44 protein-coding genes (1 of these 44 running past the window's edge) are annotated in these 57671 nt (G+C 61.8%); 22 read left to right on the top strand and 22 right to left on the bottom strand.

Annotation, left to right across the window (positions count from 1 at the left end):
* The 12 genes from LQ215_RS14855 to lpxC all read left to right on the top strand — a co-directional run.
* Positions 1-319 carry the 3' end of a UDP-N-acetylmuramoyl-L-alanyl-D-glutamate--2,6-diaminopimelate ligase gene (locus LQ215_RS14855; protein WP_230150932.1) on the top strand. It extends 1145 nt beyond the left edge of the window, so only the last 319 of its 1464 coding nucleotides appear in the window; its start codon lies off the left edge, out of view; the stop codon is at positions 317-319.
* The gene (locus LQ215_RS14850) at positions 312-1679 is read left to right on the top strand and encodes a UDP-N-acetylmuramoyl-tripeptide--D-alanyl-D-alanine ligase (RefSeq protein ID WP_230150930.1); all 1368 of its coding nucleotides are present in this window, start codon (positions 312-314) and stop codon (positions 1677-1679) included. Before LQ215_RS14855 ends, LQ215_RS14850 begins: the two co-directional genes overlap by 8 nt.
* Positions 1679-2761 carry a phospho-N-acetylmuramoyl-pentapeptide-transferase gene (gene mraY, locus LQ215_RS14845; RefSeq protein ID WP_003205349.1) on the top strand — a complete coding sequence of 361 codons (1083 nt, stop codon included), beginning with the start codon at positions 1679-1681 and terminating at the stop codon, positions 2759-2761. Before LQ215_RS14850 ends, mraY begins: the two co-directional genes overlap by 1 nt.
* Before the next feature lie 5 nt (positions 2762-2766).
* A complete protein-coding gene (gene murD / locus LQ215_RS14840) occupies positions 2767-4113 on the top strand; it encodes a UDP-N-acetylmuramoyl-L-alanine--D-glutamate ligase (RefSeq protein WP_230150928.1) in 1347 nt (448 codons plus the stop codon).
* Complete coding sequence (gene ftsW, locus LQ215_RS14835; RefSeq protein WP_057451743.1) at positions 4110-5327, top strand: putative lipid II flippase FtsW; 1218 nt, start codon at positions 4110-4112, stop codon at positions 5325-5327. Before murD ends, ftsW begins: the two co-directional genes overlap by 4 nt.
* A complete protein-coding gene (gene murG, locus LQ215_RS14830; protein ID WP_230150927.1) occupies positions 5317-6387 on the top strand; it encodes an undecaprenyldiphospho-muramoylpentapeptide beta-N-acetylglucosaminyltransferase in 1071 nt (356 codons plus the stop codon). Before ftsW ends, murG begins: the two co-directional genes overlap by 11 nt.
* The gene (murC, locus tag LQ215_RS14825) at positions 6380-7840 is read left to right on the top strand and encodes a UDP-N-acetylmuramate--L-alanine ligase (RefSeq protein ID WP_230150925.1); all 1461 of its coding nucleotides are present in this window, start codon (positions 6380-6382) and stop codon (positions 7838-7840) included. The genes murG and murC overlap by 8 nt, the downstream gene beginning before the upstream one ends.
* Positions 7837-8802 (top strand): D-alanine--D-alanine ligase, encoded by a 966-nt coding sequence (locus LQ215_RS14820; protein ID WP_230150923.1) that lies wholly within the window; start codon positions 7837-7839, stop codon positions 8800-8802. The genes murC and LQ215_RS14820 overlap by 4 nt, the downstream gene beginning before the upstream one ends.
* Before the next feature lie 3 nt (positions 8803-8805).
* Positions 8806-9672, top strand: a complete 867-nt coding sequence (locus tag LQ215_RS14815) for a cell division protein FtsQ/DivIB (protein ID WP_230150920.1) — start codon at positions 8806-8808, stop codon at positions 9670-9672.
* 15 nt (positions 9673-9687) lie between these two features.
* On the top strand, positions 9688-10947 hold the full coding sequence (ftsA, locus tag LQ215_RS14810) for a cell division protein FtsA (protein ID WP_003205342.1): 1260 nt from the start codon (positions 9688-9690) through the stop codon (positions 10945-10947).
* A gap of 98 nt (positions 10948-11045) precedes the next feature.
* Positions 11046-12239: a cell division protein FtsZ gene (gene ftsZ, locus LQ215_RS14805; RefSeq protein ID WP_003205341.1), complete on the top strand. Its 1194-nt coding sequence runs from the start codon at positions 11046-11048 to the stop codon at positions 12237-12239.
* Positions 12240-12351: 112 nt separating this feature from the next.
* Positions 12352-13263, top strand: coding sequence for a UDP-3-O-acyl-N-acetylglucosamine deacetylase (lpxC, locus tag LQ215_RS14800; RefSeq protein ID WP_003178240.1), 912 nt, complete (start codon positions 12352-12354; stop codon positions 13261-13263).
* Positions 13264-14580: 1317 nt separating this feature from the next.
* On the opposite strand, the gene LQ215_RS14795 is transcribed toward lpxC, so the two are convergent.
* From LQ215_RS14795 to LQ215_RS14770, 6 genes are all read right to left on the bottom strand, one after another.
* Positions 14581-14748 carry a nucleoid-structuring protein H-NS gene (locus LQ215_RS14795; protein WP_156331373.1) on the bottom strand — a complete coding sequence of 56 codons (168 nt, stop codon included), beginning with the start codon at positions 14746-14748 and terminating at the stop codon, positions 14581-14583.
* A 150-nt stretch (positions 14749-14898) separates the two neighbouring features.
* A complete protein-coding gene (locus LQ215_RS14790) occupies positions 14899-16395 on the bottom strand; it encodes a sensor domain-containing diguanylate cyclase (protein WP_230150918.1) in 1497 nt (498 codons plus the stop codon).
* Between the two features lie 230 nt (positions 16396-16625).
* The gene (locus LQ215_RS14785; RefSeq protein WP_230150916.1) at positions 16626-17993 is read right to left on the bottom strand and encodes a heavy metal sensor histidine kinase; all 1368 of its coding nucleotides are present in this window, start codon (positions 17991-17993) and stop codon (positions 16626-16628) included.
* Positions 17980-18663 (bottom strand): heavy metal response regulator transcription factor, encoded by a 684-nt coding sequence (locus tag LQ215_RS14780; RefSeq protein ID WP_230150915.1) that lies wholly within the window; start codon positions 18661-18663, stop codon positions 17980-17982. The genes LQ215_RS14785 and LQ215_RS14780 overlap by 14 nt, the downstream gene beginning before the upstream one ends.
* A gap of 9 nt (positions 18664-18672) precedes the next feature.
* Positions 18673-21789: a multidrug efflux RND transporter permease subunit gene (locus LQ215_RS14775; RefSeq protein WP_230150912.1), complete on the bottom strand. Its 3117-nt coding sequence runs from the start codon at positions 21787-21789 to the stop codon at positions 18673-18675.
* Positions 21786-22943, bottom strand: a complete 1158-nt coding sequence (locus tag LQ215_RS14770; protein WP_230150909.1) for an efflux RND transporter periplasmic adaptor subunit — start codon at positions 22941-22943, stop codon at positions 21786-21788. The genes LQ215_RS14775 and LQ215_RS14770 overlap by 4 nt, the downstream gene beginning before the upstream one ends.
* A gap of 236 nt (positions 22944-23179) precedes the next feature.
* Between LQ215_RS14770 and LQ215_RS14765 the strand changes: the two genes are divergently transcribed.
* Positions 23180-23437, top strand: a complete 258-nt coding sequence (locus tag LQ215_RS14765) for a hypothetical protein (protein ID WP_230150906.1) — start codon at positions 23180-23182, stop codon at positions 23435-23437.
* 27 nt (positions 23438-23464) lie between these two features.
* Here the strand turns inward: LQ215_RS14765 and LQ215_RS14760 are convergent, their stop codons facing one another.
* Positions 23465-24433 (bottom strand): LysR family transcriptional regulator, encoded by a 969-nt coding sequence (locus tag LQ215_RS14760; RefSeq protein ID WP_230150904.1) that lies wholly within the window; start codon positions 24431-24433, stop codon positions 23465-23467.
* 344 nt (positions 24434-24777) lie between these two features.
* Here LQ215_RS14760 and LQ215_RS14755 point away from each other — a divergent pair, with 344 nt between their 5' ends.
* From LQ215_RS14755 to LQ215_RS14735, 5 genes are all read left to right on the top strand, one after another.
* Complete coding sequence (locus LQ215_RS14755; RefSeq protein WP_230150901.1) at positions 24778-26250, top strand: efflux transporter outer membrane subunit; 1473 nt, start codon at positions 24778-24780, stop codon at positions 26248-26250.
* Between the two features lie 7 nt (positions 26251-26257).
* Entirely contained in the window at positions 26258-28462 is a 2205-nt protein-coding gene (locus tag LQ215_RS14750) for an FUSC family protein (protein ID WP_230150943.1), read from the top strand.
* A complete protein-coding gene (locus LQ215_RS14745; RefSeq protein WP_003205331.1) occupies positions 28452-28652 on the top strand; it encodes a DUF1656 domain-containing protein in 201 nt (66 codons plus the stop codon). Before LQ215_RS14750 ends, LQ215_RS14745 begins: the two co-directional genes overlap by 11 nt.
* Positions 28653-28662: 10 nt before the next feature.
* On the top strand, positions 28663-29526 hold the full coding sequence (locus LQ215_RS14740) for an efflux RND transporter periplasmic adaptor subunit (protein ID WP_230150898.1): 864 nt from the start codon (positions 28663-28665) through the stop codon (positions 29524-29526).
* An 83-nt stretch (positions 29527-29609) separates the two neighbouring features.
* Complete coding sequence (locus LQ215_RS14735; RefSeq protein WP_230150896.1) at positions 29610-34583, top strand: leucine-rich repeat domain-containing protein; 4974 nt, start codon at positions 29610-29612, stop codon at positions 34581-34583.
* 45 nt (positions 34584-34628) lie between these two features.
* Here LQ215_RS14735 and LQ215_RS14730 read toward each other — a convergent pair whose 3' ends face one another.
* From LQ215_RS14730 to LQ215_RS14665, 14 genes are all read right to left on the bottom strand, one after another.
* Positions 34629-35453, bottom strand: coding sequence for an SDR family oxidoreductase (locus LQ215_RS14730; RefSeq protein ID WP_230150895.1), 825 nt, complete (start codon positions 35451-35453; stop codon positions 34629-34631).
* A 34-nt stretch (positions 35454-35487) separates the two neighbouring features.
* The gene (locus LQ215_RS14725; RefSeq protein WP_230150893.1) at positions 35488-35952 is read right to left on the bottom strand and encodes a multidrug transporter; all 465 of its coding nucleotides are present in this window, start codon (positions 35950-35952) and stop codon (positions 35488-35490) included.
* Between the two features lie 172 nt (positions 35953-36124).
* A complete protein-coding gene (locus LQ215_RS14720; protein ID WP_230150891.1) occupies positions 36125-37576 on the bottom strand; it encodes a mannose-1-phosphate guanylyltransferase/mannose-6-phosphate isomerase in 1452 nt (483 codons plus the stop codon).
* Between the two features lie 215 nt (positions 37577-37791).
* Positions 37792-38457 carry an alginate O-acetyltransferase AlgF gene (locus LQ215_RS14715; RefSeq protein WP_230150890.1) on the bottom strand — a complete coding sequence of 222 codons (666 nt, stop codon included), beginning with the start codon at positions 38455-38457 and terminating at the stop codon, positions 37792-37794.
* A 14-nt stretch (positions 38458-38471) separates the two neighbouring features.
* Entirely contained in the window at positions 38472-39647 is a 1176-nt protein-coding gene (locus tag LQ215_RS14710; protein ID WP_230150889.1) for an alginate O-acetyltransferase, read from the bottom strand.
* An 11-nt stretch (positions 39648-39658) separates the two neighbouring features.
* Entirely contained in the window at positions 39659-41224 is a 1566-nt protein-coding gene (locus tag LQ215_RS14705) for an MBOAT family O-acyltransferase (RefSeq protein ID WP_230150888.1), read from the bottom strand.
* Between the two features lie 237 nt (positions 41225-41461).
* Positions 41462-42598 (bottom strand): mannuronate-specific alginate lyase, encoded by a 1137-nt coding sequence (locus tag LQ215_RS14700; protein ID WP_290369118.1) that lies wholly within the window; start codon positions 42596-42598, stop codon positions 41462-41464.
* Between the two features lie 11 nt (positions 42599-42609).
* Complete coding sequence (locus LQ215_RS14695; RefSeq protein WP_230150887.1) at positions 42610-44058, bottom strand: alginate O-acetyltransferase; 1449 nt, start codon at positions 44056-44058, stop codon at positions 42610-42612.
* Between the two features lie 11 nt (positions 44059-44069).
* Positions 44070-45659 carry a mannuronan 5-epimerase AlgG gene (algG, locus tag LQ215_RS14690; RefSeq protein ID WP_230150885.1) on the bottom strand — a complete coding sequence of 530 codons (1590 nt, stop codon included), beginning with the start codon at positions 45657-45659 and terminating at the stop codon, positions 44070-44072.
* A 26-nt stretch (positions 45660-45685) separates the two neighbouring features.
* Positions 45686-47176 (bottom strand): alginate export family protein, encoded by a 1491-nt coding sequence (locus LQ215_RS14685; RefSeq protein WP_230150938.1) that lies wholly within the window; start codon positions 47174-47176, stop codon positions 45686-45688.
* A 5-nt stretch (positions 47177-47181) separates the two neighbouring features.
* Positions 47182-48672, bottom strand: coding sequence for an alginate biosynthesis TPR repeat lipoprotein AlgK (algK, locus tag LQ215_RS14680; protein WP_436839578.1), 1491 nt, complete (start codon positions 48670-48672; stop codon positions 47182-47184).
* A 9-nt stretch (positions 48673-48681) separates the two neighbouring features.
* Entirely contained in the window at positions 48682-49851 is a 1170-nt protein-coding gene (locus LQ215_RS14675; RefSeq protein ID WP_230150881.1) for an alginate biosynthesis protein Alg44, read from the bottom strand.
* Between the two features lie 35 nt (positions 49852-49886).
* Positions 49887-51368: a mannuronan synthase gene (gene alg8 / locus LQ215_RS14670; RefSeq protein ID WP_436839577.1), complete on the bottom strand. Its 1482-nt coding sequence runs from the start codon at positions 51366-51368 to the stop codon at positions 49887-49889.
* 100 nt (positions 51369-51468) lie between these two features.
* A complete protein-coding gene (locus tag LQ215_RS14665) occupies positions 51469-52785 on the bottom strand; it encodes a nucleotide sugar dehydrogenase (RefSeq protein ID WP_230150879.1) in 1317 nt (438 codons plus the stop codon).
* 471 nt (positions 52786-53256) lie between these two features.
* Here LQ215_RS14665 and LQ215_RS14660 point away from each other — a divergent pair, with 471 nt between their 5' ends.
* Positions 53257-53511 carry a hypothetical protein gene (locus LQ215_RS14660; protein WP_230150877.1) on the top strand — a complete coding sequence of 85 codons (255 nt, stop codon included), beginning with the start codon at positions 53257-53259 and terminating at the stop codon, positions 53509-53511.
* Between the two features lie 84 nt (positions 53512-53595).
* On the opposite strand, the gene yaaA is transcribed toward LQ215_RS14660, so the two are convergent.
* Positions 53596-54375: a peroxide stress protein YaaA gene (gene yaaA / locus LQ215_RS14655; RefSeq protein ID WP_230150874.1), complete on the bottom strand. Its 780-nt coding sequence runs from the start codon at positions 54373-54375 to the stop codon at positions 53596-53598.
* Between the two features lie 304 nt (positions 54376-54679).
* Between yaaA and LQ215_RS14650 the strand changes: the two genes are divergently transcribed.
* The 3 genes from LQ215_RS14650 to LQ215_RS14640 all read left to right on the top strand — a co-directional run bounded on the left by LQ215_RS14650 (position 54680) and on the right by LQ215_RS14640 (position 57541).
* Positions 54680-55810, top strand: coding sequence for a polysaccharide deacetylase family protein (locus tag LQ215_RS14650; RefSeq protein ID WP_230150871.1), 1131 nt, complete (start codon positions 54680-54682; stop codon positions 55808-55810).
* Positions 55811-55832: 22 nt separating this feature from the next.
* Entirely contained in the window at positions 55833-56060 is a 228-nt protein-coding gene (locus tag LQ215_RS14645; protein WP_230150868.1) for a hypothetical protein, read from the top strand.
* Positions 56061-56146: 86 nt separating this feature from the next.
* On the top strand, positions 56147-57541 hold the full coding sequence (locus LQ215_RS14640; protein WP_230150865.1) for a PhoH family protein: 1395 nt from the start codon (positions 56147-56149) through the stop codon (positions 57539-57541).
* Positions 57542-57671: the final 130 nt, after the last annotated feature.

The following is a 57671-nucleotide window of genomic DNA, read 5'->3' as shown; positions in this document are numbered from 1 at the left end:
GCGTCCGCTGATGGCCGAAGTGGTCGAGCGCTTGGCAGACGGCGTGCTGGTCACCGACGACAACCCACGCAGCGAAGACCCATTGCGGATTTTCGACGACATCCGCGCCGGTTTTACTGCTGTGGATAACGTCACCTTCGTCGCCGGTCGCGGCCGGGCCATTGCCCAGTTGATCGCCAGTGCCTCGGCGGAGGATGTCATCGTCCTGGCCGGCAAGGGCCACGAGGACTATCAGGAAATCAACGGCGAACGCCAGGCTTTCTCCGATCTGGTGGAAGCCGATCACGCCCTGACCGCATGGGAGGTGGCCCATGCTTAAGGCCCTGAAGCTCAGCGAACTGACCAACGCCCTGAATGCGCGCCTCATCGCAGCGGACGCCACCTTCAACGGCGTCAGCATCGACAGCCGGGCGATCGCGCCGGGGCAATTGTTCATCGCCCTGGCTGGGCCGCGTTTCGACGGCCATGACTACTTGAACGAAGTCGCGGGCAAAGGTGCGGTCGCCGCCCTGGTCGAGCGCGAAGTGACCAACAGCACGCTGCCGCAATTGCTCGTCAACGACACCCGCCAGGCCTTGGGCCAGCTCGGTGCGCTGAACCGCGCGGCATATGGCAACCCGGTCGCGGCCATCACCGGCTCCAGCGGCAAGACCACGGTCAAGGAGATGCTTGCGAGCATCCTGCGCACCCGTGGTCCGGTGCTCGCTACTCGCGGCAACCTGAACAACGACCTCGGCGTACCGCTGACCTTGCTGGAGCTGGCGCCGGAACACAGCGCCGCCGTCATCGAGCTGGGCGCTTCGCGGCTCGGCGAGATTGCCTACACCGTGGCCATGACCAAGCCTCATGTGGCGGTGCTCAACAACGCCGGGACTGCCCACGTCGGCGAGTTCGGCGGCCCGGAAAAAATCGTCGAGGCCAAGGGCGAGATCATCGAGGGGCTGGATGCCGATGGCGTCGCCGTGCTGAACCTCGACGACAAGGCCTTCGAAATCTGGAAGACCCGGGCGGGCGAGCGCAAGGTGCTGACCTTTGCCCTGAGCAACCTGGCCGCGAATTTCTATGCCAGCGACCTGGACCGTGATGCCCGCGGTTGCCCGGCCTTCAACCTGCACAGCCCGGATGGCGCCGAGCGGGTGCAATTGAACCTGCTCGGCACCCATAACGTTGCCAACGCCCTGGCCGCAGCGGCTGCCGCCCATGCGCTTGGCGTGTCGCTGCCGGGCATCGTCGCCGGGCTGAACGCCGTGCAGCCGGTCAAGGGGCGCTCCGTCGCGCAACTGGCCAGCAACGGCATGCGCGTGATCGACGACACCTATAACGCCAACCCGTCGTCCATGTGCGCGGCCGTGGATATCCTCGCCGGTTTTTCCGGCCGTACCGTATTGGTGCTGGGGGATATCGGTGAACTGGGCGAGTGGGCGCAACAGGGGCATCACGACGTCGGTGCCTATGCGCGCGGCAAGGTCGACGCGCTGTATGCGGTCGGCCCGATGATGGCCCATGCGGTCGCCGCGTTTGGCGAGCACGCACGGCATTTCACCACTCAGGCCGAACTGATCCAGGCCCTGGGCGCCGAGCAGGACCCGAACACCACCTTATTGATCAAGGGCTCACGCAGCGCAGCGATGGAAAACATCGTCGCGGCGCTGTGCGGTGCCTCCACGGAGAAACATTAATGCTGCTGCTGCTAGCGGAGTACCTGCAACAGTTCCACAAAGGCTTCGCGGTCTTCCAGTACCTGACCCTGCGCGGGATCCTGGGTGTGCTGACCGCGCTGTCGTTGTCGCTGTTCCTGGGCCCGTGGATGATCCGCACCCTGCAGAACCTGCAAATCGGCCAGTCGGTCCGTAACGACGGTCCGCAATCGCACCTGTCCAAATCCGGCACCCCGACCATGGGCGGCGCACTGATCCTCTCGTCCATCGGCATCAGCACCTTGCTCTGGGCCGACCTGGCGAACCGGTATGTCTGGGTCGTGCTGCTGGTGACCTTGTTGTTCGGCGCCATCGGCTGGGTCGACGATTACCGCAAGGTCATCGAGAAGAACTCCCGTGGGCTGCCAAGCCGCTGGAAGTATTTCTGGCAGTCGGTGTTCGGCCTCGGCGCGGCGATCTTCCTTTATATGACCGCCGCTTCGCCGGTGGAGACCACCCTGATCCTGCCGATGCTCAAGGACTACAGCATCCCGCTGGGCGCAGGTTTCATCGTGCTGACCTACCTGGTGATCGTCGGTTCGAGCAACGCGGTCAACCTCACCGACGGCCTCGATGGCCTGGCGATCATGCCCACGGTGATGGTCGGCGGCGCCCTGGGGATCTTCTGCTACCTGTCGGGTAACGTGAAATTCGCTGAATACCTGCTGATCCCTTATGTGCCGGGGGCGGGCGAGCTGATCGTGTTCTGCGGCGCGCTGATCGGTGCCGGCCTGGGCTTTTTGTGGTTCAACACCTATCCGGCACAAGTCTTCATGGGTGACGTCGGCGCGCTGGCGCTGGGCGCGGCCCTGGGCACCATCGCGGTCATCGTTCGCCAGGAAATCGTCCTGTTCATCATGGGCGGTGTGTTCGTGATGGAGACCCTGTCAGTCGTCATTCAGGTTGCTTCCTTTAAATTGACCGGCCGCCGCGTATTCCGCATGGCGCCGATCCACCACCACTTTGAACTCAAGGGCTGGCCCGAGCCGCGCGTGATCGTCCGTTTCTGGATCATCACCGTGATTCTGGTGCTGATCGGCCTTGCCACCCTGAAGCTGAGGTAGAACGAGTGTCCCTGATCGCTTCTGACCACTTCCGCATCGTTGTCGGCCTCGGCAAGAGCGGCATGTCCCTGGTTCGCTTCCTGGCGAACCGGGGCGTGTCGTTTGCCGTGGCCGATACGCGGGAAAATCCACCTGAGCTGGCCACGCTGCGCCGTGACTATCCGCAGGTGGACGTGCGTTGTGGCGAGCTGGACGTCGAATTCCTGTGCCGCGCCGATGAGCTCTACGTGAGCCCCGGCCTGGCCCTGGCGACTCCGGCCCTGCAGGCGGCCGCTGCCCGTGGCGTGAAATTGTCCGGCGACATTGAGCTGTTCGCGCGTAATGCCAAGGCGCCGATCGTCGCCATCAGCGGTTCCAATGCCAAGAGCACCGTCACCACCCTGGTGGGCGAGATGGCCGCGGCGGCCGGCAAGCGTGTCGCCGTGGGCGGCAACCTCGGAACCCCGGCGCTGGACCTGCTCAGTGACGACGTCGAGCTGTACGTGATGGAGCTGTCGAGCTTCCAGCTGGAAACCACCGACCACCTGGGCGCCGAAGTGGCGACCGTGCTCAACATCAGCGAAGACCACATGGACCGCTACAGCGGCCTGCCGGCTTATCACCTGGCCAAGCACCGGATCTTCCGTGGTGCCCGGCAAGTGGTGTTCAACCGCCAGGACGCCCTGACCCGTCCGTTGTTGGGCGAAGGCATGCCGTGCTGGTCCTTCGGCCTGGGCGTGCCGGACTTCAAAGGCTTCGGGCTGCGCGAAGAGAACGGCGAGAAATACCTGGCCTTCGAATTCCAGAACCTGATGCCGGTGCGTGAACTGAAGATTCGTGGCGCCCACAACCAGGCCAATGCCCTGGCCGCGTTGGCCCTGGGGCATGCGGTCGGCCTGCCGTTCGACGCCATGCTCTCGGCCCTGCGTACCTTCGCCGGTCTTGAGCACCGCTGCCAGTGGGTGCGCGACCTGGACGGCGTGGCCTGGTACAACGACTCCAAGGCCACCAATGTCGGTGCCGCACTGGCGGCCATCGAAGGGCTGGGCGCGGACATCGAAGGCAAGCTCGTGCTGATCGCCGGCGGCGACGGCAAGGGCGCCGACTTCAAGGACCTGCGCGACCCGGTGGCGGCCAACTGCCGTGTCGTGGTGCTGATGGGCCGCGACCGCGAATTGATCGCCCAGGCCCTCGGCGATGCCGTGCCGCTGGTTCGGGTCGGTTCGCTGGACGAGGCGGTGCAACAGTGCCGCGCCCTTGCGCAACCGGGCGATGCGGTGTTGTTGTCGCCGGCCTGCGCCAGTTTCGACATGTTCAAGAACTATGAAGAGCGCGGGCAGTTGTTCGCCCGGGCCGCGGAGGACTTGGCATGAGCCTGATGAACATCATCAAGCCGTACCCGTCGCCGCTGATCACCGGTCGTGGCATCGACCTGGATTTCCCGATGCTCGCCGGTTGCCTGGCCTTGCTGGGCCTGGGCCTGGTGATGATCACGTCCGCGTCGTCGGAAGTGGCCGCCGTGCAGTCGGGCAACACGCTTTACCACATGATCCGCCACCTGATTTACCTGGTGATCGGCCTGGGCGCGTGCATCGTCACCATGATGGTGCCGATCGCCACCTGGCAGCGCCTGGGCTGGATGATGCTGCTTGGCGCCTTCGGTCTGCTGGTGATGGTGCTGGTGCCGGGCATCGGCCGCGAGGTCAACGGTTCGATGCGCTGGATCGGCTTCAGCTTCTTCAACGTGCAGCCTTCGGAAATTGCCAAGGTCTTCGTGGTGATTTTTCTCGCCGGTTACCTGGTGCGTCGCCAGAAAGAAGTGCGCGAGAGCTGGATGGGCTTTTTCAAGCCGTTCATCGTGCTGCTGCCCATGGCGGGCCTGCTGCTGATGGAGCCGGACTTCGGCGCCACGGTGGTGATGATGGGCGCGGCGGCAGCGATGCTGTTCCTGGGTGGCGTCGGGCTGTTCCGTTTCATCCTGATGGTGGCATTGGCGGTGGCAGCCGTGACGGTGCTGGTCCAGGCGCAACCCTATCGAATGGCGCGCTTGATCACCTTTACCGACCCGTGGGCCGACCAGTTCGGTTCCGGCTATCAGTTGACCCAGGCGTTGATCGCCTTCGGTCGCGGCGAATGGCTGGGCGTAGGCCTGGGCAACAGCGTGCAGAAGCAGTTCTACCTGCCGGAAGCCCACACCGACTTCGTGTTCTCGGTATTGGCCGAAGAGCTGGGCGTGGTCGGCTCCTTGTGCACCGTTGCTCTGTTCGTATTCGTCTGCGTGCGCGGCATGTACATCGGCTTGTGGGCCGAGAAGGCCAAGCAGTTTTTTGCCGCCTACGTGGCGTATGGCTTGTCGTTCCTGTGGATCGGCCAGTTCCTGATCAACATCGGCGTGAACGTCGGTTTGTTGCCGACCAAGGGCCTGACGCTGCCGTTCCTCAGTTATGGCGGCAGCTCCCTGGTGATCTGCTGTGCCTGTCTGGGCCTGTTGCTGCGCATCGAATGGGAGAGTCGGACCCACCTGGGCAGCGAAGAGATGGAATTCCAGGAGAGCGACTTCGCCGAGGAGCCGACTCATGGGCGCTAACGTGCTGATCATGGCGGGCGGTACCGGCGGGCACGTGTTCCCGGCGCTGGCCTGTGCCCGGGAGTTCCAGGCGCGCGGCTACACCGTGCACTGGCTGGGCACGCCACGGGGCATCGAGAACGAGCTGGTGCCGGCTGCCGGCCTTGAGCTGCACCGGATCGACGCCAGCGGCCTGCGGGGCAAGGGCAAGTTGTCGTTGCTCAAGGCGCCGCTGATGCTGCTCAAGTCAGTCTGGCAGGCGCGGGCGATCATTCGTCGGTTGCGCCCGGTGTGCGTGGTGGGGTTTGGCGGTTATGTGACCGGTCCCGGCGGTGTTGCGGCGAAATGGGCCGGTGTACCGGTGATCGTTCACGAACAAAACGCCGTGGCCGGTACCGCCAATCGGTTACTGGTGCCGTTGGCCGCCCGGGTCTGTGAAGCCTTTCCCGACACCTTTACCCTGTCGGGCAGCCGCCGCACCACCGGAAATCCGGTGCGTACCGAGCTGTTTTTCGATACACCGCGCCCGGCCCTGGCTGGACGCAAGGCCCGTTTGCTGGTGCTGGGCGGAAGCCTGGGGGCCGAACCGTTGAACAAATTGCTGCCCGAAGCCCTGGCGCAGGTCGCCCCCGAACTGCGCCCGGAAGTGTTTCACCAGGCCGGCAAAAACCACGATGAAGTGACCGCCGAGCGCTACCGCGCCGCTGGCGTCGAGGCGCAAGTGCAGCCTTTCATCAAAGACATGGCCCAAGCCTATGGCTGGGCCGACCTGGTGGTCTGCCGCGCAGGCGCGCTGACCATCAGTGAACTGGCTGCCGCCGGTCTGCCCTCGATGCTGGTGCCTTTGCCCCACGCCATCGACGATCACCAGACCCGTAACGCCGATTATTTGGCCCGTGAAGGCGCTGCCTTCCTGATGCCGCAAAGAACGACTGGCGCCGCGGATCTTGCCGCCCGCCTGACAGAGGTTTTGATGCAGCCGCAAATACTCGAAGACATGGCCCGCGCCGCCCGCCGCCTGGCCAAACCCGATGCCACGGCCCAAGTGGTCGATACCTGCCTGGAGGTGGCCCATGGTTGAGAATCGCAAAGCCATGCCGCAACCGGAAATGCGTCGTATCCGCCGCATCCACTTCGTCGGTATCGGCGGCGTGGGCATGTGCGGGATCGCCGAAGTGCTGCTGAACCTGGGCTATGAAGTCTCCGGTTCCGACCTGAAGGCCTCCCCGGTGACCGAGCGCCTGGAGTCATTCGGCGCTCACATCTTTATCGGCCACCGTGCCGAGAACGCCGCCAATGCCGACGTGCTGGTGGTTTCCAGTGCTGTGAACACTTCCAACCCGGAAGTCGCCACCGCCCTGGAACGCCGCATTCCCGTGGTGCCGCGGGCCGAGATGCTGGCCGAGCTGATGCGTTATCGCCACGGCATCGCCGTCGCCGGTACCCACGGCAAGACCACCACCACCAGTTTGATCGCCTCGGTGTTCGCGGCCGGTGGACTGGACCCGACCTTCGTGATCGGCGGTCGTCTGAATGCTGCGGGCACCAATGCCCAGCTGGGCACCAGCCGCTACCTGATCGCCGAAGCCGACGAGAGCGATGCGAGTTTCCTGCACCTGCAACCGCTGGTGGCCGTTGTCACCAACATCGACGCCGACCACATGGCGACCTACGACGGCGACTTCAACAAACTGAAGAAAACCTTCGTCGAGTTTCTGCACAACCTGCCGTTCTATGGTTTGGCAGTGGTGTGCCTGGACGACCCGGTGGTACGCGAGATCCTGCCGTTGATCAAGCGTCCGACCATGACCTACGGTTTCGGCGAAGAAGCCGACGTGCGCGCCATCAACGTGCGCCAGCAGGGCATGCAGACGTTCTTCACCGTGCTGCGCCCTGATCGCGAGCCGTTGGACGTGTCGGTGAACATGCCCGGCAACCACAACGTGCTCAATGCCTTGGCCACCATTTGCATCGCCACTGACGAAGGCGTCAGCGATGAAGCCATCGTCCAGGGCCTGTCCGGGTTCCAGGGCGTGGGCCGGCGCTTCCAGGTCTATGGCGAACTGCCGGTGGACGGCGGCAACGTGATGCTGGTGGACGACTACGGCCACCATCCGACCGAAGTCGCGGCGGTGATCAAGGCCGTGCGCGGTGGCTGGCCGGAGCGGCGCCTGGTGATGGTCTACCAGCCACACCGCTACAGCCGCACCCGCGACCTGTACGACGATTTTGTCCAAGTGCTGGCCGACGCCAACGTGTTGTTGCTGATGGAAGTCTACCCGGCCGGTGAAGAGCCGATCCCAGGGGCCGACAGCCGCCAGCTGTGCCACAGCATTCGCCAGCGCGGCCAGTTGGACCCGATCTACATCGAACGCGGCGTGGACCTCGCGCCGCTGGTCAAGCCGCTGCTGCGCGCTGGCGACATCCTGCTGTGCCAGGGTGCCGGGGATATCGGTGGCCTGGCCCCGAAACTGTTGAACAGTCCGTTATTCGCCGGGGCAATCGTGGCTTCCAGCGAGGGGAAAGTGAAATGACTGCTGCCTACGCCAACCTGGTCTCGACCCTTGATCCGAAAGCCTTCGGCCGCGTTGCCGTGCTGTTCGGCGGCAAGAGCGCGGAGCGCGAGGTGTCCCTCAAGTCCGGCAATGCCGTGCTGCAAGCCCTGCAAAGCGCCGGTGTCGACGCATTCGGCATCGACGTGGGCGACGATTTGCTGCAGCGCCTGCTGAGCGAAAAAATCGACCGCGCGTTCATCATCCTGCACGGTCGCGGTGGTGAAGACGGCAGCATGCAAGGCCTGCTCGAGTGCCTGGGCATTCCCTACACCGGCAGCGGCATCCTGGCTTCCGCTCTGGCGATGGACAAGCTGCGCACCAAGCAGGTCTGGCACAGCCTCGGCATTCCGACGCCGCGTCACGCCGTGCTGGCATCCGAGGCCGATTGTATTTCGGCGGCCACGGAACTGGGCTTCCCTTTGATCGTCAAACCGGCCCATGAAGGTTCAAGTATCGGCATGGCGAAAGTGAATTCGCTGCCTGAGTTGACCGCGGCATGGAAAGACGCCAGTTCCTACGATTCGCAAGTGTTGGTCGAACAATGGATCACCGGTCCCGAGTTCACCATCGCCACCCTGCGTGACCAGGTGTTGCCCCCGATTGCGCTGGGCACGCCCCACACGTTCTACGACTACGACGCCAAGTACGTTGCCAACGATACCCAGTACCGCATTCCCTGCGGGCTGGACGCCGCCAAGGAAAAAGAACTGATGGACCTCACGGCCAAGGCCTGTGAGGCGCTGGGTATCGCCGGTTGGGGCCGGGCTGACGTGATGCAGGACGCCGATGGGAAGTTCTGGTTCCTGGAAGTCAACACCGCGCCGGGCATGACCGACCACAGCCTGGTGCCGATGGCGGCGCGCGCCGCCGGTCTGGATTTCCAGCAACTGGTGCTGTCGATCCTGGCCGCCAGTGTCGGCCATCAAGAGCCAAGAGGTTAAGCCATGCAAGGCGCATCGCTTCGTCATCAGCCATCCGCACCCGGTCGCAAGCCGGTGCCGCGGGGTGCCAGCCGAATGGTGGCCAAAGAGCCGATGTCGGCGCGCTTGCCGAAAGCCAATTTTGGCTTTCTCAAGAGCTTGTTCTGGCCGGTGCTGCTGGTGGTGTTGGGGTTCGGTACGTATGAAGGCGCGCAACGGTTGCTGCCTTATGCCGACCGGCCGATCGCCCGGATCAACGTCCAAGGCGACCTGAGCTACATCAGCCAGCAGGCCGTGCAGCAGCGGATCGCTCCGTTCGTCGCGTCGAGTTTCTTCACCATCGACCTGGCGGGCATGCGCAAGGAACTGGAGCAGATGCCTTGGATCGCCCACGCCGAAGTCCGCCGGGTGTGGCCTGACCAGGTGTCGATTCGCCTGGAAGAACAATTGCCGGTGGCCCGTTGGGGCGACGAGTCGTTGTTGAACAACCAGGGCCAGGCGTTTACGCCGCGGGAACTGGCCAACTATGAACATTTGCCACAACTGTTCGGTCCACAGCGGGCCCAGCAGCAAGTGATGCAGCAATACCAGGTGTTGAGCCAGATGTTGCGGCCATTGGGCTTCTCCATCGCGCGCCTGGAATTGCGTGAGCGCGGCAGTTGGTTCCTGACCACTGGCGCGGGCAGCTCGGGGCCGGGCATCGAGCTGTTGCTCGGGCGCGGCAACCTGGTGGAAAAGATGCGCCGCTTCATCGCCATCTATGACAAGACGCTTAAAGAACAGATTACGAACATTGCGCGCATCGATCTGCGCTACGCCAACGGCCTGGCTGTTGGCTGGCGGGAACCTGTAGCGCCCACGACGGCCGTACCCGCCGTCGCAAAGAATTAAGAAGAGGCAGGACCCATGGCAAACGTGCAAAGCGGGAAAATGATCGTCGGTCTTGATATCGGCACTTCCAAGGTGGTGGCGCTGGTAGGCGAAGTCGCGGACGACGGCACGCTGGTCATCGTCGGGATCGGTACACACCCGTCCCGCGGCTTGAAAAAAGGCGTGGTGGTGAACATCGAGTCCACCGTGCAATCGATCCAGCGCGCCATCGAAGAGGCGCAGCTGATGGCCGGTTGCCGGATCCACTCGGCGTTCGTCGGCGTGGCGGGCAATCACATCCGCAGCCTGAACTCCCACGGCATCGTGGCGATTCGTGATCGCGAAGTCAGCTCCGCCGACCTTGAGCGCGTACTCGACGCGGCCCAGGCTGTGGCGATCCCGGCCGACCAGCGTGTGCTGCACACCCTGCCGCAGGATTACGTGATCGATAACCAGGAAGGCGTGCGTGAGCCCCTGGGCATGTCCGGCGTGCGCCTGGAAGCCAAGGTCCACGTGGTGACCTGCGCGGTGAACGCGGCGCAGAACATCGAGAAATGCGTGCGCCGCTGCGGCCTGGAAATCGACGACATCATCCTCGAGCAACTGGCTTCGGCCTACTCGGTGCTGACCGACGACGAGAAAGAGCTGGGCGTATGCCTGGTGGACATCGGCGGCGGCACCACCGACATCGCGATCTTCACCGAAGGCGCCATTCGCCACACGGCGGTAATCCCGATTGCGGGTGACCAGGTGACCAACGACATCGCCATGGCGTTGCGCACCCCGACCCAGTACGCCGAGGAAATCAAGATCCGTTACGCCTGTGCCCTGGCGAAGCTGGCCGGTGCCGGCGAAACCATCAAGGTGCCAAGCGTCGGCGACCGTCCCCCGCGCGAGCTGTCGCGCCAGGCCTTGGCCGAAGTGGTCGAGCCGCGTTACGACGAGCTGTTCACGCTGATCCAGGCCGAACTGCGTCGCAGTGGCTACGAAGACCTGATCCCGGCCGGCATCGTGCTGACCGGCGGTACGTCGAAGATGGAAGGCGCGGTCGAGCTGGCCGAAGAGATTTTCCACATGCCGGTGCGCCTGGGCGTGCCCCATGGCGTCAAGGGCCTGGATGACGTGGTCCGCAACCCGATCTATTCCACCGGCGTGGGCCTGTTGATGTACGGCCTGCAGAAGCAGTCCGACGGAATTTCGTTCTCAGGCATCGGCAGCCGCGACAGCTACAGCAGCGACGAGCCGAAGGCTCCGTTGTTCGAGCGGCTCCAGGCTTGGGTCAAAGGCAACTTCTAAACAGTTTCAAAGCTTCACGCGGCAAGTTTCAGGCTTGGCGCTGGAAGACGCAGCAAACGCAGTAGGCGAAAAAACTAGAGAATGAAAGGAGAGGGAAAATGTTCGAACTCGTAGACAACATCCCCGCTAGCCCGGTTATCAAAGTAATCGGTGTCGGCGGTGGCGGCGGCAACGCTGTCAACCACATGGTCAAGAGCAACATTGAAGGCGTTGAATTCATCTGCGCCAACACTGATGCCCAAGCGCTGAAATCCATCGGCGCGCGGACCATCCTGCAATTGGGCACTGGCGTGACCAAAGGCCTGGGCGCCGGCGCCAACCCGGAGGTCGGTCGTCAGGCCGCTCTCGAAGACCGTGAGCGCATCGCAGAAGTCCTGCAAGGCACCAACATGGTGTTCATCACCACGGGCATGGGCGGCGGCACCGGTACTGGTGCGGCACCGATCATCGCCGAAGTGGCCAAGGAAATGGGGATCCTCACCGTTGCGGTGGTGACTCGTCCGTTCCCGTTCGAAGGCCGCAAGCGTATGCAGATCGCCGACGAAGGTATCCGTCTGCTGTCTGAAAGCGTCGACTCGTTGATCACCATTCCCAACGAGAAGCTGCTGACCATCCTCGGTAAAGACGCAAGCCTGCTGTCGGCTTTCGCCAAGGCCGATGACGTACTGGCCGGTGCCGTTCGCGGTATCTCCGACATCATCAAGCGTCCAGGCATGATCAACGTCGACTTTGCCGACGTACGGACTGTCATGAGCGAAATGGGCATGGCGATGATGGGCACTGGCTGCGCCAGCGGTCCGAACCGTGCACGCGAGGCCACCGAAGCGGCCATCCGCAACCCGTTGCTCGAAGACGTGAACCTGCAAGGTGCACGCGGCATCCTGGTGAACATCACCGCCGGTCCTGACCTGTCCCTGGGTGAGTACTCCGACGTGGGTAGCATCATCGAAGCCTTCGCTTCCGAGCACGCGATGGTCAAGGTCGGTACCGTTATCGATCCGGACATGCGCGACGAGTTGCACGTGACCGTGGTTGCCACCGGTCTGGGCGCGAAAATCGAGAAGCCTGTGAAGGTCATCGACAACACCGTTCACACCTCCATGGCTTCGCAACCGCAACAACAAGTGGCTTCGCGCCAGGAAGCGCCTGCGGTCAACTACCGTGACCTGGACCGTCCGACCGTCATGCGCAACCAGGCCCAGGCCGGTACTGCGACTGCCGCGAAGATGAATCCGCAAGACGATCTGGATTACCTGGACATCCCGGCATTCCTGCGTCGTCAGGCCGATTGATGAAATGTATCAGGGGGATACGGGTGATTGGTGTTCAGCAAAGGTCTGGTCTGCTATCATCGCCAGCCTTTGTTGATACCAGTTCGCAATTTGCGCTGAAGCGGCCCATGCCATGATTAAACAACGCACCCTGAAGAATATTATCCGTGCCACAGGTGTCGGCTTGCACTCCGGCGAGAAGGTCTACCTGACCCTCAAGCCCGCGCCTATCGATACCGGCATTGTGTTTTGTCGTGCCGACCTCGACCCTGTGGTGCAGATTCCTGCTCGCGCGGAAAACGTTGGTGAAACCACTATGTCGACCACTCTGGTCAACGGTGACACCAAAGTGGACACGGTGGAGCATTTGCTCTCGGCCATGGCTGGCCTGGGCATCGATAACGCCTACGTCGAGCTCTCCGCGTCCGAAGTCCCGATCATGGATGGCAGTGCCGGACCCTTCGTATTCCTGATTCAATCGGCTGGCCTGGAAGAGCAGGACGCAGCCAAGAAGTTCATCCGCATCCTGCGGGAAGTGACAGTGGAAGACGGCGACAAGCGCGCTACTTTCGTCCCTTTCGAAGGTTTCAAGGTGAGCTTCGAGATCGATTTCGATCACCCGGTTTTCCGTGACCGCACCCAGAGTGCAAGCGTGGATTTTTCCAGCACTTCGTTCGTAAAAGAAGTCAGCCGCGCCCGTACCTTTGGTTTCATGAGTGACATCGAGTACCTGCGCAAGCACAACCTCGCACTCGGTGGCAGTGTTGAAAACGCGATCGTGGTCGATTCCGATGGTGTATTGAACGAAGACGGCCTTCGCTATGAAGACGAATTCGTCAAACACAAGATCCTCGATGCAATCGGCGACCTCTACCTGCTGGGCAATAGCCTGATTGGTGAGTTCAAGGGCTTCAAGTCCGGCCATGCACTGAACAACCAGCTGCTGCGCAAGTTGATTGAGCAGAAAGATGCTTGGGAAGTCGTGACGTTCGAAGACGCCAGCACCGCGCCAATCTCCTACATGCGCCCTGTTGCGGCCGTGTAGGCAAAAAAACCTCTCTAGTTTTTGAAGGCTGCCTTTGGGTGGCCTTTTTTTATGGCTGCTTTTTTGTGTGTATATCCGTTATTTCGGTAACGGCGGCTTATGGTTCCGCCCTTACGGCGGGTCACTTTCGAAAAGCCGGAAGCCGGCCCAGGCGAAAGTAACCAAAGCGCTTCTGCCCCACCACTCGGTGCCTCGCCTAGGCTCGGCATGCCCGCACTCCGGCATTGCTCCGTGGGCCCGCCGCGAAGGGCCATCCATGGCCCAGCGCGGCTATCCCGGCATCCATGCCGGGATGCCCACTGCGCAATGCCTGCGTTCGGCCAGCGTGGTTAACGGGGCGCCGAGATCAACGCCACCGCGAGGCGGCCTAACAGCCGACCTGGCTCTCCTGGTCGTACACCTGTCAGATCTGTGGGAGCAAAGCTGTCCCTTGAAAGGATGGCTAAATAAACCATCCAAGACAGTTGCTCCCACATTCAATCTTCAGTGAGCACAAAACTTATGCCCAACACAGCTCCTCTGTGGGAGCGAGCCTGCTCGCGAAGGGGCCGGCAAGCCCAACATCCATGTGACTGAACCACCGCCATCGCGAGCAGGCTCGCTCCCACATTTAAATCTTCAGTGAACCAAAACTTATGTTCACCACAGAATCCCTGTGGGAGCGAGCCTGCTCGCGAAGAGGTCAGCAAGCCCAATATCCATGTGACTGAACCACCGCCATCGCGAGCAAGCTCGCTCCCACATTCAATCTTCAGTGAGCACAAAATTTATATCCAACACAGAACCCCTGTGGGAGCGAGCCTGCTCAGGAGAGGTCAGCAAGCCCAACATCCATGTGACTGAACCACCGCCATCGCGAGCAGGCTCGCTCCCACATTTAAATCTTCAGTGAGCACAAAATTTATATCCAACACAGAACCGCTGTGGGAGCGAGCCTGCTCAGGAAGAGGTCAGCAAGCCCAACATCCATGTGACTGAACCACCGTCATCGCGAGCAGGCTCGCTCCCACATTTAAAATCTTCAGTGGACACAAAATTCATATCCAACACAGCCCCCCCTTTGGGAGCGAGCCTGCTCGCGAAGAGGTCAGCAAGCCCAACATCCATGTGACTGAACCACCGCCATCGCGAGCAGGCTCGCTCCCACATTTAAATCTTCAGTGAACCAAAACTTATGTCCACCACAGAACCCCTGTGGGAGCGAGCTTGCTCGCGAAGAGGCCGGTAAGCCCAGCATCCATGTGACTGAACCACCGCCATCGCGAGCAGGCTCGCTCCCACAGGGGACGCGGTCCCCATCAAGAGCCAGGTCGGCTGTTAGGCCGCCTCGCGGTGGACGTTGATCTCGGGCGCCCCGTTAACCACGATGGCCGAACGCAGGCATTGTGGAGTGGGTATCCCGGCATGGATGCCGGGATAGCCGCGCTGGGCCATGGATGGCCCTTCGCGGCGGGCCCACGGAGCAATGCCGGAGTGAGGGCACACCGAGCCTAGGCGAGGTGCCGAGTGGTGGGGCAGAAGCGCTTTGGTTACTTTCGCGCTTTTCGAAAGTGACCCGCCGTAAGGGCGGAACCATAAGCCGCCGTTACCGCAGCAACGGATATACACACTAAGTGAACAGCCACAGGGAAGGCGTCACATCGCACAAACCACACGATTTCGCCCACAGGCCTTCGCTTGGTACAGCGCCTTGTCCGCCGCGAACAAAAGTTGCGGGAGCTCCCCATACGGCCCGTTCAACCAAGTAGCGATGCCAATACTCACCGTCATGGACGCTCCCCCCTCGGCCACCGGTGGCAATTGTTCAACCGCGTCACGAATATTCTGGGCCATGGTAAAGGCGCCAGCGGTGGTGGTCTCCGGCAGCACCACCGAAAACTCCTCACCGCCATAGCGCGCCGCCAGGTCGGCGGGGCGTCGGACATGTTGGCCGATCAATTGCGCCAAGGTGCGCAGGGCCTGGTCACCCTGTTGATGACCATGGCGATCGTTGAACGCCTTGAAGTGATCGGCATCGATCATTAGCACAGACAACGGTTGGCCCGAACGTTGGGCGCGCAGCCATTCCTGTTGCAACGTTTCGTCCAGTGTTCGTCGGTTGGCCAGTCCTGTGAGGGCGTCGACGGACGCCAGTTGGGCCAGTTCCCGTTCCGCTCGGTAGCGGCGTCGCAATTCGCGGCGCAGCAGCCAAGTGAGCCAGAGCAAACCGATGCACAGCGCGCCGGTGGCACCACTGACCAACAATGCCGTGCGTTGCCATGACGCGAACACCTCTTGAGAAGAGAGCGCCACCACGACGATCAAGGGCAAGTTGCCCACCTGGGAAAAAGTGTACAGGCGCGGTTTCTGGTCCTGGCCAGAAATGCCGGTGAAACTGCCATTGCCTTCGCGCAGGATCCGCAGGAAATTCGGTCGATGACTGAAGTCCTTGCCTGTCAGGTCTTCGGCCAGGGGCGGTTCCTGTGCCAGGAGAATTCCGTCTCGGCTGACCAGGTTGACCGTACCGCCATGACCGATGTTCAGGCTCTTGAACAATTGGTTGAAATAGTTGAGGCGCATCGCGGCCTCGGCTACGCCCATGAACTCACCCCGTTCGTCGCTCAGTCGATAGCTGAAACTGATGCGCCAGTCCTGCGCAGGACTTCTGGAGCGGAACGGGCGGCTGATCATCATGCCCGGGTTTGGATCCTGGACATGGGACTGGAAATACTCACGATCGGCATAGTTGCCTGTACGCGGCGTGATCGAGGCGGAGTCGGCGATCACATCGCCGCGCTTGTCCAGCAGCAGGATGTCGCCTTTATAGGGGGCGGCGGTGGCGCGGTCGAACAGCGCGAGATGGCGAACCGCTGGCGAAACGTCTTTCAGGTCGTCGCGTTTGGCGGCGGCGACCAGACCTTGCAGCGACAGATCGTAGAGCTCCACGTTACGCAGCACATCGGCGTCAATCAGTTGCACGATATTGGTCGCCGCACGTGTCGCTGCCTGTTGTGCGGCGGCATGCTCGCGAATCAACAGGTACGTCACGATGCTCAGGATAGCGATGACAACCAGCGAACTGGCCAATACGAGTACCCGTTCTGAACGTATCGAAGGCGGGGTGATGCCGGGTGTCGCACTGCGCGCGCTCATGGGTCCGATGTCTGCATTGTGATGTGGCTGGGATCCATCCCAAAGGAGTGCAAACCGGCAATGAACCAGATGCTGGCCTTTTGCTGATTGTGCTTGGATCGGTGAGGGCGGGCAATTAGTGTTTGCGCAATAAACGGGTAGGCGCTGCCGAAGGCTGCGCTCTGTCGAGTTTGATCCAGTTGGCTTTCGCCCAGCATTCAATGCTGGAAAAGATCGAACCTTGTGCAGCGTCAGGCTGGCAAGCGGATCCCGAACGTGTTGGCGCCCTGGTCACTGTGCACAAATACTTCGCCACCATGCATCAGCGCGATGGCCTTGACGATGGCCAGCCCCAGCCCATGGTTGGCGCCACTGTTGCTGCGCGAGGCATCGACGCGATAGAAGCGTTCGAACAGGCGCGGCAGGTGCTCGCCGGGAATCGGTTCGCCGGGGTTGGTGACCGCGAGGGTGATCTGGTCGCCAAGGGCTTCGATGCGCACGTCGATCACTTGCCCAGGCGCGGTGTGCTGTACGGCGTTGCTCAGCAGGTTGATCAGCGCCCGACGCAGGTGGGCGATCTCGATGTTTGCCTGGGCATCGCCGCTGACCCGGACCTGGACCTGGGCGTCTTCGAGAATGAAGTCCAGGTAGTCGAGAGTGGTCGCCACTTCGCCGGCCAGGGAGGTGCTGGTCAGTTTGGTGGCCTTGCTGCCTTGGTCGGCGCTGGCCAGGAACAGCATGTCGTTGATGATCGAGCGCAGCCGTTCCAACTCCTCGAGATTCGATTGCAGCACTTCGAAGTAGTGTTCGGCCGAGCGCCCCCGGGTCAGTGCCACTTGGGTCTGGCCGATCAGGTTGGTCAGGGGCGAGCGTAATTCATGGGCGACATCGGCATTGAACGATTCCAGCCGCGAGTAAGCCTGTTCGACCCGGTCGAGGGTGGCGTTGAAGGAACTGACGAACTGGCTCAGCTCCGGCGGCAAGGGCGACAGTTGCAAGCGCCCGGACAGGCGGGGCGGGGCCAGGCGCCGGGCTTCTTCGGACAGCTTGATCAGCGGCTTGAGGCCGATGCGCGCGACCCAGTAGCCCAGCAACGAAGCCAGGAGCACACCGACAATCGCCAGGCTCACCAGCGCCACCAGCAGGCGATGCTGGGTCTGGTAGAAGGTCTCGGTGTCGATGCCGATCATGAAGCGCAGCGGCGGACGCTGATCCTTGGCCGGGAATTGGCTCACCAATACTTTCATCGGGTAGTGCCGATGGGGCAGCGTGAGGTCACGTTTACCCAGCGGGCCTTGGGCGAAGGCACGGATCTGCGCATCGGGATTGCCATATTCAAAGCGCGGATCGCCGCTGACGATCCAGAAATGGATGCGTTTGTCTTCTTCGCCGAGCAATCGCAGCTTGTTGTTGATCTTCACCCAGTGTTCAGGCGTGCCGTAGCGGCCAACGGTGGACTCCAGGACGCTGTAGCGGGCGTCGAGCTCGGCTTCGGGCAACAGGCCCAGGCCCTTGCCGACCTGCTGGTACAAGGCGCCCCCGATCAACAGGAACACCAGTGCCGCCACCAGCGTGAACAGGCCGCTCAGGCGCAGGGCGATGCTGTCAGGGACGCTCATCGCTGCGACTCTCCAGCACATAACCCATGCCGCGGATGGTGTGCAGCAACTTTTGTTCGAACGGCCCATCGAGCTTGGCCCGCAAGCGTTTGATCGCTACTTCCACGACGTTGGCGTCACTGTCGAAGTTGATGTCCCAGACCATTTCGGCAATGGCGGTTTTCGAGAGGATTTCACCCTGGCGGCGGGCCAGGACGCTGAGCAGGGAGAACTCCTTGGCCGTCAGGTCCAGGCGCTGGCCGGCCCGTGTGGCTTTGCGACTGATCAGGTCGATCCACAGGTCGGCGATGCTCACTTGCACCGGCTCATGGCCGCCGCTGCGGCGGGTCAGGGCTTGCAGGCGGGCCACCAGTTCGAGGAAGGAGAAGGGCTTGCCCAGGTAGTCATCGGCGCCGTCGCGCAAACCCTTGATGCGATCCTCGACCCGCTCCCGAGCGGTGAGCATGATCACCGGTGTCTGCTTGCGGGCGCGCAGTGCCCGCAGTACGCCGAAGCCGTCCAGGCCCGGCAGCATCACGTCGAGCACGATCACCGCATAGTCGGTTTCCAGGGCCAGGTGCAGCCCCTCGATGCCGTCCGGCGCCACGTCCACCGTGTAGCCTTGTTCGGTCAGGCCGCGGTGCAGGTAGTCCGCGGTTTTTTCTTCGTCTTCGATAATCAGAATGCGCATGGCCCCGCCTCAGTGGTCTGTGCTCGCCAGCGCCGCCGGCGGCGCCGATCCTGGCTGATGGGCGGGCCGATGGAACAGTCGCTCCAGCCACAAGTATATGACCGGTGTGGTGAACAGCGTCAGCGCCTGGCTCACCAGCAGGCCGCCCACCACCGCGATGCCCAAGGGCTGGCGCAGCTCCGCGCCGGGGCCATAGCCGAGCATCAGCGGCAAGGCGCCGAGCAGGGCCGCCAGGGTGGTCATCATGATCGGCCGGAAGCGTGTCAGGCACGCCTGGAAAATCGCCTCCTGGGGCGTCAGCCCTTTGTTGCGCTGGGCGTCGAGGGCGAAGTCGATCATCAGGATGCCGTTCTTCTTGACGATCCCGATCAGCAGCACCAGGCCGATCAGCGCCATGATCGAAAAATCCTGGCCCAGCAGCCAGAGCATGATCAGCGCGCCGAGGCCGGCCGAGGGCAGGGTAGAAATGATCGTCAACGGGTGCACGAAACTCTCGTAGAGCACGCCGAGGATGATGTACACGGCCACCAGCGCGGCGAGGATCAGCCATGGTTGGCTTTTTAGCGAGCTTTGGAAAGCCTGGGCCGCGCCCTGGAAGTTGCCGGTAATGGCGGCGGGCATGCCAATCTCGTTCTTCGCCTGGTCGAGCAGGAGCACCGCGTCCCCCAGGGCCACGCCGGGCGCCAGGTTGAATGACAGGTTGGCGGCCGGGAACATGCCATCGTGGGCAATCGACAGCGGGCCGTTGCTCGGCGCATCGAAGCGGGCCAGGGCCGAGAGCGGCACCATTTCTCCACTCAGGGGCGAACGCAGGTAGAAATACGCCAGGCTTTCGGCCTTGCCGCGTTGCTGGGTGTCGAGCTCCAGGATCACGTTGTACTGGTTGGTCTCGGTCTGGAATTCGTTGATCTGCCGTTGGCCGAAGGCGTCGTACAGGGCCTGGTCGACATCGGTGGCGGTGAGGCCGAAACGCGCCGCCGCGCTGCGGTCGATGTTGATGTGGGTGATGCTGCCGCCCAGTTGCAGGTCGTTGGAGATGTCACGGAACGCCGGGTTGCCACGCAGCTTGTCGGTGAGTTTTTGCGTCCAGGCGTTGAGGCTCGGCCCGTCGTTGCTCTTGAGCACGTATTGGTATTGGGCGCGACTGGGGCCGGAACTGAGGTTGATGTCCTGCCCGGCCCTGAGGTACAGCACCACGCCGGGGATCTTCAGCAATTGCGGGCGGATCCGGTCGATGAAGCCGCTGGCCGATACGTCACGCTCGCCCCGGGGCTTGAGGGCGATCCAGAAGCGGCCGTTGGCGATGGTCTGGTTGTTGCCCGAGACACCGACGGAGTGGGAGAAGGTCTGCACCGCCGGGTCGGCGGCGACGATCTCGGCCAGGGCCTTGTGCTTGGCGACCATGTCCGGGAACGATACATCGGCGGCGGCTTCGCTGGTGCCCAGTACCAGGCCGGTGTCCTGTACCGGGAAGAACCCCTTGGGAATGAACACATAGCCCACCACCGCCAGTGCCAGGGTCAGGCCGAACACGCCGATCATCAGTTTTTGATGGGCCAGGGCCCGGCGCAGGCCGTGCTCGTACCAGCCCAGCAGACGCTCGCCGAACCCGGTCTTGCTGTGGGCATGGTGCACCGGGGCGCGCATGAACAGCGCGGCCAGGGTCGGCGCCAAGGTGAGCGACACCACCACTGAAATCAGGATGGTCGAGGTGGCGGTCAGGGCAAACTCCTTGAACAGACGCCCGACCACACCGCCCATGAACAGCAGTGGAATGAACGCCGCTATCAGCGAGAAGCTGATGGAGACCACGGTGAAGCCGATCTCACCAGCCCCCTTGATCGCCGCTTCGCGCATGCCGTCGCCGGCCTCCAGGTGCCGGTGGATGTTCTCCACCACCACAATCGCGTCGTCCACCACGAACCCTACGGAGATGACGATCGCTACCAGGGTCAGGTTGTTCAGGCTGAAGCCCATCACGTACATCAGGGCGAAGCTGGCAGTCAGCGACACCCCCAGCACCGCCGAGACAATCAGGGTCGCCGAGAGCTGGCGCAGGAACAGCGCCATCACCGCGACCACCAGCAGCACCGCGATCAGCAAGGTGATCTCCACTTCATGCAACGAGGCGCGGATGGTCTGGGTGCGGTCGATCAGGACCTTGACCTGCACGGCGGCGGGCAACATGGCTTGCAGGGTGGGCAGGGCCGCCTGGATGCGGTCGACGGTCTCGACGATGTTCGCCCCCGGTTGCCGGAAGATCACCAGGTTGACCCCTGGCTCGTTGTCGGACCAGGCCTGGACGTAGGCGTTTTCCGAGCCGTTGACGACTTTTGCGACGTCTTTGAGGTGAACCGGTGCGCCGTCCTTGTAGGACACGATCAGCTCACCGTACTCCTCAGGCTGGAACAACTGGTCGTTGGTGGACAGGGTGGAAATGCTCGAATCGCCGTACAGGGCGCCCTTGGCCAGGTTGAGGCTGGCCTGCTGGAGCGCCAGGCGGATGTCCGCCAGGGTCAGGCCGATGGCGGCGAGCCGGTCAGCCGAGGCCTGGACCCGGATCGCCGGACGCTGTTGGCCGGTGATGTAGATTTGTCCTACGCCATCGATCTGGCTGATCTGACGCGAGAGCAGGGTTTCGACGTAGTCGCTCAGCTCGGTGCCGGGCATCAGGGAGGAACTGACGCTGAGGATCAGCACCGGGCTGTCGGCGGGGTTGACCTTGCGCCAGGTCGGCAGGTTCGGCATGTCGTTGGGCAGTTTGCCGGCGGCGGTGTTGATCGCCGCCTGCACTTCCTGGGCGGCGGTGTCGATGCTTTTATCGAGGCTGAATTGCAGGATCAGGTTGGTCGAGCCCAGGGCGCTGCTGGAGGTCATCTGGGTGATGCCGGGAATGGCACTGAATTGCACTTCCAGCGGCGTCGCCACCGACGAGGCCATGGTCTCGGGACTGGCCCCAGGCAACTGCGCGTTAACCTGGATGGTCGGGAATTCCGCCTCGGGTAACGGCGCGACGGGCAGGCGAGGAAACGCAATCACGCCCAGCAGTACCAGGGCAAACGTCAGCAGTACCGTGGCGATGGGGTGGTCGATGCACCATGCCGAAACCGAGCCGCGGCCCTTCACGGTTGCGGCTCCGTGGTCTTGGCCAGGGCGGGCGGATCACTGAGCACCTGGATGTGGCTGCCTGGCTTGAGCCGTGACTGACCGTCGCTCACCAGTTGATCACCCGCGTTCACCCCCTTGATGATGTGCATGTCGCTGTCCTGGTAAACCATGACTACCGGCACGCTCTCGACCTTGTCACCCTTGATCCGGTACACGAAGTGTTGCTCCAGCCCACGCTGGACCACGGTGGGAGGCACCACCAGGGCGTCCTTGTCGAGGGCGGTCTGGATCTTCAGCGTGACCAGTTGCCCGGGCCACAGCCGTTGCGCGGCGTTGTTGAATTCAGCCTTGGCCCGCAGGGTCCCGGTGTTGGCGTTGATCTGGTTGTCGATGAGGCTCAGGCGCCCCTCGCCGAGCAGTTCCCCGGTGGCGCCATCGGCACCGATATAGGCCTTGACCAAGGCTTGCTCGGGCGCCGCGATCAACCGCTGCAAGGTGGGCAGCATTTGCTGCGGCAGGGAGAACTCCACGGCGATCGGGTCGATCTGGGTCACCGTGAACAGGCCTTCGGTGTCGCTGGTGCGCAGGAAGTTGCCTTCATCCACATTGCGAATGCCGACGCGACCGCTCACCGGGGAGCGGATCTGGGTGTAGGACAGTTGCACCTGCGCCGAGTCGATGGCCGCCTGGTTACCCTGGGCGGTGGCCTTGAGCTGGTTGACCAGCGCCTGTTGCTGGTCGTAGGTCTGCTTCGAGACGCCGTCATCGACGCTCAGCAATTTGTAGCGCTTGAGATTGACCTGGGCCACCGCCAGTTGCGCCTGGCTCTCGCCGAGCTGGGCCCGGGCCTGGTCGAGGCTGGCGCGGATCGAACGATCGTCGATGGTCGCCAGCAGGTCGCCCTTCTTGACCAGTTGCCCTTCCTTGACCAGCAGCCGGATGAGGATGCCGTCGATCTGCGGCCGGATGACCACGCTGTGCAGCGACAGGACCGTACCGATGCCGCTGGCGAAGCGCGGCACATCCTTTTGCACCACGCTGACGACCCGCACCGGAACGGCGGCGGGAGCGCTGGGCTTGGCGGTCACGGGCTTGAGCACAAACCAGAGGACGAGGGCCGCCAGGGCGGCCAACAGCACGACGAGCAGGACGGTTTTCTTCTGGGTGTGCATGGATATGAAGGGCCGGTTCGGGACACAGGAGTTTGAGCTTTCTTATATAGCGTTACGAGCCGGTCAGGAAGGTGACGGCTAACTGACAGGCTTGTCAGTTTGGTCCTGGCTTGCTGTCGGATGAATGGTTGCGCTAGATGAAACTGCCCTGCGCGCTGTGATATCGGGCAGGTATACTGCCGCCTTTCGCGGCTCGCCCTTCGGGCCCGACTTGCATGCATGACCCGGAGCCTTACATGACTTCCCCGACACCTTCGCCTGCGGATGAACTCCCCGGCGGCGAACAGGCCGATTTGTCCGACAGCGATATTTCCAGCGCCGAGGACGCCAAAGCGGCGATTCCTGCCTTCAAATTCCCGTTCAAACCCGGTGAACTGGCTGCGGCCAAGGGCGCTGGCCAGCAGCCGTGGTACAAAAATGGCGCGAAGAATGGCCATACCAAGACCCCGGGCGCCGCGCCTCCCGGCACGCGTCGTTCGATGGGCAAGCGCTGACATCATCCTTCAGGCACGGGGGCGACTTCAGTTCGCGACCCGTGCGCCTGCCAGGCTTCCACTCAATTCGTAAGCCGCCAGCTCAGACTGGTGCGCCGCGAGGATTTCCGGCAACGAGCCTCGCAGGTACTCGACCCAGGTCTTGATTTTCGCATCCAGGTACTGGCGCGACGGGTAGATGGCATAGAGGTTCAGTTCCTGGGAGCGGTAGCTGGGCATGACCCGCACCAACGTACCGTTGCGCAAACCTTCGATGGCCGCGTACACCGGCAACACCCCCACGCCCATGCCGCTGGTGATCGCGGTTTTCATTGCATCGGCGGAATTCACCAGGAATGGTGAGCTGTTGATGGTGACCATCTCCTGGCCTTCCGGGCCGTCGAACACCCATTTTTCCAGCGGAATGACCGGACTGACCAGGCGCAGGCAGGCGTGGTTGAGCAGGTCGCCGGGTTTTTGCGGGCAGCCGCTGGCTTTCACGTAGGCGGGCGATGCGCAGACGATGCTGTAGGTGATCCCCAGGCGCTGGGAGACGAAGCCCGAATCCGGCAGCTCGCTGGCGAGCACGATGGAGACGTCGTAGCCCTCGTCGAGGATGTCCGGCACACGGTTGGCCAGGGTCAGGTCGAAGGTCACATCCGGATGGGTCTTGCGGTAACGGGCGATGGCGTCGATCACGAAGTGCTGGCCGATGCCGGTCATCGTATGGACCTTCAATTGTCCGGCCGGTCGCGCATGGGCGTCGCTGGCCTCGGCTTCCGCTTCTTCGACATAAGCCAGGATCTGCTCGCAGCGCATCAAGTAGCGTTTACCCGCCTCGGTCAGCGCAATGCGGCGAGTGGTGCGGTTGAGCAGGCGGGTTTGCAGGTGGGCTTCCAGGTTGGAAACTGCGCGCGAGATGTTCGCCGTCGTGGTGTCCAGTTGCGCGGCGGCGGCGGTGAAACTGCCAGCTTCGGCAACACAACTGAACGCGCGCATGTTTTGCAAGGTGTCCATGGAGGGCTCTCTTGGGAGGTGGCAAATTGTGACACGAAGTTACAGAGCTGCGGGACCCGACTAATGGATTATCGCGTTAACGGTAACAAAGATTCACAGAAAGGTCGGCTTATCGCCGGGGAGGGCGATGCCTAGAATTGCCGCCAATCCTGGGTCACTGATTCCTGTGGGAGCCCTTGTGGGAGCCGAGCTTGCTCGCGATGAACGATGACGCGGTCCTGCCGTTAAACCGTGTCATCCCCATCGCGAGCAAGCTCGGCTCCCACAAAGGCTCGCTCCCACAAGTTTTGCGTTAACAGGCAGCCATCCTCGTCGTCATGCTCCATCTCAGGAATTTTGCGCAAGTGCCGCGTTGCATCAGCAGAGAGCTGAAGACTCTCAGTGTTTGGGTTCTGACATTAACCATCAGCGGTTGCATCGGGACAGGCGGGATTGGGCCGCAAAGCCAGGTACTGCCGGCCAACCAACTGGCGACCGATGCCGCCATCCGCGAGGCGGCTCGTGACGCCCACTGGCCCACCCGCCGGTGGTGGCAAGCCTATGGCGACGGACAGTTGGATCGCTGGATCGACCTGGCCATGCAAGACAGCCCGAGCCTGGCCATGGCCGCCGCGCGGGTGCGCCAGGCCAAGGCCATGGCCGGTGTTGCCGAGGCCGCCGAGTCGCTGCAGATCAATGGCGAGGCGACCCTCAAGCGCCATAACTGGCCCACCGATCAGTTCTACGGCCCCGGCGAGCTGGCCGACACCACGACCTGGGACAACAATGCCGCCCTGGGCTTGAGCTACGCCCTGGACTTGTGGGGCCGCGAGCGTAATGCCAGCGAACGGGCGGTTGACCTGGCCCATGCCAGTGTCGCTGAGGCGCGTCAGGCGCAACTGGAACTGCAAAGCAACATCGTGCGCGCCTACATCCAGTTTTCGCTGCACTACGCCCAGCGCGATATCGTCGCCGCCACCCTCCACCAACAAGAGCAGATTCTCGACCTGGCGCAGAAACGCCTGGACGGCGGCATCGGCACCCATTTCGAAGTCAGCCAGGCCCAGGCACCACTGCCCGAGACCCACCGCCAACTCGACGCCCTGGACGAAGCCATCGCCTTGAGCCGCAATCAGTTGGCGGCCCTGGCCGGCAAGGGGCCGGGAGCGGGCGCGCAACTGCAACGCCCGACCCTGGCCCTCGGCGCGCCCTTGAAGTTGCCGTCGGCCTTGCCCGCCGAACTGCTCGGCCAGCGTCCGGATGTGGTGGCCGGGCGTTGGCAAGTGGCGGCCCAGGCCCGGGGCATCGATGTGGCCCGGGCCGGTTTTTATCCCAACGTCGACCTGGTGGGTAGCCTCGGCTACATGGCCACCGGCGGTGGGGCGCTGGAGTTCTTGACGGGCAAGAAACTCACCTACAACGTCGGGCCGGCGATCACCTTGCCGATCTTCGACGGCGGGCGCTTGCGTTCACAGTTGGGCGAGGCGGCGGCCGGTTATGACATCGCCGTGGCGCATTACAACCAGACACTGGTGAACGCGCTCAAGGGCATTTCCGATCAGTTGATCCGCCGCCAATCCATGGACAAGCAGCAGGCCTTTGCCGCCGAATCGGTGGCCGCTGCCCAGCGCACCTACGACATCGCAATGGTGGCGTTCCAGCGCGGGCTTACCGATTACCTCAACGTGCTCAACGCCCAAAGCCTGTTGTTCAAGCAGCAACAGGTGCAACAGCAAGTGCAGGCGGCGCGCTTGAGTGCCCATGCCGACCTGGTGACGGCGCTGGGCGGCGGGTTGGAAGCCGGCAACGACTCCCCTGACTTAAGCCATGCCGAGTAGTTCTGTGGTGACGGCTTTATTCGCTCCTGCCCGCTGGCTCTACCGCCTCGAATGGCGCCGTGGTTTCTTCGACTGGGCCCGCAGCGACGGGGTGACCTGGGTCTATATCTTCAAGGTCCTGTTTGCCGCGTTCCTGACCTTGTGGCTGGCGATGCGCCTGGAGTTGCCGCAACCGCGCACGGCCATGATCACCGTGTTCATCGTCATGCAGCCCCAGAGCGGCCAGGTGTTCGCCAAGAGTTTCTACCGCTTCCTCGGCACCCTGGCCGGCTCGGCGGTGATGGTGGCGCTGATCGCCTTGTTTGCCCAGAACACCGAGCCGTTCCTCGCGTGCCTGGCGGTCTGGGTTGGTCTCTGTTCGGCAGGCGCGGCGCGTTATCGCAACTTCCGGGCCTATGGTTTCGTGCTGGCCGGCTACACCGCGGCGATGATCGGCCTGCCGGCCCTGGCCCACCCGGAAGGCGCATTCATGGCGGCGGTCTGGCGGGTGCTGGAGATTTCCCTGGGAATTCTCTGCGCCACCCTGGTCAGCGCCGCGATCCTGCCGCAAACCGCCAGTGCCGCCATGCGCAATGCCTTGTACCAGCGCTTTGGGGTATTTGCCCTGTTTGTCACCGATGGCCTGCGTGGGCGCAGCAAGCGGGAGGCATTCGAAGCGCGCAACGTGGGCTTCATTGCCGAGGCGGTGGGCCTGGAAAGCCTGCGCAGCGTGACGGTGTTCGAAGACCCGCACATGCGTCGGCGCAACGGCCGGCTCAGTCGCTTGAACAGCGAATTCATGGGCATCACCACCCGCTTCAACGCCTTGCATCAGTTGCTCGAGCGCTTGCGCAGCAGTGCGGCGGATCACGTGGTCAATGCCATCAAGCCGGGCTTGCAAACGTTGGCCGAGCTGCTCGACGGTTTCAGTGGCCGCGCCCTGACCGACGCCGATGCGGCCCGCCTGGCGGCGGCGCTGGCCGAGTACAAGGCCGAGCTGCCAGCCCAGGTGCGAAGGCTGCGGGCGTTGTTCCAGGAAACGGCGCCCAGTGATGGGCAGCAACTGGATTTCCATACCGCCTACGAGCTGCTTTATCGCTTCGTCGACGACTTGCACGGCTATGCCCTGACCCACGCCTCCCTGGCCGACCATCGCCACGAACGTGAGCGCTGGGACGAGCCGTTCGTGCCGCAGACCAACTGGCTGGCCGCCACGGCATCGGGTGTTCGCGCCGCCTTCATCCTGTTGGTGCTGGGCAGTTACTGGGTCGCCACGGCCTGGCCGAGCGGCGCGACCATGACGATGATCGCTGCCGCCACCGTGGGCTTGTCGGCCGCGACGCCGAACCCCAAGCGCATGGCTTTCCAGATGGCCTGCGGCACGTTGTTCGGGGCGTTGATCGGCTTTGTCGAGATGTTCTTCATTTTCCCGTTGATCGACGGCTTCCCATTGCTCTGCGTGATGCTGGCGCCGGTGATCATGCTCGGTTCGTTCCTCAGCTCGCGGCCGAAATACGCCGGGGTCGGGCTGGGTCTGCTGATCTTTTTCAGCACCGGTTCGGTGCCGGACAACCTGACGGTCTACAACCCCTACGCCTTCATCAACGATTACATCGCGATGATCCTCGGCATGCTGGTGTGTGCCGCGGCCGGGGCAATCATCCTGCCGCCCAACAGTCGCTGGTTGTGGCGCCGGCTCGAACAGGATTTGCGTGAGCAAGTGGTATTTGCCATCAGTGGCAAGCTCAAGGGCCTGGCGTCGAGTTTCGAAAGTGGTACCCGCGACCTGCTGCACCAGGCCTACGGGCTGGCAGCGGGGCAGCCTCGGGTGCAACGGGACTTGCTGCGCTGGATGTTCGTGGTGCTGGAGGTCGGCCACGCGATTATCGAGTTGCGCAAGGAACAGGCGATTTTACCGGTGCATCCGGCGTATGCCGAAAGCCAGCCGTGGCGCCAGGCGATTCGTGTGATGGGGCGGGCGCTGGTGCGGCTGTTCCGCCAGCCGAGCCAGAGCAATCTGGAGCGTGCCCTGGTGGCGGTCGACCACGCCATCGGCCGCGTGCAGGCTACCGACGAACCCTTCGCCCCGCATTTCGACACCTCGGCCCTGCGCCGGGTGAAAAGCTACCTGCATTTCATCCGTACCTCTTTGCTGGACCCGCAATCGCCCTTGGCCGGCTATGCCATACCGCATGCCACACCGCTTCCCCAGGAACCTGAACATGCCCCGTGAGATTGCCTTCCATGGTGTGTACATGCCAACCATGACCTTGATGTTTTTCATCGCCGCCGGCCTGGCCTGGGCCTTGGATCGCTTCCTGTCGGGGCTGGACCTGTACCGCTTCTTCTGGCACCCGGCGTTGCTGCGCCTGAGTCTGTTTACCTGTCTGTTCGGCGCGCTGGCGCTGACGGTCTACCGTTGAGATCGATGCGATGAAAAAGTTTTTCAGCCTGCTGGCGACGCTGTTGGTGCTGGCCCTGGCGCTGTGGATCGGCCGCACCTTGTGGGTCCATTACATGAATACACCCTGGACCCGCGATGGCCGGGTACGGGCCGACATCATCAATGTGGCCGCCGATGTCAGTGGCGAGGTGGTCGAAGTACCGGTGCGCGACAACCAATCGGTGAAAAAGGGTGACCTGTTGATGCGCATCGATCCTGAGCATTACCGCATCGCCGTGAAGCAGGCTCGCTCCCTGGTGGCGTCGCGCAAGGCCACTTGGGATATGCGCAAGGTCAACGCCCATCGGCGTGCCGACCTGGACAGCCTGGTGATCTCCCGGGAAAACCGCGACGACGCCAGCAACATCGCCGACTCGGCCCTGGCCGATTACCAGCAGGCCCAGGCGCAGTTGGAAGCCGCCGAGCTGAACCTGTCGCGCACCGAAGTTCGCGCGGCGGTGGATGGCTACGTCACCAACCTCAACGTGCACCGTGGCGACTACGCCCGCATCGGCGAGGCGAAGATGGCCGTGGTGGACATGAATTCGTTCTGGGTCTACGGCTTTTTCGAAGAGACCAAATTGCCCAAGGTGCGGATCGGCGATTCAGCACAGTTGCAGTTGATGAGCGGTGAGATGCTCAAGGGCCATGTGGAAAGTATCTCCCGTGGCATCTACGACCGGGACAACCCCGAAAGCCGCGAGCTGATCGCCGACGTCAACCCCACGTTCAACTGGGTTCGCCTGGCCCAGCGGGTGCCGGTGCGCATTCATCTGGACGAAGTGCCCGACGGGGTGCTGTTGGCAGCGGGGATGACCTGCACGGTGGTGGTCGAACCGCAGGTTGAGCGCTAAGGCCCTTCGAATGTAGTACATATCTACCACCTTGCCTGTCCCAGGCCTGTGCAAGCTGGCGTCTTCGACTGAAGGAACTCTCGATGACCCAACTGACCCACCACCACTTTATCCGCCAACGGCTACCCCGTTGGTTGCTGGATGCGAACGAGGCCGAGCAGGCCAAGTTGTTACAGGCCGCCCTTGACCTGGCCGAGGCGGGACACCGCTTCAATCAGACGATGGCGGTTGTCCCGTCATTGCGCGACTTTGCGCTGTTGCGCATGCGACCCCACATGGATCGCCTTTTCGGCGCGCGCATCGACCTGGAACGTTCTCGACTGATCAGGCATTTTCGGGATGATTGCGTAACTTATCCGGTTCCTGGAGGCGGCCCTTCGACGCGGGTGTGCACACCACGCGCCCCTGAAAACCGCTCGTTGCTGGAATACGCGCTGATCAATTTTCCCCGTGCCGACACTCAGGCGCAGGCTTTCATCCGAGGCAGCCAGTTCGAGCTTTATCCTGACCGTGCCGGGACTTCTGCCGTGCAGATCCACGACTTCGCCAGTTTGTGCCGTGACCTGAATACTGGAGCCGCTTACGGTGATGAGTTGCGCCGCCAGATTCCCCAGCTTTCCCATGACGTGAATTCGCTACCGACCTTCGCAGCGCACTACATTGAATTTCGCAAAGCGCAGCTGCGACACGATGCCCAGCAGGCCCGCATGCAAGGGTTCCTGGATGTCACGGGTGAACGCATCCTGGCTGCCTTTGGCGTGCAGCTCGATGCCTCCGTGACGGTCCAACCGATGCTAACGGCGTTCGCCAGTGGTCTTGAAGTGAGCGAGCGCTGGCGGGCTGAGCATCGCATCATACTGCCTGGCGTGCGGGTATTTTGGGGCGATCGCCAGGCCGCCGGGCAACCGGTGCCGATCGTGGTCCATATCCCGGACGATCCTGTTTCGCCCCTCAAGCAATACGCCAGTTCGGCGGCTTTCCAGGCTGATCTCGTCAAGCGCCTGGGCGACCTTCGATATGCGGCGTTCTTCTCCCGTCTGGTGCCTCTGCCTGACAGAAACTGGAGCGATCAGGCGTTGGTAAAACTATTGCGAAGGGGGGAAACAAACCTGGTCAAGTCTCACGACCTGCGTACAGATTTCTGGCCGGGCCTTTATGGTGAGTGGCGTAGCGTTGTATTGAGTAGCGCATCGAGCCAAGCCCGGTCAGTGGCTCAAATAGACGCTGGGGTGTTGATAGGCGAAGTCTGGATGTGGCTGGGGGCGGGGCTGCAATTTCTTGGCGGCATCACCATGTTCCTGCCTGGCGTCGAGCCGCTGGCCTGGGCTGGGATTGCCCTGGGAATGGGGCAGTTCATTCTGGATGTCTATGAAGGCGCCCATGAGCTCAACCTGGGGGAGAGGCTGGGCGCGATCCAGCACCTGTTCAGCGCCGCGATGAGCGCCACGACTTTTGCGGTAGGGGCTTTCGGTGCCAATCACCTGCTGGGTGAGATGAACCCCGTGGTGACGAACGATGGCAGTGAACGGCTTTGGCACGGTCGCACCCGGGCGGTCGCCAGCCTGCGTGTGCCGCCTGAGTACTCGACCGTCGATCGATATGGCGTCTGGCGCGCTGCGAATGATGCGTGGGTGGAGATAGAGGGCGATTTCTACGAGGTGGTCGGCGAAGAACGCGATCTGCGCCTCAAACTGCCTCCGGATTACCGTGGTGTGGTACCGACCCTTGAATGGAACCGATCCACAGGGTGGCGTTGGGTGCATCGGGATCCCTTGGGCATGCAGGGTGCCCGGCTGCTACAGGAGATCAATCCCCGACTGCGGGAGTTGCCGGACACAAGCCTTGACGACGCCCAGCGACTGGTCGGAATCAGTGATGATCGGCTGCGCTATCTCGCCGTGAACGGCGAGCCTCTACCGGTGCATTTGCCCTACATGGCCCGACGACTGGCGGCCCGGGCGCAAGTGTCGGACGCGGTGACCCGGCTGCGTGCCAATCAACCTCTGGAGCAAGTACCTCGAGGCGTTGTGCAACTGTTGACGGAATTGCCCGGTTGGCCGGCCCGACGGGCGTTTCGCTACATCAGCGAAGACGCCCCGTTCTACAGGGCGGGAGCGGGCCCCGAGCTGCAACTCGATGCTTCTGCGTTTCGCGCCGGTCAATGGCAGGAACAGTTGTTGCTGCAGCTCGATGCGCGCGAGCAGCGCGCCTTGTTGGGTACTGAAACGCCGTGGGAAGCCCCTGCTGTCACTTACCGCCGCTTCGCCAACCGGCTGGCTGATAGCCTTGAGAGCAACGGCTATCGCCTGGTGGATAACTTCGCCGATCTGCCGGCGCAACATCCGGGCGCGGCCCTGCTGCGCCGCGACTTTCCGACGTTGCCGGAGCCCTTGGCAGACGCTCTGCTGGCGGATATCACGGCTGAAGAACAACGTGGCCTGAGCACCGGTCGCGTACCGCAGAGCCTGGCTGAAAGAACCGTCGAGGCGCTGCGTGAGCTACGTGTCACGCGTGCGTTGGAAGCCTTGCAAGCGGGGGTATCGGGCAACGACCGGGACCGCTTGGTCATGAGCCTGCTGGGCTCTGAGCTGGCGAGGCTGGCAGAGCCGGTCCGCGTGCAATTGCTGCTTGAGGAGCGTTGGGTCGGGCCTTTGGAGGCCGGTGAAATCGGGCCGCTGAAGACTGTTCGCCGCGGCGATGGTCGCTACGAGCCTTTCGACGAGACCGATAACGAACTCGGCCCACCTTCGAACCTGGAGGAGGCCTTGTTGCGAGCCTTGCCAGATCCGGCACGCCGCCGACTGGGCCTGGACATCTGGCAACACGACAAACTGCGCAACCAGCTGTTGGACATCGCCTTGGGCAATCGCGAGCAGTTGCGCACCGCATTGGGCATTCGCGCATCGAAACCTGAGAGTGTCCTTTCCCCGGAGAGGGTGGGCGAGACGCCGGGCTACCGGTTGAGTGGTCAAGGCCGCGCTTTCTGGCAGAGGGGAGCGACCTCGCAATCTCGTCTTCAGTCGCTTTATCCGGACGTTAACGTCAGCGCGCAGGTGATGATCGAGCTCCGGGCGCGCAGCACTCAGACGGGCAAGTCCCTGGATCTGCTGATCAGCGAAAAAGAGGCTGAATGGAAGACGCTCGATGAAAGCCTTGAGGTTTGGGAAGAGGCTGCGCACAAGCACCATGCCGTGGAAGTTGACGATCCGCTCGAGAGGACGGTGGTCCGCCGGAAAGTAGGCAAGGCGTTGCGCCGCAGTTGGCGGCGTGAGGTCCGCTTTGCTTCTGGACAACAGTCAGTGCTCGGCTTGGAAGTGGAGTTCTGCCAGATAGGGAAACTGCCGATTATTACGGCCGATTTCAGCCACGTTGACACGATCGCGCTCGTGGGGCTGGCTCTGAGTGAAGATCCTTCAGATTTCTTGAGTCGTTTCCCCGGCGTCGTCGAGCTCTGGCTGAGCGGCAATAACCTCACGCGTTGCCCCACAGCCATTGCAGGCATGCCGCGGCTGCGATTCCTTCTCCTGAATGACAATCCCCTTGTCTTCAATAACGAAGTATTCGCGCCTCTGCTCGAACCGACACCCAGTACCACGTTGTCGTGGCTGGAGCTTTCTGGCGTGTCCGACACCTTGGAACAGGTACAGGGCCAGGGCGCCGCTCGAGCGATCGAGGCGTTGGCCGGATTGCCGCAGCTCAAATACCTGGTATGGAAGAACAACCACGCATTCAGCCCGGAGCTGCTGCAAGCCATCGGTCAATTGAGGCAACTGGAAAGTCTCAGCCTGAACGATAGCAGGCTGGTTCTGGACGAACAGAACAGCGCGTTCCTGGGCAACCTGAAACATCTGGTCGCGCTGGACCTGAGTGGGAATCGCGTGGTGGGTTTGGCGAGCTTGTCGGGGTTGTCCGAGTTGGAATTCGTGAATCTGGCTCATACGAAACTCAGGGAGATTCCGGTGGCGTTGATTGAATTGATGCAGCGCAAGCCCGTACGCAAGCTGAACCTGAGCTTGCAGGGTAACGCCATTACCCATGTAGATCCCATACTGTCCGTATTGCCTCGTAATGAAGGGGATCGTCGGTTGCTGGACGTGAATCTGGATGACAATCCGCTGCCAGTGAACCAGATCACCAGGCTGCGAAAGGCCAATTTCAAGTTTGCCTACACGCGTGATCGCTGGGTCGAGTCTGCACAGCGGCGCCGCGAATTCGAACAGCTTCGGGAGAATCCTTCCAGCGCGGTTTTCCTGGATTGGCTCAGCGATGAAGTGGAGGATCTTGCCAGGCAGCAGGATGGTCTACTAAATATAATCGCCCTGAACAGACGTGGCGTGGATGCCGTCCATGATCTTTTCAACCTGGGCAATCAGCTGGATTTTCTACGTCCGCGCATCCCTGACCTTGCCGAGCGACTCAATGCATTGCAATCGCGTATTTATTCACGCCTGGAGGCCAGCCAGCGCCATCTACCATTCACGCTGGACGAGTTGGAGAGGCATGTGCTCATGTTCAATGAGTTCTGTCAGGATTTGGCGTTTCCCTTGAAGTACCCGTTCACCCGGTTCATACGCAGGCACTATTTGACCTGGGGGGAGCTAGAAGGGTGGAGTACCCAGTGGATGAACACCCGTGCAACCCGGGCTTCTTTTGTCAGATATCTGCTGCAAGACATGACAGAAGGTAGTCCGTTATTTGAAACGCTTTCCTGGGCGCCCTACCTCAAGGAAATGTCTGCCACCTGGCGTACATTCGAGACGAAGTGGGAGGCCATCTCCGAAAGCTTGGATGACATTGCCTTTGGCGGGGCTTTGGATACTTCGCAGTGGCCCCGCGAGCTTATCGACAGCATGACCCATCCTCCCCAGGCACAACCTCCGTTGGAACCGGTAGCAGAGGTGCCTTGGGGAGGCAGCGCTATCGAGCTCAACTCCGAACAATTACGTCGCACGTGGCTGATCATCAAGCACATCCAGGCCACTGAAGCGGTACAGGCCTCAACTGATGCTACCCGGGCCCTGGTGCGCAACTGGTGGAGCGACAGGCCCTTGATCTGAACGTCTTGGCGCAGCGGCCCGCCGAAGGGGCGGGCTGCTATCGCGTTACAGCGACTGCTTCAATCCAAACCGCTTCATCAAGCCCTTCTGCAGCAAACCGGCAGGTAGCCAAGTCGCGATCAGCGGCAATACCCGGCTGCCATTGCCCAGGCGCAGCAGGCGGGGGGGCTTGGGTTGTCGTGCGGCCTCGAGCAGGCCGGCGGCGAATTCGTGGGCTGGCGTCGGGTTGTCCTGGGAGGCCCGGGCCCGGGCGCGGATGCCGTCGCGCAGCGGCCACCAGGGCGATTGTTCGCTGATCAGTTGTTCGGCTTCATGGCTGGCATTCTTGGCGAAGCTGGAAGCAATGGCGCCGGGCTGGACCTCCATCACGCGGATGCCGAACGGCGCCAGTTCCATGCGCAAGGCATCGCTCAAGGCATGCACCGCCGCCTTCGACGCGCAATAGGCGCCGGCGAACGGCGTGACCAGCACCCCGGAAACGCTGCCGATGTTCACCACCAGCCCTTTGGCCCGGCGCAACACCGGGAACAGCGCCCGGGTGACCCCGACGAGGGCGAACACGTTGGTTTCGAACTGGCGCTGCATCGCCTGCACGCCGCCGTCCAACAACGGGCCCATGGCGCCATAGCCGGCATTGTTGACCAGCACATCCAGGCCGCCATGTTGCTGGTTGATCCGCTCGTTCAGTTGCTCCAGGGCCTGGCCGTCGTTGACGTCCAGTTGCACGGCGGTGAACCCGGCGGTGCTGAGTGTCGCTACGTCTTCAACCTTGCGCGCCGTGGCCCAGACCTGATAACCCGCAGTCTTGAAGGCGTCGGCGAGGGCGCGGCCAATGCCGCTGGAACATCCGGTAATCAGCGCAACAGGCATGGCGCATTCCTTGTGCAAAAGTGGGGGAGAGCAATCAGTTGGAAAAGCTACCGTGCAAGCGCTCGGCGCGAAACTCCAGGGTCTGCGGGCGATAACCCGGACGCAGGGGCGGCAGCGGCAGGCAGTCTTGCCAGTCGGCGCCGGCCTGCAATTCGCCGGGGCCACGGTAGCGCGGTGCGTCGTAGGGGCTGTCGGCGAGGTTGATGGTGTCGCCAGGCGCATAAGCCGCGACCCGCCACTGCAGTTCGATCAGCGGCACGTCATTGGTGTTTTTGATGGTCAGCGACAGAGGCCGGTCGGCGGGGCATTGTCCGGGGGCATAGCTGATGCGCAGTTCCAGGCGCTCCAGTTGCCGGGTCTCGCGGTTTTCCTGCCAGAGCACCCACGCGGCGACCAGCCCCAGCCCGATGAACGCCGCCAGGGAAACCGGCAAGGCCTTGGCCGGGTAGCGCAACAGCAGGATGAGCCAGGTGACGACCAGCAAGACGCCGATAAGCATGGTTAAAGCCTCCGTTAGCGTAGGCACATCCTACCGAAGGCGGCGGGCAATGTTGAAGCAATGATGCCAGGCCATCACTCGCTTCAAAAAAAAGCCCCCACCCAACCCACTGCGGATAGGGGACGCAGTGGGCTGGATGGGGGCTTCTTGTGCGACTGATCGATGTTGATCGTTATTGGGCGATGGTTTTCACCGACACGCCGCGTTCGATCGGGGTGGAGCGACCGTAGATGTCTTCGAAGCGCTCGATGTCGTCTTCGCCCAGGTAGCTGCCGGACTGCACTTCGATGATTTCCAGCGGGATCTTGCCCGGGTTGCGCAGACGGTGGACCGACGCGATCGGGATGTAGGTCGACTGGTTTTCGCAGAGCAGGAACACGTTCTCGTCGCAGGTCACCTCGGCGGTGCCGCTGACCACGATCCAGTGTTCGGCGCGGTGGTGGTGCATCTGCAGCGACAGGCACGCGCCCGGCTTGACCGAGATGTGCTTGACCTGGAAACGACCGCCCATGTCCACCGAGTCATAGGAGCCCCAAGGACGATAGACCTCGCAGTGGTTCTGGGTCTCGGTGCGGCCCTGTGCGTTGAGGGTGTTGACCATCTGCTTGACGCCTTGGACCTTGTCCTTGTGGGCGATCATCATGGCGTCCTTGGTTTCGACCACCACGATGTTGTCCAGGCCGATCACCGACACCAGTTTGCCGTTGCCGTGGATCATGCAGTTGCGGCTGTCCTGGACCACCACGTCGCCTTTGGTGACGTTGCCGTTGGCATCCTTGGCGTTGACTTCCCACAGCGACGACCAGCAGCCGACGTCGCTCCAACCCGCCGACAATGGCACCACGCAGGCGCGCTGGGTTTTTTCCATCACGGCGTAGTCGATGGAGTTGTCCGGGCAGCAGGCGAAGGTGGCTTCGTCGAAAGTAATGGTGTCGGCCGTCTGCTCGCTGCGCTCCAGGGTCAGCAGGCAAGTGTCGTAGATGTCCGGATCGTGCTTTTTCAGCTCTTCGAGGAAGCGGCTGGCGCGGAACAGGAACATGCCGCTGTTCCAGAAGTAACCGCCTGCCTCGACGAACTCGGTGGCACGCTTGACGTCGGGTTTTTCGACGAAGTGCGAAACGCGGCTCACGCCTTCAGGCAGCAGCGCATCGTTGGTCGATTTGATATAGCCGTAGCCGGTTTCCGGCTTGGTCGCCGGTACGCCGAACAGCACCATTTCGCCACGCTCGGCGGCCACGGTGGCCAGGGCCAGGGCGCGTTGCAGGGCTTTCTGGTCTTCCAGCACGTGGTCGGCCGGCAGCACCAGCATCAGTTCGTCGCGGCCTTCGTTGACCAGCATCATCGCGGTCAGCGCCACGGCCGGTGCGGTGTTGCGCCCGAACGGTTCCATCAGGATGCGCTGGGCTTCGAGATTACGATTGGTCAACTGCTCGTTGACGATGAAACGGTGGTCTTTGTTGCAGACCACGATCGGCGTGTCCATGCCTTCGAACACCAGGCGCTCGAGGGTCTGCTGGAACAGGGTGTGTTCACCGGTCAGGGCCAGGAACTGTTTAGGGAATTGCTTGCGCGAAAGCGGCCAAAGACGTGAGCCACTACCACCTGACAAGATCACCGGAATCATGTTTGTTACTCCTTGAAGCGAAATGGTTGTTAGAGCTACTGCGTTCTGTCGTTTCACTCTCTTGTTCTTGTTCCGTACCCGACTGACACCTGTGTCCAGTGTGGGAGCGAGCTTGCTCGCGATGGCGGTGTATCAGTCGACATCCCTCTTGAATGTCAGATCGCAATCGCGAGCAAGCTCGCTCCCACAGGTAAAGCGTCAGTCAGGAAAACTCATCAGCGGGTCGACACCGGGCGTTTCACCCACACTGGCGACAGGTTGCTGCCTGAACCGGTGACGTACAGCACGGCTGCTTCGCCGCGCTCCAGGGCCACTGGCTTGAGGTCGCCGACTTTCTTGTCGCCTTCGAACAGTGCCAGGGACACTTTCACCGGGTTGATTTCACGTTCGCCACGGCCCTTGGCGGCCACGTTCGGCACCACTTCGGTCTTGCCGTCGGCGGTCTTGAGGGTCAGTGCCTTGTCGGTGAGGTTCTGTACGCGGACCAGGGACTTCTGCTTGTTCTTGAACGGCGGCTCTTCGATCAACTGGGGTTGGCCGCTGGCGTTGTTGACCAGGGTGTAATAGTGATCGGAGGCCAGCTTCACCGGCACGGTCTGGCTGCCGACCTTGGCGCTGTAGTCGCCACCGGGCATGAAGCTGAAGTCGCTGCTGGCCAACGGGGCTACGTCGCTGATGTTGGTGCTGCCGACGGTGGCGCTGACTTCGGCGTTGGCGGCGTTATAGACCCGCACGAAGCTCGAGCCTTTTGGCGCGACCGGGCCATACAGGGCCGAGTCACCGGCAAAGGCCGACAGTGAGAGGGCGCTCATGCTGGCGACGAGGGCAACGGCCTTGAAGGAGCGAGCAGCGAGACGGCGAGGAGTAGTGTTGAAAGTCATGGTGGACCTCTCTTTCAGTTTTGCGCCCGGTCGGGCGTCTCGGATTGAGTGTTGGCGGCGACATTCTGTTGGCGCGCGCCGGCTTGCTTGAGCTCTGCGACCCACTGTGGGTCGGCGTCGCCAATTTCGTTGTTCACGGGCAGATAACGTTCAGGGAACTCCCAGATCAGCACCTGTGGCGGGCTGTTCTTGAAGGCATCGCTCTTGAGGTAGCTGAGCATCGGCAGAATCGGGCCATGGCCGTCTTCGGCGTAGTTGACGACGTCGCTGTGCAGGGCTTGCTTGAGTGCACCGACGAAGTTCCAGTTGGGGTTGGCGCTGTAGCTGGTGCCGATCAGGGCCACGGGCACTTGGGCGTCGGCGAACAGCGCGTCGTCGCCAGCCGGCTGGTCGTCGGCCTCGCGGGTGTTGCGCTTGACCAGCGGCTCCTGGGCCGGCATCAGGTTTTCGAACAGCGGGTCCAGGGGCAGGAACTGGCGCAGGTCGCCCTTGTGGGTGATTTTTTCCGCAGGTTCCGTGACGAAGCGTTGCGGCTCACCGTTGAGCGGTGCGCGTTCGGCAATGGCCTTGGCCAAGTTCTCGGCAGCGACCTGGGCGCCTTCCGGCGTCCAGTGGGTGTCGGTGCGCAGGAACACTTGCTGGCCGCTTTGCTTGGCCTGTTGCAGCGGGCCGAGCAGGTCAGGCGCGAGGATCTTGTCGGCCGCGACGCGCGCATGGAAATCCTGGTAGAGGTTGGCGTGAATGCTCGACGGCTTCACGTCACCCAGGTGCTCGGGGTACAGCCGCGCCTTGGCCGGCACGATCGCCATGACCAAGGTGATGCCTTGTTCCTTGAGCTTCTGGCGCACGCCTTCGACCAGCGCGTAGTTGCCTTGCAGGTTCAGCTCTTCGTTGACGATCGGGTTGAACTCTTCGTCGCTGTACAGCCACTGGTCGCGGCCCAGGACCACGCCTTTGCGGCCTTCGTTGAACAGCTTGTAGTCCAGCGCAGCCCAGATGTTGGTGCCCAGGCGCTTGATCGGGAACTCGTCGTCGTAGTGCGTTTCCACGGCCTTGGCCCAGCGCCCGTTGAGCACGGTGGCGTCGGGGTTGGTGCTGAAGCCGAAGAAACTGCGCATCGACCACATGCCCAATGCTGTCAGGATCAGCATGAACAGCGCGATGTAAAAGATGCGTAATGAGCGGGTCATGTTCAGATCCCTCAGAACTGGAAGTAAAGGAACGGCGAGAAGCTTTGCGCCGAGAGTTTGAGAATCGAGGCGATGAACAGCAGCAGCACCAGGGTGCGCATCACGTAGCGTGACCAGTCCACGGTCCAGTAGGCCGGTTGCACCTGGGCTTCGACACCCACGGTGTAGCCCGGTTCATGAATCGTCGCTGGGTTGTCACCCGGTACGGCCTTGATCATCCCCGGTTGCGCGGTGGCCGGGCCGTTGGCCTCGGTATTGACCTCAGGCTTGGTCTTGACCGGCGGACGGTTGGTGTAGAAGTCCCGCAGGCCGAAGAAGGCGAGGGTGATGTAGGCCACCGCCAGCGTGGCGATCTGCAGGCCGGTGAGGTTGGCGCGGGTCAGTTCCGACAGCGACCAGTCGCCGAAGCTGAACATGGCGCCGTACATGCGACCGGCCACGTGCAGGTTCTCGGCACGGAAGATCACCCAACCCATCACCACCAGCAGGAAGGTCAGCGCCCAGCGGATCGGGTTGATGCTGCGTGGCGTGGTGTTGATGCCCACGGCTTTTTCGATGGCCAGCCACATGCCGTGCCAGGCACCCCAGATGATGTAGGTGAAGTTCGCGCCGTGCCACAGACCACCGAGCAGCATGGTCAGGAACAGGTTGCGATAGGTCATCAGCGTGCCTTTGCGGTTACCGCCCAGGGTGATGTAGAGGTAGTCGCGCAACCAGGTGGACAGGCTGATGTGCCAGCGACGCCAGAACTCGGTGATCGACTGGCTGATGTAGGGCTGCTTGAAGTTTTCCATGAAACGGAAACCCATCATCAGGCCCAGGCCGATGGCCATGTCGCTGTAGCCGGAGAAGTCGAAGTACAGCTGCGCGGTATACGCCAGCGCGCCGAGCCAGGCATCGCCCGTGGTCGGGTTCTGCAAGGCGAAGCAATGGTCGGCCACCACTGCCAGGGTGTCGGCGATGAACACTTTCTTGATGAAGCCCTGCATGAAGCGCGTGCAGCCTTCGGAGAACTTGTCCAGCGTGTGGGTGCGGTTGTTGAACTGGTCGGCCAGGTCGCGGAAACGCAACACGGGGCCGGCGATCAGGTGCGGGAAAATGGCCACGAACGCCGCGAAGTCGATCAGGTTGCGGGTCGCCGGGGTGTCACCGCGATAGACGTCGATGATGTAGCTGATGGACTCGAAGATGTAGAACGAGATCCCGATCGGCAACAGCACGTGGGTCAGGATGAACGGGTTGAGACCGAAGCCGGTGATGATGGCGTTGAGGCTGTCCACGCCGAAGTTGGCGTACTTGAAATAGCCCAGGATGGCCAAGTCCACGCCCACGCCGAGCAACAGCCAACGCTGGGCCGGTTTGGTGCGCACACCGGCGGCGCCGACTTTCAGGCCGATCCAGTAGTTCCACAGGGTGACGCCGGCGAACAGCGCCAGGAAATCCACCCGCCACCAGGCATAGAACACGTAGCTGGCGATCAGCAGCAGCAGGTTGCGATAGCGTTGCCCGCTCAAGTAGTACAAGCCGAGAAAGATCGGCAAGAACAGAAACAGGAACACATTGGATGAAAATACCATCCCGATCTCTCCATGTTGAATCAACAGTCAAGGGCCAGAGCCCCCCCAAACCCCCCCATGAAAACCGGGGGGCTAATGCATTCGAAACAGACCACATTCCCTGTGGGAGCGAGCTTGCTCGCGATGACGGAGTGTCAGTCGACATCCATGGTGAATGTCAGACCGCAATCGTCGAAACGCCGCCCGGAGCAAGCTCCCTCCCACAGGTCCCCTGCCAGGCAAGGGATGTCTGTGGTGTCAGCTCCCTTTTTCGCCTTTCTCACGCGAAGGGTCGTACACCCGGGTCAAGTCCCCGCCGAGGCGGAAAGTCTTGAACGGTTGCATCTCATGCTTGCGTTCCAGCACATCTTCGGAACAGGTGTAGAGGCTGCAGAACGGTTCGAGCCAGGCGAATTTCGAATCGATCTTCAGGTCCTTCATGTCCTGCTTGTCGCCGTTCTTTTCTTCGAAGATGTCCGGGTCTTCAACCCCGGCCAACACCCGGTCACCCAAGCGCTTGAGGGCACCGTTGTTTTCCTGGCGCAGGTCCACACCGTTGACCTGGGCAAAACTGGCGATCATCGCCAGGGGCGGCAACGCATAGTTGTGGTAGGACAGGGCGCGTTGCTTGCGCTTGAGTTCGTTGGGCAGGAAACCGTCGGCATCGACCTGGTTGACGCCGACCTTGTATTCCTTGACGGCCCAATCGAACAGGTCGCGGCGGTTGGTTGCCACGGAGGTGGCCATCACCGACCAGGCGGCCCAGTAGGAGTGGTTGTTGGTCTTGTCCAGCGGCAGGTTGTCCCAGTCGCTGACCACTTGATCGGCCATCCGGCTGAACCAGCCTTCGATCAGTTGCGCCTGCTCCGGGTGATTGGCCAGTGGGCGAGACTCGGAGAACTTCAGGCGCACATAGGCCGAAGCCATGCTGCCCAGCGCCCATTTGCGCATGGACTTGCCGGTGTGGTTGAAGTCCTTGGACATCAGCGCATCGGCCTGGGCCCACGCGGTCAGCCAGTTCAGCGTGCATTCGAGCTGCTCGGGACGGCCGTCACGCATGAATTGCATCACTTGCTTGCTGACGCCACGCTCGATCTTGGTGATGTCGGCGGTGCTGTCACGGAAGGCTTTTTCCGACTGCACGTTCAGGGTCGCACGGGCCTTGTCGGAGCCCTCGTACTTGCTGCGAAACTGCAGGGAGCCGGTGTAGGGCGTCGGCGTGGCGTCGCAACCTTGGGCCGCTTCGCCGGCCTTGACCTTCTCGATCGGGGCGAAGTAACCCTGTGGCGGGCGCAGCGGGGCCGCCGCCTGCGTGGCCCCGGCGAACATCGCCAGGGTCAGCAGGGAGGGCGCCAGCAGCGTTTTCAACGTTCGGGTGCGCGTGGTACTGGTCATGAGACGAGACCTCATTGTCCGATTTGAGCCGTTTGTTCGGCTTGCGGAGATGCGTTGCGTTTGCAGACTTTCGCTTCGATCTGCTGCGGCTCTTTACCGGCTTCGGGGCCCTGGACTTCGATAGCCAGAAGATTTTGCGAAGCCCAGTCCTCGTCGGTGCGCAGCTGGAAGGCGAAACGTCCGTCGGTTTCGGAGGTGTCCGGTTTTTCGATCTTGATGTCCTCGTGGCGCCCATTCATGTACCAGAGGGTGGCTTGCAAGGTTTTCACCGAGGTGTCGGCGAAGCGGATGTCGACCTGGTGGCTGCCGTTACGCAGATCCATGTTCTTGCTATTGACCATCAATTCGTTCTTGCCCGGCTTGAGCGCGGTCTTGCTGCTCATCAATGCAGGCTTGCCTTCGCAACCGTTGTTATCCAGCAGCGCCATCATCTGGCGGTAGATGGTTTCCTGGTCCAGGCGATACAGCGGCGAGAATTCCCAGATGAGGATTTTCGGCGGGTTCTTCTGGAATTCTTCGCTGCCCAGGTACTGGATCATCGCGCCCTCGAAACCGCCGCCGGGGAAGGCCACGTTTAGGATGTCGGCGCCGATGGCTTCTTCCAGGAAGCCGGCAAAGTTGTAGTTCTTGCCGCTGTGACTGGTGCCCACGAGGGTGATCTGCGGGTTGCCGGAATCGCTGAACAGGTCGCCGTCACCCGCCTCGCCCTTAGGCTCGGTGGTGAACTGGTCCATGTACTGGATCGCATAGCTGGTGCCGCACAGCTGCCCGGCCATGTTGTGCAGGGTGCCGGTCTTGCCCATGCGGCCGGACTTCTTGGTTTCGAACTCACGCTTGGGAATGTCGGCGAAGGCCGGGAGCTGCTTGACCTTCTCGGCGACGATCTTGGCGGTGCGCTGGGCGCCGTATGGCGTCCAGTGCTGGTCGCCACGGAAATAGAAATCGTGGGCCGGCAGGGTTTCTGGCAGGTTTTCGTTGGTCAACGGCGACAGGTCCGGCACCACGTAACCCATCTGGGCGAAACGGCCGAGCATGGATTTGTAGTTGGTCAGGGCTTTCTCATAGTCGAAAGCGGCCTTTTCCTGTGGGTTGAGCTTGTTGCGGTTCACCAGGCCCCGGGTCGGCTGGTAGACGAGCACCAGCTCGACGCCTTTTGCCTTGAACGCATCGTGCAACTGCTGCAGGCGCTTGTAGCCGGCCGGGGTGGTGTTGAATTCGGTCCGCAGGTCTTCCTGGGTTCGGAACAGCCAGTCGCCTTGGGCCTGCACCAGCGTGGTGAAGTTCTGCTGGTAGCGGGTGGTGTAGTTCTTGGCATCGTGGGCCGCGGGGCACAGGTTGCAGCAGGGCTCAGCAGTGAAAGTCGGAGCCTTGATTTCGTCGGCGCGGGCGCCGCTGGTAGCGGCGAGAATGCCGGCAGTCAGGGCAGACAGGCCCAGGAGTTTGATCATCTGTGGGTTCATAAAGGTCATCCTCAGTCCCGCAATTCGGTCTGGCGTTCGACAGGGTCGATCAGCACGGCTTTCTGCTGGCGCACCAACAGGTCGAGAATTTCATCCTGGCGCTCGCCGAGGATTCCCGAGAAGCTGATGCCGCTGGATTTGGTCGGTGCGAGCATGGACACGCGGTACAGCTCGACGCTCAACGGCGAGTCGATGGACAGCGGGCCGCTGCCGTTGGCAGCCAGTTCGCCGCCGACCACGATCAGCGAGACTTCGGCGTCGAACGGGTCGAGCTTGATGTCACGGTCGGTGTCGGACAGGTCTTTGATGTGGCCGTAGAGGCCGGTCAGGCCGTTGGCCATGGACACGTTTTCGTAGAGGCGGATGTTCACGCTGTTACGAATCCGGATGCCGTGGCGGCGGTTGCTGATCACTTTGTTGCCCCACAGCAGGTTGTCACCACTCTCGTAGAGCGTGATGCCGTCGGTGTGGTTCTTGTAGATCTCGTTGTAGGCAATCAGGTTGTTCACGCTGTTACGGTCGATCACCAGGCCCGAGAGTTTGTTGTCATAGCTGCGGTTGTTGAAAATGAAGCTGTCGTTGACCTCACGGGAAATAATGATCCCGTGCTTCTTCTTGGTCCCGTAGACAGTGTTGTCGGCAATGATCAGCCGATGGGAACGGTCGTGGGGGTCGATGCCGTAGACGATGTTGTCTTTGTAGGTGTTGCCCTTGATGACAAAGTCGCGGGTCTCGTAGCAGTAGAAGCCGTACCACATGTCCGAGAACTCGGAACCGATGATCCAACCGGTCGGTTCCGGGCGCTTGAGGACCTTGGCCATGTTCGGCGTGTACTGGGAAATACTCACCCCGTACGACTTACTGTTGGCGTAGCCGAAGCTGGCCATTTTCGAGTTCACGATGTACGTCTCGGTGCCACCCCAGGCCAGCAGGAACGGACGGAACTCCTTGGGCGAACGGAACGTGGCGGGGCCGTTGTCCTTTTCGCGCCAGCCGGTGACCTTGGTGTCGCTGATGAACATCTGGCCATCGTTGACCAGGAACGCGCCGCCCTCCTGGGACAGGCGCAGTTCCTGGGTCTGTTTGTCGATTTCCAGGATGCCCTTCTGGCCGACCACGATCGGAATCTTCGCCAGGTAGACACCTGGCGAAGTTTCGATGACGTACTTGGGCGCCTTCTTGGCCAGGTCCTTGAGGTTCATGTAGCCGTCGTCGAGGAAGACGGCCTGTGGGATGCCGTGCTGACGCACCACCCACTCGGCCATCTTGTTGTCGCCGCCGATGAAGTCCTTCAAGGCGTTTTCCTGCATCATCCGGCGCACGCTGACCTTGCCGATTTTGGTCCGCACGATCTTGGCCGCAGCCGCTTCGGCGGTGTAGCCCTTGAGGTCGGGCAGGGTCGGCGTGGCCAGCTCCAGTGGCGCGGTCGGCGCGCTGCTGACGGTGTAGGTCTTGGCCCGTTGCAGTTCCTTGACCACTTTGCCCGGTTTGACCACCGGTTCAACGTTGGCGAACGCCGGCGAGCCGGCCAGCAGCATCGCTGCGACCAACAGGCTGATCGAACCTTTCATCGCCTGGCTGTTCCTGAGGTAGCGGTTCATATCGGGCACTCCCATGGCCATTCGCATCAGAAGCGCCAGATCACGTCGACAAAGGCGCGATGCATGTACGAATCGACCTCTTTGCCGTAGGCGTCGCCTGGCTTGAACACGCCGCCACGAAAGCGCACCAGCGCCGACGGCTCATCAATGGATTGACTCAGCGCGGCCGGCAGCAGGCCTTGCTTGAAGTACTTGGTGACAACCAAGTCGACTTCCTGGCCCAGGTCCTTGTCGCCGTCATTGAGCGGCAGGGTCGAGGTGGACAGGATCGCGCCGGTCACGTCGTCGGTGTTGTTTTCCACGGCGTTGATGCCGTTGCTGCCCACCGGCTTGTTGCCGTCCACGCGCCAGAACTTGTGGTACACAAGGCTGGCGTCGTATTCGTCGCGCAACTGCCAGGAACCGAACAGGCTGGCGCTCTGGGTGTTGGCCATTTCGCCACGGAACGCTTCGCCGAAACGGTGTACGCGCGAGCGGGTGCCGGTGAAGTTCGAGCGGTTGCTTTGCAGGCCGTTCTGTTGGTACTCATCGCTGGCGCGGGCATAGGCCGCACCGACTTGCCATTGCGGGTCCAGACGCAGGCGGATACCCAGGTCGGTGGCCCAGCCGTCCACATCATCGCTGTGCTTGGCTTCTGCTGGGCGCGTGCCGTCGGCGTTGAGCGGGTTGACGGTGTCGCGCTCGCCGCTCATGCCGGTGAGGCTGGCCCAGTAGTTGACGGTGTTGGTGTTGCGCCAGTTGTAGGCGTCGCTGTTGGCTTCCAGGCCCAGCCAGGAGATGTCGCCGTTCTGGGTCTTGTCCAGGGTGTCGGTGGCTTCGCCCGGGGTCGGGTAGTCGAGGCTGCCGTTGTCATGGGAGTGGTGGGCACGGATACCGGCCCACTGGCCTGGCATCCACTGGTAGCCCACGTCGCCATAGACGTGCAGGCGGTCCTTGTCCTTGGGGGACAGTTCCTTGAGGTCGGTGCGGTATTCGCTGAACCGTTCGGCCACGCCGAGGTTGGCCCGCAGCAAGGTGGTGTCGAAGGTCCAGTTCAGGGCTTCGATGTTGGTGTCGCGCCATTGGCCGTCGTCATTGCGCAGGCGCTGGCGACCGAACTTCAACTGCTCGCCCGGGTAGGGGGTCAGGCCACGGTAGCCGATCCAGAACTCGCGCATGGCCAGGTAGCTTTTCTTGGCTTCGCGATCGCCGCTGTCGGTTTGCTGGGTGCTGCCATCGGACTGCTGCAGGGTGTCGGTCTCGATGATGTCGCTGGACGTCACGGCCTGGGCCATGGCGTAGGCGCTCCAGGCGCCGCTTTCGCTTTCACCGTAGACCCACGGACGCAGGTCCAGGCCGACGCCGTTGACGTCGCCGCCGCTCTGGGTACCGAGGTCACGGTCGTCTTCGGACTGCCCGGTGATCTTCACTTCCAGGCCAAAATTCTTGCTATCGGTCAATGCCGCCAGGGTCGGGCAGGACCACAGCAGGGCAAACGACAGGCCAATACCAGCCTGCACAAAAGGGTTGAGCTTCAAAAGCTTCATAGAGGTTCCTCGCCGTCATCTTCTTTTAGGGCTTGCAGTTCCAGCGTATCGGGGCTCATTGCGCCGCGAATGGCCTGCTCTTGTTGTAGCAGGCGTTGCGCTTGTGCAAGTTGTTCCGGCGGTAATTGTGCTTCGAGGGTTTGGGCAAGCTCGGTGGCTTGCGGGGTGTTCTGCACCTTGGCCAACTGGCTGAACACGTAGGCGTTGACCGGGTTGGGCTTGGTGCCCTTGCCTTGGGAGAACAGCTGGGCAATGGCGAAATCGGCGCTGTTCTGGCCGCTGCGGGCGGCCTTGAGCAGGTGATCCAGGGCTTTTTGCGAGTACACCTGGCCCAGGTAACCGCGGCGATAGATCTGGCCGAGGTAGTAATCGGCGGCCACTTCGCGGCCCACGGCTTTCTGGAAATGCGCCTCGGCAGCCTTGGCGTCGGCCGGAACCCACTTGCCTTCGTAGTAAAGCTTGCCCAGCAACAGCTCGGCGCGCGGCTGGTCGGCGGCGCGGCCGTTTTCCAGGTACTGCATCATCTTGTCGACGTCACCCAGTTCCGGGAAGTCGTAGAGCAGTTGCGCCAGGCTGACCCAGGCAGCGGGGTAGCCAGGGGCGATGCCTTCGAGCAACGACTGGGCAGTCTTTTCATCGGTCTTGCCCAGGCTGGCATCGCCCAGGACACGGGCGACGCTGTCCACGCGCTGGGCGGACACGACGCCACGGGCGTGACCGTCCTGCATCTGCTTGAGCAGTTCGGCCTGCTGTTCCGGCTGGCCGCGTTTCTGATAGACCGTGGCCAGTTCGACGTAGCAGATGTCGGTGGTCGCCAGTGCGGCCTTGCAGACCTTCTCGACTTCATCCAGGTGCTGGTCGTAGGTGCCCTGGGTGCGGTAGAGCAGGATCTGCGCCAGGCCCGCTTCCGGGTAACCGGCGCTGCGCCATTGGCTGATCTGCTGCTGGGCGTTGACGTTCGGGAAGCTGTGGGGATATTGCAGGTACAGCATCGCCAGCGGGATCAGGGTATTGCCTTCTCCGTTGGCGAAGGCTTTCTTCAACAGGCCTTCGGCTTCGTGTTTTTCCGCTTCAGTGGAACCGGGCTTGGCCACCAGCAGGCGACCCAGGCGAGCCTGGGCCCGTGGCGAGATATCGGCGGCGGCGCGGTAAGTCGCCTCGGCTTTTTTCATCTGCTCGGGGTCGCGACTGTCCACCTGGATGTCAGCCAGGCCGACCTGGGCTTCGCTGTAGCCCAGGTCTGCCAGTTGCTGATAGTTCTGCTGCGCCAGCGCCGTGTCGCCGCGCTTGAGGGCTTCGTTGGCCAGGCGTTGATCGGGCAGGCCGGCGCAACCGGCCAGGCTGACGGCCAGTGCCAGGGCACACAGTGTTCCCATGTGGGAACGAGTTTGCGGCATAGCATCCTGACCGCGTGGATCCTTTCGCGAGCAAGCTCGCTCCCACAGGGTCTGTGGGGTGTTCAGGATTTTTATAATGGTCACGGGCATATCCTCGACTTAAATACCGACGGCCATGGCTTTGTCGATCAGCCAGTTCAGGTTCGGGCCACGGTCGCTGGTGACTTCTACCGGACGGCCGGCCAGCGAGCTGTCCAGGGGTTCGTCAGGTTGGATCAGCACACGGATATCGGAGGACAGGTCGGCACTTTTCAGGCTGGTGCTGCTGACGATCTTGCCGGTACGGGTGGTGTCTTCGCCGGCGACCTGGAAGTTGACTGGCGTACCTGGGCGCACATCGCCGAACTGGCGATAGGAGAAACGCGCTTCGACGTTGGCTTCGGTGCCCCGTGGGACCAGTTGGAAGATCACGTCACCCTTGCTGGCGTACTGGCCGTTGGCGACCAGTTGCTGGGACACGATGCAGTCGCACGGCGACGTCAGGGTGCCGGTCATTTGCTTGCCGAACAGCTCCTCGACCTTGGCCGGCTGCAACTGGTTGTCGTCCAGGTGACCTTTGAGCACGTCGAGCATGCTGGTACTGAAGGTCGCCAGCGGGGCGCCCTTGGCGGCCGCGCCGTCGGCCTTGACCAGGCTCTGGACGGTGCCGTCGCGCGGCATGGTGATAGCCATGCCCGGTACGTTCACCAGGCCGGCTTGGGCATGGCTGACGAAGTACATGCCGTACACCGACTTGAAGACGAAACCGAACGCCGCCAGGCCAACGACGAAGACCCCCAGGCTGAAGGTCACGGCACGCAGGCGGCCGAAGGCAGTCATGCCACCGTTTTCGTCTTTCTGCTTGCGAGCCTTGGTGAAGTTATCGCGCTGCAGGGTCGCCAGCACGTCGCCGACACCGACGATGTCGCCGGCCAGGTGCGAGGTGATGATGTGACGCAGTGTCGAGATGTCCCGCGGCTCCAGGTTCTGGAACTGGCAACCGGTGCGGCCGGTCTGGCGATCATAGGAGCGGATCTGCAATTCAACGTCCATGGCCAGGCCAAGGTTGTCGATGACGAACTGCAGGCGGCCCTTGTAGGACTCGCCAACCTTGAGCGGCATCTGGCCGGCGTTGAAGCACAGGCCACCGGCGGACAGGTCCAGGACCTTGACTTCCATTGGCGTACGGTCAGGGCCGAAGAAACGCAGCTTGGCCGGGATTTTCACTCGGGCGTGTTGGCGCTGGGCTTCGGATTCATGCACTACGTTGACATTCACGGCGGTGTTCATAGGGGCGATTTCCTAGTTAATTCATTCAAGTCCGGTCAGACCATCGTCAGCAGCACGGCGACAAAAATGCTGCCGGCGGAGAAGGTCATGGTCCGAGACGACCAAGTGTTGAACCAACGTTGAAAGCTGGCGAGATCACGGGTCAGGTGGGTGGGCTGGCGGGTCCAGGACTGTTGATCGAGGCGGAAGAACACGTAGATCTTCACCAGGGCACCGACGATCTGGTTGTAATAGAGAATCGCCGGGTAGGCAGGGCCGATCCGGTGTCCGGAGCACGACAGCAACAGGGTCAGGATCAACCGCGTGATGCCGATCCACAGCAGGTACACCAGGATGAACGCGGTGCCGTACTTGAAGCTGGCGATCAGTGCCACGGTCAGGCCCAGCAGCGAGGTCCACATCGACACGCGCTGGTCGAAAAGCACCACCGAAGTGAACAGGCCCAGACGCTTCATGCCCAGGCCAAGTGCCCGGGAGTTCTGCCGCAAGTTGTTGCCGTACCAGCGGAACATCAGCTTGCGGCTGGCCTTGATGAAGCTCTTCTCCGGCGGGTGTTCAACGGTGTTGATCGCCGCATCGGGCACGTAGAACGTGTCGTAGCCCAGGCGCATCAGGCTGAACCAGCTCGACTTGTCATCGCCGGTCAGGAACTTGAAGCGACCCAGGCGCCAGTGCTGCAGCGAGTCGCTTTCCACGTCGGCGATGAAGTCCGGGTTGGTGACCACCGTGGCGCGGAACACCGACATGCGGCCGGTCATGGTCAGCACGCGCTTGGACAAGGCCATGGAGCACATGTTGATGTGACGCTGGGCGAAACGCAGCTTGTGCCATTCGCTCATGATGTAGCCGCCGCGCACTTCGCAGAACTCGTTGGTGGTCAGGCCGCCGACGTTGCCGAACAGCTGGAACCACGGCACGGTCTTGCGCACGACGCCTTCGGCGAGCACGGTGTCGCCATCGATCACGGCGACCACGGCGCGGTCGTCCGGCAGGTGGCGGGAGATGGCGCGGAAACCATAGGCCAGGCCGTCACGCTTGCCGGTGCCAGGGATGCGCACGAAGTCCAGCTTGACCCGCGTTGGCGGGTTCATGCGGGCCCAGAGGCTCTTGACCAGCAGTTCGTCGGACATTTCCACGATGGAGCAGACCACGGTGGTGGGCAGCCCGCAGTCGATGGCCTCGCGGATCACCGAGCTGTAGACCTGGGCGGTGGTCAGCGCGTCGATCCGGAAGCTGGTGACCATCAGGTACACATGGGACGGATCCGCCGCCTTGCCCAGCTTGCGTACCTTGCGGCGCAGGTGCGGGTAGACGATGTACAGGAAGATCATGCCGCGCACGAAATGCGTTGCTCCCATGGAGTAACGCCAGATGCCCACGGCGCCGATCAGGAAGATGAAGTCCTTGGATTCGGAGTCGAACGTGGACGTGGGCAGCGCCATGGCGATGCCCATCAATAAACTCAAGTAAAACAGCCAACCGGCGGCCTGAAGCAGGCCGTGCTTTAGCCTGTGCATAATCTGCATCCGTCTCTATCTCGGGCGGGCCTTGTGGGCGGCCCGATGGGTTAAGGCAGGCGAAAGGCCGGCCAGGGCATGCCCCGGCCGGCAAACAGACTTACCAGCAGATGCCTTCGGTCCGGCCACTCGGGTTGGTGGCCTTGGACATGAAGCCGACCAGGTCGATGACCTGCTTGCCTTCCGGTACGTTTTCGGTCAGCGCGCGGAACTTCTCGTCGCGGTTGCCCAGGATGATGATGTCGGAGCTGTCGATCACCGAGTCGAAGTCGGAGTTGAGCAAGGATGAGACGTGAGGAATCTTCGACTCGATGTAATCCTTGTTCGCACCGTGGACGCGGGCGTATTCGACGTTGCTGTCGTAGATCTTCAGGTCGAAACCCTTGCCGATCAGCATTTCCGCCAGCTCTACCAGCGGGCTTTCACGCAGGTCGTCGGTACCGGCCTTGAAGCTCAGGCCCAGCAGCGCGACTTTGCGCTTGTCGTGGCTGGAAACGATGTCGAAGGCGTTCTGCACCTGGGATTCGTTGCTGCGCATCAGCGAGTTGAGCAGCGGCGCTTCCACGTCCAGGGAACCGGCGCGGTAGGTCAGGGCGCGAACGTCCTTGGGCAGGCAGGAGCCACCGAAGGCAAAGCCTGGGCGCATGTAGTACTGGGACAGGTTCAGGGTCTTGTCCTGGCAGACCACGTCCATCACTTCACGGCCATCGACGCCGACGGCCTTGGCGATGTTGCCGATCTCGTTGGCGAAGGTCACCTTGGTGGCGTGCCACACGTTGCAGGTGTACTTGATCATCTCGGCAACGGCGATGTCCTTGCGGATGATCGGCGCATCGAGCTCTTCGTACAGCGATTGCAGAACGTCGCCAGAGGCTTTGTCGAACTCACCGATAACGGTCATCGGCGGCAGGTCGTAGTCTTTGATCGCGGTGCTTTCGCGCAAGAACTCAGGGTTGACTGCGACACCGAAATCGACGCCGGCTTTCTTGCCGGAGCAGTCTTCCAGGATCGGGATGACGACGTTTGCCACGGTGCCCGGCAATACGGTGCTGCGCACTACGACGGTGTGGCGGGTGGTCTTGTCACGCAGGACAAAACCGATCTCGCGGCACACGGCTTCGATATAGTTCAGTTCCAGGTCGCCGTTCTTTTTGCTCGGTGTACCGACGCAAATCATCGACAAGTCAGTATCGCGAATGGCTTCGGCGAAGTTGGTCGTGCCGCGCAGTCGGCCTGTTTGAATGCCTTGCGCCAATAGCTCACCAAGACCCGGTTCAACGATGGGCGATTTGCCGGCGTTGATCATGTCGATTTTGTCTTTGGCGACATCTACGCCAACTACATCATGGCCCCGTGCAGACAGGCAACCGGCACATACTGCACCGACGTAACCCAAACCAAATATGCTAATGCGCATCGCATTTCCCTCTGTTTTTCACGCCATTAAATGGCCGGAGTTAATAGTGTTCAGCGGTCATAGTGCACTCGGAAGTGTGGAATGCAGGCGCCACAATGCCGTGTGCAGGCATACTAAGTTCCGAGTGTCTAAATAATTGCACTCAAGTTGTGCGCAAAGCGGCCTAGTTGTTATGACCTGCCCTGTTATGCAGCCAGTCCTCGTTATCGGGAACGCTCGTGCAAAGGTCCTTCACTTCCGATCCCTGGCAAAAAGCCCACAAAATCAAAAGCTTGTGTGCTCGGGTGAGCACGTTATAGGGGCGCAGCCTTGGCCTTGTAGGGGATAGTAATGGTGCGTTATCTCCCATCCTTTAAAGGTGGATCCAATTAGACGACCGTTTCGCTAAGTTGTCGTGACAACTTGGTTACTCCGTTCGACGTCCTGTGTAAGTTATCTCCTACAGATCTGTGAAGAATCGTTACGGGTGGTATGAGCCGTGCAATTTCACATAGTTCCGATCCGCTCATCGCGATTTTCGAAATTTTTCGAAATATTCTCGAAGATGGCACTGGCCTCATGATGATGGCACTTACCGTTTCGCCCTTTATTAATGGGGAGTTGGGAGGCTTAGATGGTTTTGTGCCACTACCGATGAAAAAAGTCGGTGCCACTACGCAAAAAACTGACGAGTGTCGAGTGAAAGAAAAGTTAGCACAGGGGTGGGCCGATTTATTGGCGCCATGAAACTGGCGAAGTGGGCGGTGAACTAAGATGACAAATAGGAAGATGATCGAAGCCCCCGATCAGGGGGCGGTATAAGGTTATGCCTTATTCGGGAGCATGATCGCGCAGGAAAACCAGTTTGTCCCGGCTCGACTGTTGGGCATTGAAGCGGTAGCCCTGTACATCGAATTGGCTGAGTGCCGCAGGGTCGTCGATCCGTTCCTGAATCACGAAACGACTCATCAGGCCCCGGGCTTTCTTGGCGTAGAAACTGATGATTTTGTATTGGCCATTTTTCAGGTCCCGGAATTCGGTATCGATGACGCGCGCTTTCAGTGCGCTGCGCTTGACCGCCGAGAAGTATTCATTGGAAGCCAGGTTCAGCAGTACGTCGTCGCCCTGGTCGGCGAGGGCTTCGTTCAGCCATTCGCTGATGCGCGTGCCCCAGAAAGCATAAAGGTCCTTGCCCCGGGCATTGGCCAGCTTCGTGCCCATTTCCAGCCGATAGGGCTGCATCAGGTCCAGTGGCCGCAACAGGCCATAGAGGCCAGAGAGCATGCGCAGGTGCTGCTGGGCGTAGTCGAAGTCGGCGTCGCCAAAGCTTTGCGCATCGAGGCCCGTGTATACGTCGCCCTTGAAGGCCAGCAGCGCCTGCTTGGCATTGGCCGGAGTGAATGCCGGCGTCCAACTGCCGAATCGCGCAGCGTTGAGGCCACCGATCTTGTCGGAGACATGCATCAGCTCGCTGATCTGTGCCGGGGAGAGTTCGCGCAGTTGCTCGATCAATTCCTGGGAATGATCCAGGTACTGCGGCTGGGTAAAACGCTCGGTGGCCGGCGGTGTTTCGTAATCGAGGGTCTTGGCGGGGGAAATCACCATCAGCATGAAATCGTCTCCTTGAGGGTGCGGCGATTCTAGGGGGTTGTCCGGGTGGACTCCAGCTATTGGGGTGATAGGTGATGGATGGGCGAGTTTGGATAGTGATGCTCTCCTGACTGGTCAGGCGCTTTTGTGGCGAGGGAGCTTGCTCCCGCTCGGTTGCGCAGCGACCGCAAAAATCCTGGGGCCGCTTCGCAGCCCAGCGGGAGCAAGCTCCCTCGCCACAAGGGCTTATTCACCAAGTTTGCGAAAGGAGGAGGCGCTAGGATCGGCTATGATGCCGCGCGGGTTTCGTTATGGAGACATCCCTTTGCGTATCGCTCTTGTGTTATCGGCCTGGCTGTTGAGCCTGGGTGCCATTGCCGCGCCCGCGCCCAACGATGTCGCGACCCTGGACCGCAGCACCTGGCCGGAACAACTTACCAGCCCGACGCTGTTCGACGTGGCCTCGCGGGCCGAGATCCTGATGTTCGCCCGGGTCTTGCTGGATGTCGATGCGATGGACGAGATCGCGCTCAAGCAGTACCTGGGGCTGCGTTCGATCAATATGGTCGCGATCGACGCGCTTCGCGCCCGGCTGTGGCGGCGGTTGCTGGCCAACTACAACTTTGCCCAGCGCAGCTGCGATCAGGACGCTTCCTTCTGTTACCTGGTCGAGGACATGGCGACCCTGCGCGAAGAGGCGCGCAGGTTTCATCTGGATGACACCTCCTACTACATCAAGTGGGCCGCGCCGAGTCAGATCTTTCATACTCAATACCGCGACGAACTGCTGCGTAAGGCCGCGCTTTTTCCGCAAACCAGCAGCGAAATCGAACGTTTCGGCGATTACGAGCGCAACGGTGAAGACATGAACGACCGCCTGTTCCTGTTGACCTTCGACAGCGCCGCCAACGTTGTGCCGGACAACACGGTGTGGCTGACCGAATACCTGCGCAAGGCGAACATCAATGGCACGTTCTTCGTGCTGGGCAAGGACATCCAGGCGCGGCTGCAAGAGGGCTCGGTCAACAATCTCCAGGCGTTGTATTCCAGGCAATGCGTAGGCGTGCAGGGCTGGGAGTTCCGCTCCCACAGTTATTGGCAGGACTGGCAAGACTCGGTCCGGCGCAGTGTCGAGCTGGTCAAGGGCAAGCTGCCCGAAAATTTCGTGCCGCTGTTCCGTCCGCCCCAAGGCCAGCGTCGTGGCGATGCGCAAGCGTTCTTCCAGCAGCAGGGCTTGCAAGTGGCGTTGTGGGACATCGATCCCCAGGACAGCAACAATCGGCTCAAGCCTGAGCAAAGCGCCCAGCGTGTGCTGACCCTGATGCTGCTGTGGCGCCACGGGGTGATCAATTTCAATGCCAAGCAGGATGGGGTGAAAACGGCGATGCCCTGGTTGATGACGCAAACGGCGCAAAGCGGGATCGGTTGGGCGGACTGCCAGGAAGCGTTTCGCTGAAACCTGAAAAGGCCCGGAAACATTGGGGAAAGAGGAAAAAGCGGCGCATATTCATGCCAACCGGACTTCCGACTTTAACGGCGCAACGGCGGTACGCCAAGGGTTATTCGTCACTCTGAAAAATAAACTTCAAAAAAGCGTCAAACTGCTTTTTCCTGTCATGGTTTTTGGAGTATCAAGAAGACAGACCGCCGAAACCTGCAACACAGGTGGCGTCTTCCAAGACCCAGATTGTGTGCAGTTCACCTGAATCGTCGCGGGTGAATTCGGTGGCTACCTCGAGGCGCAGCACTGTCACGGTATTGCGTCGAATGGCCCCCACATAGGTGACCGAGTATGGATGACCACGGACGCAGCCTTTCCTCCAACCAGCCAATCCTCTATGTACTCGATACCAACGTATTGATCCACGATCCAAACGCCTTGCTGAACTTCGAAGAACACCACGTTGCCATCCCGATGACCGTGCTTGAGGAGCTGGACAAACTCAAGAGCGGACACCACAGCGTTGCGGCCGAATGCCGGCAGGCGATCCGCCTGATCGACAAGACCCTGGGCGATGCCTCTCCAGAGGACGTTGAACTCGGCGTGCCGATCCAGCGCGGCAAAAGTGGTCCCAAGGGCCTGCTTTCGATCCTGATGAGCAAGCGCACCGAACCCAACCTGGTGCTGCCTGAACACCTGAACGACAACATCATCATCAACCAGTTGATCGATCTGCACGCGCGCACCCAGGACCAGGCCGTGGTGCTGGTGACCAAAGACATCAACATGCGCCTCAAGGCCCGCGCCTGCGGGATCGCGGCGGAGGACTACAGCACCGACCAGTTGGTCGACGACGTCTCGCTGTTACCCAATGGCTACCACAACATGACCGGCTCCTTCTGGGACCGTGTGAGCAAGGTCGAGACCCGCCAGGACCACGGCCGCACCTGGCACCAGGTACAGTTGATCGACAACCTGCCGGCGGTGCACATCAACGAGTTCATCATCGACGAACAAGGTTTTGTCGGCTGGATCAAGGAAATCCAGGTCGACAAGCTGCTGATCCTCGACCTGCACCAGGAACCCCTGCTGCACCAGGAAGCCTGGGGCCTCAAGCCCCGTGACATCTACCAGAGCCTGGCGCTGTTCGCCTTGCTCGACCCGGATATCCACCTGGTCAACCTGTCCGGCGCCGCCGGTTCCGGCAAGACCATCCTGGCCCTGGCCGCCGCCATCGAGCAGACCATGGTCAGCAAACGCTACCGGCGCATCATCGCCACCCGCAGCGTGCAGGGCCTGGACCAGGAGATCGGTTTCCTGCCCGGCACCGAAGCGGAGAAAATGGAGCCGTGGCTGGGGGCGATTACCGACAACCTCGAAGCCTTGCACATGGATGACGAAAGCACCCATGGCAGCGTCGACTACATCCTCAGCAAAGTGCCGTTGCAGTTCAAATCCCTCAACTACATTCGGGGCCGCAGCTTCCAGCAGAGCCTGATCCTGATTGACGAATGCCAGAACCTGACCCCGCACCAGATGAAAACCATCATCACCCGTGCCGGTGCCGGTTCCAAAGTGGTGTGCCTGGGTAACCTGGCGCAGATCGACACTCCCTACCTGTCCGCGACCAGCTCCGGGCTGACCTACCTGACCGAACGCTTCAAGGACTTCCCCAACGGGGTCCACATCACCCTTCAGGGCGTACCGCGCTCGATCCTGGCTGAATACGCCGAATCCCACCTGTAACCCCAGCCAAACCGGGCGACCCTATGGTCGCCCGGTTTTTTCTGCCTGACGCATAACCCCCCTGTGGGAGCGAGCTTGCTCGCGATGACGGTGTGTCAGATAAAAATAGGTGTCTGACACACCCTCATCG

The sequence above is a fragment of the Pseudomonas brassicacearum genome, from assembly GCF_918698105.1.
GTDB lineage: Bacteria > Pseudomonadota > Gammaproteobacteria > Pseudomonadales > Pseudomonadaceae > Aquipseudomonas > Aquipseudomonas brassicacearum_F.
The sequence above is the reverse complement of the archived record's forward strand: the minus strand, read 5'-3'. Positions and strand labels throughout refer to the sequence as shown.

Bases quoted from the DNA above. Each gene is read 5' to 3' on its own strand.
- LQ215_RS14850 (WP_230150930.1), top strand. From the start codon at position 312: ATGCTTAAGGCCCTGAAGCTCAGCGAACTGACCAACGCCCTGAATGCG.
- mraY (WP_003205349.1), top strand. From the start codon at position 1,679: ATGCTGCTGCTGCTAGCGGAGTACCTGCAACAGTTCCACAAAGGCTTC.
- ftsW (WP_057451743.1), top strand. From the start codon at position 4,110: ATGAGCCTGATGAACATCATCAAGCCGTACCCGTCGCCGCTGATCACC.
- murG (WP_230150927.1), top strand. From the start codon at position 5,317: ATGGGCGCTAACGTGCTGATCATGGCGGGCGGTACCGGCGGGCACGTG.
- murC (WP_230150925.1), top strand. From the start codon at position 6,380: ATGGTTGAGAATCGCAAAGCCATGCCGCAACCGGAAATGCGTCGTATC.
- LQ215_RS14820 (WP_230150923.1), top strand. From the start codon at position 7,837: ATGACTGCTGCCTACGCCAACCTGGTCTCGACCCTTGATCCGAAAGCC.
- LQ215_RS14815 (WP_230150920.1), top strand. From the start codon at position 8,806: ATGCAAGGCGCATCGCTTCGTCATCAGCCATCCGCACCCGGTCGCAAG.
- ftsA (WP_003205342.1), top strand. From the start codon at position 9,688: ATGGCAAACGTGCAAAGCGGGAAAATGATCGTCGGTCTTGATATCGGC.
- ftsZ (WP_003205341.1), top strand. From the start codon at position 11,046: ATGTTCGAACTCGTAGACAACATCCCCGCTAGCCCGGTTATCAAAGTA.
- lpxC (WP_003178240.1), top strand. From the start codon at position 12,352: ATGATTAAACAACGCACCCTGAAGAATATTATCCGTGCCACAGGTGTC.
- LQ215_RS14790 (WP_230150918.1), bottom strand. From the start codon at position 16,395: ATGAGCGCGCGCAGTGCGACACCCGGCATCACCCCGCCTTCGATACGT.
- LQ215_RS14785 (WP_230150916.1), bottom strand. From the start codon at position 17,993: ATGAGCGTCCCTGACAGCATCGCCCTGCGCCTGAGCGGCCTGTTCACG.
- LQ215_RS14780 (WP_230150915.1), bottom strand. From the start codon at position 18,663: ATGCGCATTCTGATTATCGAAGACGAAGAAAAAACCGCGGACTACCTG.
- LQ215_RS14770 (WP_230150909.1), bottom strand. From the start codon at position 22,943: ATGCACACCCAGAAGAAAACCGTCCTGCTCGTCGTGCTGTTGGCCGCC.
- LQ215_RS14765 (WP_230150906.1), top strand. From the start codon at position 23,180: ATGACTTCCCCGACACCTTCGCCTGCGGATGAACTCCCCGGCGGCGAA.
- LQ215_RS14760 (WP_230150904.1), bottom strand. From the start codon at position 24,433: ATGGACACCTTGCAAAACATGCGCGCGTTCAGTTGTGTTGCCGAAGCT.
- LQ215_RS14745 (WP_003205331.1), top strand. From the start codon at position 28,452: ATGCCCCGTGAGATTGCCTTCCATGGTGTGTACATGCCAACCATGACC.
- LQ215_RS14740 (WP_230150898.1), top strand. From the start codon at position 28,663: ATGAAAAAGTTTTTCAGCCTGCTGGCGACGCTGTTGGTGCTGGCCCTG.
- LQ215_RS14735 (WP_230150896.1), top strand. From the start codon at position 29,610: ATGACCCAACTGACCCACCACCACTTTATCCGCCAACGGCTACCCCGT.
- LQ215_RS14730 (WP_230150895.1), bottom strand. From the start codon at position 35,453: ATGCCTGTTGCGCTGATTACCGGATGTTCCAGCGGCATTGGCCGCGCC.
- LQ215_RS14725 (WP_230150893.1), bottom strand. From the start codon at position 35,952: ATGCTTATCGGCGTCTTGCTGGTCGTCACCTGGCTCATCCTGCTGTTG.
- LQ215_RS14720 (WP_230150891.1), bottom strand. From the start codon at position 37,576: ATGATTCCGGTGATCTTGTCAGGTGGTAGTGGCTCACGTCTTTGGCCG.
- LQ215_RS14715 (WP_230150890.1), bottom strand. From the start codon at position 38,457: ATGACTTTCAACACTACTCCTCGCCGTCTCGCTGCTCGCTCCTTCAAG.
- LQ215_RS14710 (WP_230150889.1), bottom strand. From the start codon at position 39,647: ATGACCCGCTCATTACGCATCTTTTACATCGCGCTGTTCATGCTGATC.
- LQ215_RS14705 (WP_230150888.1), bottom strand. From the start codon at position 41,224: ATGGTATTTTCATCCAATGTGTTCCTGTTTCTGTTCTTGCCGATCTTT.
- LQ215_RS14700 (WP_290369118.1), bottom strand. From the start codon at position 42,598: ATGACCAGTACCACGCGCACCCGAACGTTGAAAACGCTGCTGGCGCCC.
- LQ215_RS14695 (WP_230150887.1), bottom strand. From the start codon at position 44,058: ATGAACCCACAGATGATCAAACTCCTGGGCCTGTCTGCCCTGACTGCC.
- algG (WP_230150885.1), bottom strand. From the start codon at position 45,659: ATGAACCGCTACCTCAGGAACAGCCAGGCGATGAAAGGTTCGATCAGC.
- algK (WP_436839578.1), bottom strand. From the start codon at position 48,672: ATGCCCGTGACCATTATAAAAATCCTGAACACCCCACAGACCCTGTGG.
- LQ215_RS14675 (WP_230150881.1), bottom strand. From the start codon at position 49,851: ATGAACACCGCCGTGAATGTCAACGTAGTGCATGAATCCGAAGCCCAG.
- alg8 (WP_436839577.1), bottom strand. From the start codon at position 51,368: ATGCACAGGCTAAAGCACGGCCTGCTTCAGGCCGCCGGTTGGCTGTTT.
- LQ215_RS14665 (WP_230150879.1), bottom strand. From the start codon at position 52,785: ATGCGCATTAGCATATTTGGTTTGGGTTACGTCGGTGCAGTATGTGCC.
- LQ215_RS14660 (WP_230150877.1), top strand. From the start codon at position 53,257: ATGAGCCGTGCAATTTCACATAGTTCCGATCCGCTCATCGCGATTTTC.
- yaaA (WP_230150874.1), bottom strand. From the start codon at position 54,375: ATGCTGATGGTGATTTCCCCCGCCAAGACCCTCGATTACGAAACACCG.
- LQ215_RS14640 (WP_230150865.1), top strand. From the start codon at position 56,147: ATGGATGACCACGGACGCAGCCTTTCCTCCAACCAGCCAATCCTCTAT.